The organism is Salinicola peritrichatus, assembly GCF_003206715.1.
Classification (GTDB): Bacteria; Pseudomonadota; Gammaproteobacteria; order Pseudomonadales; family Halomonadaceae; genus Salinicola; species Salinicola peritrichatus.
In genome coordinates, this window is the sequence record NZ_PZJU01000008.1 from 171,597 (window position 1) to 229,267 (window position 57,671).

General features: G+C 63.8%; 46 protein-coding genes and 3 tRNA genes (2 of these 49 cut by a window edge). 28 read left to right on the top strand and 21 right to left on the bottom strand.

Features of this window, described 5'->3' with window-relative positions:
• From DOM57_RS04505 to DOM57_RS04520, 4 genes are all read left to right on the top strand, one after another.
• A protein-coding gene (locus DOM57_RS04505) for an FAD-binding oxidoreductase (protein WP_110648179.1) crosses the window boundary here: on the top strand, nt 1–343 show its 3' end. Its footprint begins 464 nt before the window's first position; the window shows 343 of its 807 coding nt (coding positions 465–807); the start codon falls outside the window, past its left edge; the stop codon is at nt 341–343.
• The gene (folM, locus tag DOM57_RS04510) at nt 340–1,020 is read left to right on the top strand and encodes a dihydromonapterin reductase (protein ID WP_110648032.1); all 681 of its coding nucleotides are present in this window, start codon (nt 340–342) and stop codon (nt 1,018–1,020) included. The genes DOM57_RS04505 and folM overlap by 4 nt, the downstream gene beginning before the upstream one ends.
• Nucleotides 1,021–1,377: 357 nt before the next feature.
• Entirely contained in the window at nt 1,378–2,451 is a 1,074-nt protein-coding gene (locus DOM57_RS04515; protein WP_110648033.1) for a 3-deoxy-7-phosphoheptulonate synthase, read from the top strand.
• Between the two features lie 84 nt (nt 2,452–2,535).
• Entirely contained in the window at nt 2,536–4,707 is a 2,172-nt protein-coding gene (locus DOM57_RS04520; protein ID WP_110648034.1) for a PhoX family protein, read from the top strand.
• 170 nt (nt 4,708–4,877) lie between these two features.
• Here the strand turns inward: DOM57_RS04520 and ppk1 are convergent, their stop codons facing one another.
• From ppk1 to DOM57_RS04595, 15 genes are all read right to left on the bottom strand, one after another.
• Entirely contained in the window at nt 4,878–7,082 is a 2,205-nt protein-coding gene (gene ppk1, locus DOM57_RS04525) for a polyphosphate kinase 1 (protein ID WP_110648035.1), read from the bottom strand.
• Between the two features lie 41 nt (nt 7,083–7,123).
• The gene (gene hemB, locus DOM57_RS04530) at nt 7,124–8,131 is read right to left on the bottom strand and encodes a porphobilinogen synthase (RefSeq protein WP_110648036.1); all 1,008 of its coding nucleotides are present in this window, start codon (nt 8,129–8,131) and stop codon (nt 7,124–7,126) included.
• 167 nt (nt 8,132–8,298) lie between these two features.
• Nucleotides 8,299–9,069 (bottom strand): twin-arginine translocase subunit TatC, encoded by a 771-nt coding sequence (gene tatC, locus DOM57_RS04535; protein ID WP_110648037.1) that lies wholly within the window; start codon nt 9,067–9,069, stop codon nt 8,299–8,301.
• Nucleotides 9,066–9,470 carry a Sec-independent protein translocase protein TatB gene (gene tatB / locus DOM57_RS04540; RefSeq protein ID WP_110648038.1) on the bottom strand — a complete coding sequence of 135 codons (405 nt, stop codon included), beginning with the start codon at nt 9,468–9,470 and terminating at the stop codon, nt 9,066–9,068. The genes tatC and tatB overlap by 4 nt, the downstream gene beginning before the upstream one ends.
• Before the next feature lie 6 nt (nt 9,471–9,476).
• On the bottom strand, nt 9,477–9,740 hold the full coding sequence (gene tatA / locus DOM57_RS04545) for a Sec-independent protein translocase subunit TatA (RefSeq protein ID WP_110648039.1): 264 nt from the start codon (nt 9,738–9,740) through the stop codon (nt 9,477–9,479).
• A 47-nt stretch (nt 9,741–9,787) separates the two neighbouring features.
• On the bottom strand, nt 9,788–10,129 hold the full coding sequence (locus tag DOM57_RS04550; RefSeq protein ID WP_110648040.1) for a phosphoribosyl-ATP diphosphatase: 342 nt from the start codon (nt 10,127–10,129) through the stop codon (nt 9,788–9,790).
• 170 nt (nt 10,130–10,299) lie between these two features.
• A complete protein-coding gene (ubiB, locus tag DOM57_RS04555) occupies nt 10,300–11,922 on the bottom strand; it encodes a ubiquinone biosynthesis regulatory protein kinase UbiB (protein ID WP_110648041.1) in 1,623 nt (540 codons plus the stop codon).
• A complete protein-coding gene (locus DOM57_RS04560; protein WP_110648042.1) occupies nt 11,919–12,542 on the bottom strand; it encodes a ubiquinone biosynthesis accessory factor UbiJ in 624 nt (207 codons plus the stop codon). The genes ubiB and DOM57_RS04560 overlap by 4 nt, the downstream gene beginning before the upstream one ends.
• 13 nt (nt 12,543–12,555) lie before the next feature.
• Nucleotides 12,556–13,302, bottom strand: a complete 747-nt coding sequence (ubiE, locus tag DOM57_RS04565) for a bifunctional demethylmenaquinone methyltransferase/2-methoxy-6-polyprenyl-1,4-benzoquinol methylase UbiE (RefSeq protein WP_110648043.1) — start codon at nt 13,300–13,302, stop codon at nt 12,556–12,558.
• Between the two features lie 125 nt (nt 13,303–13,427).
• Nucleotides 13,428–13,811, bottom strand: coding sequence for a gamma-butyrobetaine hydroxylase family protein (locus DOM57_RS04570; protein ID WP_110648044.1), 384 nt, complete (start codon nt 13,809–13,811; stop codon nt 13,428–13,430).
• Between the two features lie 148 nt (nt 13,812–13,959).
• The gene (gene hslU / locus DOM57_RS04575) at nt 13,960–15,276 is read right to left on the bottom strand and encodes an ATP-dependent protease ATPase subunit HslU (RefSeq protein WP_110648180.1); all 1,317 of its coding nucleotides are present in this window, start codon (nt 15,274–15,276) and stop codon (nt 13,960–13,962) included.
• A gap of 87 nt (nt 15,277–15,363) precedes the next feature.
• Complete coding sequence (hslV, locus tag DOM57_RS04580; RefSeq protein ID WP_110648045.1) at nt 15,364–15,882, bottom strand: ATP-dependent protease subunit HslV; 519 nt, start codon at nt 15,880–15,882, stop codon at nt 15,364–15,366.
• Between the two features lie 166 nt (nt 15,883–16,048).
• Nucleotides 16,049–16,762 (bottom strand): SPOR domain-containing protein, encoded by a 714-nt coding sequence (locus tag DOM57_RS04585; RefSeq protein ID WP_110648046.1) that lies wholly within the window; start codon nt 16,760–16,762, stop codon nt 16,049–16,051.
• Nucleotides 16,763–16,765: 3 nt separating this feature from the next.
• Nucleotides 16,766–18,451, bottom strand: a complete 1,686-nt coding sequence (gene argS, locus DOM57_RS04590; RefSeq protein WP_110648047.1) for an arginine--tRNA ligase — start codon at nt 18,449–18,451, stop codon at nt 16,766–16,768.
• Nucleotides 18,452–18,796: 345 nt separating this feature from the next.
• On the bottom strand, nt 18,797–21,055 hold the full coding sequence (locus DOM57_RS04595) for a primosomal protein N' (protein ID WP_239496112.1): 2,259 nt from the start codon (nt 21,053–21,055) through the stop codon (nt 18,797–18,799).
• Nucleotides 21,056–21,275: 220 nt separating this feature from the next.
• On the opposite strand from DOM57_RS04595, the gene rpmE reads away from it, so the two are divergent.
• Both rpmE and DOM57_RS04605 read left to right on the top strand, forming a co-directional pair.
• Nucleotides 21,276–21,491, top strand: coding sequence for a 50S ribosomal protein L31 (rpmE, locus tag DOM57_RS04600; protein ID WP_110648048.1), 216 nt, complete (start codon nt 21,276–21,278; stop codon nt 21,489–21,491).
• Nucleotides 21,492–21,834: 343 nt separating this feature from the next.
• On the top strand, nt 21,835–23,103 hold the full coding sequence (locus DOM57_RS04605) for a malic enzyme-like NAD(P)-binding protein (RefSeq protein ID WP_110648049.1): 1,269 nt from the start codon (nt 21,835–21,837) through the stop codon (nt 23,101–23,103).
• Nucleotides 23,104–23,300: 197 nt separating this feature from the next.
• On the opposite strand, the gene DOM57_RS04610 is transcribed toward DOM57_RS04605, so the two are convergent.
• Nucleotides 23,301–24,047 (bottom strand): DUF481 domain-containing protein, encoded by a 747-nt coding sequence (locus DOM57_RS04610; protein ID WP_110648050.1) that lies wholly within the window; start codon nt 24,045–24,047, stop codon nt 23,301–23,303.
• 86 nt (nt 24,048–24,133) lie between these two features.
• A complete protein-coding gene (locus tag DOM57_RS04615; protein ID WP_110648051.1) occupies nt 24,134–26,656 on the bottom strand; it encodes a penicillin-binding protein 1A in 2,523 nt (840 codons plus the stop codon).
• A gap of 487 nt (nt 26,657–27,143) precedes the next feature.
• On the opposite strand from DOM57_RS04615, the gene pilM reads away from it, so the two are divergent.
• The 9 genes from pilM (at nt 27,144) to DOM57_RS04660 (ending at nt 40,371) form a co-directional block, all read left to right on the top strand.
• Complete coding sequence (pilM, locus tag DOM57_RS04620; protein ID WP_110648052.1) at nt 27,144–28,199, top strand: type IV pilus assembly protein PilM; 1,056 nt, start codon at nt 27,144–27,146, stop codon at nt 28,197–28,199.
• A complete protein-coding gene (locus tag DOM57_RS04625; protein ID WP_110648053.1) occupies nt 28,196–28,765 on the top strand; it encodes a PilN domain-containing protein in 570 nt (189 codons plus the stop codon). Before pilM ends, DOM57_RS04625 begins: the two co-directional genes overlap by 4 nt.
• A complete protein-coding gene (locus DOM57_RS04630; RefSeq protein WP_239496114.1) occupies nt 28,762–29,436 on the top strand; it encodes a type IV pilus inner membrane component PilO in 675 nt (224 codons plus the stop codon). Before DOM57_RS04625 ends, DOM57_RS04630 begins: the two co-directional genes overlap by 4 nt.
• A 32-nt stretch (nt 29,437–29,468) precedes the next feature.
• On the top strand, nt 29,469–29,957 hold the full coding sequence (locus DOM57_RS04635; protein WP_162619444.1) for a pilus assembly protein PilP: 489 nt from the start codon (nt 29,469–29,471) through the stop codon (nt 29,955–29,957).
• Between the two features lie 42 nt (nt 29,958–29,999).
• The gene (locus DOM57_RS04640) at nt 30,000–32,051 is read left to right on the top strand and encodes a type IV pilus secretin PilQ (RefSeq protein ID WP_110648055.1); all 2,052 of its coding nucleotides are present in this window, start codon (nt 30,000–30,002) and stop codon (nt 32,049–32,051) included.
• Nucleotides 32,051–32,611, top strand: coding sequence for a shikimate kinase AroK (gene aroK / locus DOM57_RS04645; protein WP_110648056.1), 561 nt, complete (start codon nt 32,051–32,053; stop codon nt 32,609–32,611). The genes DOM57_RS04640 and aroK overlap by 1 nt, the downstream gene beginning before the upstream one ends.
• Before the next feature lie 6 nt (nt 32,612–32,617).
• A complete protein-coding gene (gene aroB, locus DOM57_RS04650; protein ID WP_110648057.1) occupies nt 32,618–33,730 on the top strand; it encodes a 3-dehydroquinate synthase in 1,113 nt (370 codons plus the stop codon).
• 747 nt (nt 33,731–34,477) lie between these two features.
• A complete protein-coding gene (gltB, locus tag DOM57_RS04655) occupies nt 34,478–38,929 on the top strand; it encodes a glutamate synthase large subunit (RefSeq protein ID WP_110648058.1) in 4,452 nt (1,483 codons plus the stop codon).
• Nucleotides 38,930–38,940: 11 nt separating this feature from the next.
• Entirely contained in the window at nt 38,941–40,371 is a 1,431-nt protein-coding gene (locus DOM57_RS04660; RefSeq protein ID WP_110648059.1) for an FAD-dependent oxidoreductase, read from the top strand.
• 58 nt (nt 40,372–40,429) lie between these two features.
• Here the strand turns inward: DOM57_RS04660 and DOM57_RS04665 are convergent, their stop codons facing one another.
• Entirely contained in the window at nt 40,430–41,626 is a 1,197-nt protein-coding gene (locus tag DOM57_RS04665; RefSeq protein WP_110648060.1) for an NAD(P)/FAD-dependent oxidoreductase, read from the bottom strand.
• 289 nt (nt 41,627–41,915) lie between these two features.
• On the opposite strand from DOM57_RS04665, the gene DOM57_RS04670 reads away from it, so the two are divergent.
• The 3 genes from DOM57_RS04670 to eno all read left to right on the top strand — a co-directional run bounded on the left by DOM57_RS04670 (nt 41,916) and on the right by eno (nt 45,894).
• Nucleotides 41,916–42,623: a gamma-glutamylcyclotransferase gene (locus tag DOM57_RS04670; protein ID WP_110648061.1), complete on the top strand. Its 708-nt coding sequence runs from the start codon at nt 41,916–41,918 to the stop codon at nt 42,621–42,623.
• 140 nt (nt 42,624–42,763) lie between these two features.
• Complete coding sequence (locus DOM57_RS04675; RefSeq protein ID WP_110648062.1) at nt 42,764–44,422, top strand: CTP synthase; 1,659 nt, start codon at nt 42,764–42,766, stop codon at nt 44,420–44,422.
• 179 nt (nt 44,423–44,601) lie between these two features.
• Nucleotides 44,602–45,894 (top strand): phosphopyruvate hydratase, encoded by a 1,293-nt coding sequence (gene eno, locus DOM57_RS04680; protein ID WP_110648063.1) that lies wholly within the window; start codon nt 44,602–44,604, stop codon nt 45,892–45,894.
• A gap of 83 nt (nt 45,895–45,977) precedes the next feature.
• On the opposite strand, the gene fdxA is transcribed toward eno, so the two are convergent.
• Together fdxA and mutS are read right to left on the bottom strand one after the other, a co-directional pair.
• Nucleotides 45,978–46,301 (bottom strand): ferredoxin FdxA, encoded by a 324-nt coding sequence (fdxA, locus tag DOM57_RS04685; RefSeq protein ID WP_110648064.1) that lies wholly within the window; start codon nt 46,299–46,301, stop codon nt 45,978–45,980.
• 225 nt (nt 46,302–46,526) lie between these two features.
• Entirely contained in the window at nt 46,527–49,109 is a 2,583-nt protein-coding gene (gene mutS, locus DOM57_RS04690; RefSeq protein ID WP_110648065.1) for a DNA mismatch repair protein MutS, read from the bottom strand.
• A 237-nt stretch (nt 49,110–49,346) separates the two neighbouring features.
• Here mutS and DOM57_RS04695 point away from each other — a divergent pair, with 237 nt between their 5' ends.
• From DOM57_RS04695 to DOM57_RS04740, 10 genes are all read left to right on the top strand, one after another.
• Complete coding sequence (locus DOM57_RS04695; protein ID WP_110648066.1) at nt 49,347–49,532, top strand: hypothetical protein; 186 nt, start codon at nt 49,347–49,349, stop codon at nt 49,530–49,532.
• Nucleotides 49,533–49,729: 197 nt separating this feature from the next.
• Nucleotides 49,730–50,293, top strand: a complete 564-nt coding sequence (locus DOM57_RS04700) for a CinA family protein (RefSeq protein ID WP_239496115.1) — start codon at nt 49,730–49,732, stop codon at nt 50,291–50,293.
• A 128-nt stretch (nt 50,294–50,421) separates the two neighbouring features.
• Nucleotides 50,422–51,486 (top strand): recombinase RecA, encoded by a 1,065-nt coding sequence (recA, locus tag DOM57_RS04705; RefSeq protein ID WP_110648067.1) that lies wholly within the window; start codon nt 50,422–50,424, stop codon nt 51,484–51,486.
• A gap of 32 nt (nt 51,487–51,518) precedes the next feature.
• Nucleotides 51,519–51,983 (top strand): regulatory protein RecX, encoded by a 465-nt coding sequence (locus DOM57_RS04710; RefSeq protein WP_110648068.1) that lies wholly within the window; start codon nt 51,519–51,521, stop codon nt 51,981–51,983.
• A 283-nt stretch (nt 51,984–52,266) separates the two neighbouring features.
• Nucleotides 52,267–54,870 carry an alanine--tRNA ligase gene (gene alaS, locus DOM57_RS04715; RefSeq protein WP_110648069.1) on the top strand — a complete coding sequence of 868 codons (2,604 nt, stop codon included), beginning with the start codon at nt 52,267–52,269 and terminating at the stop codon, nt 54,868–54,870.
• 60 nt (nt 54,871–54,930) lie between these two features.
• A complete protein-coding gene (locus DOM57_RS04720) occupies nt 54,931–56,175 on the top strand; it encodes an aspartate kinase (RefSeq protein WP_110648070.1) in 1,245 nt (414 codons plus the stop codon).
• A gap of 230 nt (nt 56,176–56,405) precedes the next feature.
• Nucleotides 56,406–56,603: a carbon storage regulator CsrA gene (gene csrA, locus DOM57_RS04725; protein ID WP_035475538.1), complete on the top strand. Its 198-nt coding sequence runs from the start codon at nt 56,406–56,408 to the stop codon at nt 56,601–56,603.
• Nucleotides 56,604–56,824: 221 nt separating this feature from the next.
• A tRNA-Ser gene (locus DOM57_RS04730) sits at nt 56,825–56,917 on the top strand.
• Between the two features lie 50 nt (nt 56,918–56,967).
• Nucleotides 56,968–57,044 (top strand) — tRNA-Arg (locus DOM57_RS04735).
• A 48-nt stretch (nt 57,045–57,092) separates the two neighbouring features.
• A tRNA-Arg gene (locus tag DOM57_RS04740) sits at nt 57,093–57,169 on the top strand.
• A 78-nt stretch (nt 57,170–57,247) separates the two neighbouring features.
• On the opposite strand, the gene DOM57_RS04745 is transcribed toward DOM57_RS04740, so the two are convergent.
• Nucleotides 57,248–57,671, bottom strand: the 3' portion of a protein-coding gene (locus tag DOM57_RS04745) for a tRNA dihydrouridine synthase (RefSeq protein WP_110648184.1). 584 nt of this gene lie beyond the right edge of the window; 424 of the gene's 1,008 nt are visible here — the last part of the coding sequence; the start codon falls outside the window, past its right edge — the gene reads right to left on this strand; its stop codon occupies nt 57,248–57,250.

The following is a 57,671-nucleotide window of genomic DNA, read 5'->3' on the forward strand; positions in this document are numbered from 1 at the left end:
GCGGGAGTGGGCGTTGGCGCATCCGAACGTGGACTTTCACGCCGTGGTGGAAACGCCCGAAGCCGAGTTCGAGTCCCGCCCGGGCATCGTCTGGCACCAGGGGCGTATCGATGAAGCGCTCGCTGCCGAGTTGGATGCCGTGGCTGGACTCGAGATCTATCTCGCCGGCTCGCCGGGGATGGTCTATGCCTGTGTCGATACGCTGGCGCCGATGGGGCTGACGGAGGCCCAGGTGCATTCGGACGTCTTCAGCTACGCGCCCAGGGTGCCGTTTCTGCCGCTTCCCGACAGCGATCCCGACCAGGCCCCGCTGACCCCGGGTGAGGAGCGTGAAAAGTCGTGAGTCAATCGCCGATCCTGATCACCGGCGGCGCCCAGCGCCTGGGGCGCCACTGTGCCGAGCGCCTGCTCGACGACGGTCACCCGGTGATCGTCACTTACCGCCGCGAGCGCGAGGCCTTGACTGCGCTACGCGAGCGCGGCGCGATCACGCTGCCGGCCGACTTTTCCAGCGTTGCGGGCATCGAGGCTTTCATCGCCCGGCTCGCGGAAACCACATCGAGTCTTCGCGCGATCGTGCATAACGCCAGCGAGTGGCTGGCGGATCCCGAGCCTGCCGCAGCGGGCGAGGTCTTCGAGCGGCTGTTTCGCGTTCACATGCAGGCACCGTATCTGATCAATCTCCACGCACGCGAACTGCTGGAGGCGTGTCAGGAACCGCAGCGCGATATCGTTCACATTACCGATAGCGTGGTCAGGCGCGGGGCTGCGGGGCAGGCGGCCTATGCCGCGACCAAGGCCGGCCTGGAAAGCCTGACGCGTTCGTTTGCCGCACAGTTCGCACCGCGTATCCAGGTCAACGCGATTGCGCCGGGGCTGGTGATGCTGAACGACGACCGGGTGGTCGATCAGCGTGTTCCCGGCCCCGGGGTGATCTATCAGACGCTGCGCTATCTGCTCGACAACGACTACGTGACCGGTACCGTCCTGCCGGTGGATGGCGGCGAGCATCTGGGCTGAGCCTCGGGTCGAATCTCGTAGGCGGGCGGCTCGCTATCGGCCTCGGGACTTGTCAAATCCGGCCAAGACGTTAGGATGGTGGCACTAAAACGCGAGAGCCCCTCATGACCCACATCTGCGATTCACATCTGTCGATGGCTGCCGAGACCTTCGGTGGCTTCGTTGCGGTTGTGGAATTCGCTGATGGCGGTTATGGCTATTGGTTTAGGACTGGCGTGCCCGCTGGTCGGTCGAGATGACCTGAACCCGCGAGGCACGCCCGGACCAGGGCTGCCTCCCGCGTATCGAGAACCCCCGGATGGCAGCCCACCCGGGGGTTCTCGCGTTTCAGGCCGCAACCCTGGAATGAGATCAAACATGAACGCTGTGACACCTGCCTTATCCCCCGCGCCGACCGTGAACCGCATTGCGGCAGGAAGGACGCGAACCCTGCCGCTGCCGACTGCCGCCGAACTGCGTGGCCAACTGCCCCTGTCGAGTACCCTGACGGCACGGATCGAGACCCACCGGCACGCCATTCGCGCGATTCTCGATGGCGAGGACGACCGTCTGCTGGTGGTGACCGGTCCCTGCTCGATTCACGATCCGAAAGCGGCACTGGAATATGCCGAGCGGCTGGCGGCACTGAACGAGCGTCTCGGCGACCGCCTGTTGCTGGTGATGCGGGTCTATGTCGAGAAACCGCGCACCACCGTTGGCTGGAAGGGACTGGCCTACGATCCGCATCTCGACGGTAGCGACGACATGGCGGCCGGGCTGGCGACAGCGAGACGCTTGATGCGCGATATCGCCGAGCTGGGGCTGCCGATCGCCACCGAGCTGCTGCAACCGATGGCGGCGGCTTACTTCGACGACCTGCTCAGTTGGGTCGCGATCGGTGCGCGGACCACCGAATCCCAGATCCATCGTGAGCTGGCCAGCGGCCTGGCGGCAACCGTTGGCTTCAAGAACGGCACCCAGGGCAACGTCGACGTAGCGATCGCCGCGATACAGGCCGCCGCCCACCCGCATCGTCACTTCGGCGTCAGCGTCGACGGCACGCCGGCGCTGATCGAGACTCAGGGCAATCCATCCACCCATCTGGTCCTGCGCGGCGGCCATGCCGGTCCCAATCATGGCCCGGAGAGCGTCGCCGCCAGTCGCCGGGCGCTGGAACAGGCCGGCCTCAGGGCACGCCTGATGGTGGACTGTAGCCACGCCAATTCGCGCAAGGACCATCGTCGCCAGACCGAAGTGCTGCACGACGTCATCGACCAGCGCCTGGCCGGGGACGATAGCCTGATCGGGGTGATGCTGGAGAGCCATCTGTTCGAAGGCAAGCAACCGCTCAATCCGGCGGCATTGCGTTACGGGGTCTCGATCACCGACGCCTGTCTAGGCTGGGAGACCACCGAACAGTTGCTGGAACGTGCCGCCGAGCGGCTGCGCTAGGGAATGAGTCCTCATGGACATCATTTCGTCATCTTCCCAACCTAGCCTCGTCACGCAGATCATCACCGTGACGAGGCAAAAATCATGAGTAAAGAAATCGAAGATCATCGCATCCACAATCAAAGTGGTAACGAGCCGTTCTCCGTGATCCTGGATCGCCGTGTCTCGCGGCGCGGCATCATGCAGGGAGGGCTCGGCGTCACGGCCATGACGGTATTGGGCGGGTTCGGTCTGGCGGGCTGCAGTGACGATGACGAGGCCCATGCCGACGACCAGCCGGAGAAGACGCCGCTGGCGCTGGCGTTCGAATCGATCAAGGGGTCGAAGACCGACGCTATCGTCGTTCCCGCCGGTTATACCGCGCAGGTCTTGATTCCCTGGGGGACGCCGCTGACCAGCGAGGCTCAGGACTGGCATTCCGATCTTGTCATGACCTCGGAGAATCAGGCCAATGCGGTTGGCATGCACCACGACGGCATGCACAACTTTCCGTTGGATGAAGACAACGCTTCGTCCGATTTCCTGCTGGCGTTGAATAACGAATATATCGACGAAAATGCTTTGTGGGCGCCGAATGGCGGGCCGACCAACATGAGCGAAGGCGCACGTCCCGCGGAGGAGGCGCGCACCGAGATCAATGCCCACGGCGTCACCATCGTGCGAGTCAGGAAGCAAGATGACGGCAGCTGGGCGCATGTGCCGAACGACACATACAACCGCCGCTTCACCAGCGCCACGCCTATGGAGCTGGCCGGCCCGGTGGCGGGTAGCGACTATGTCGTTACCAAGTACTCGAAGGACGGTACGAGGACACGCGGTACCAACAACAACTGTGCCAACGGGTACACTCCCTGGGGCACCTATCTGACCTGTGAAGAGAACTGGCCCGAAGTGTTCGTCCACACCGGCGAGCGCTTCAGTGACGATGCTCGCCTGGGCATCCCCAGCGAGCGTGGCCGCTACGGCTGGGAAACTGCCGCCGATGGCACGGAAGCAACCGACGACCTGGCCCGTTTCGACATCACGCCGCGTGGCGGCAGCGCCGCGGAGGATTATCGTAACGAGGCGCGCACCTTCGGTTATATCGTCGAGATCGATCCCTACGATCCCGCCCGTAGCGCCATCAAGCGCACCCATCTGGGCCGTTTCCGCCACGAAGGTTGCTGGCCCGGCAAGCTGGTGGAAGGTGAGCCGATGGTGTTCTACTCCGGCCACGATTCCCGCAACGAATACATCTACAAGTTCGTCTCCGAAGCGGTGTGGGACCCGGCTGACGCCAACCGCCCGGGCGACAACTATGATCGCCTCGCCATCGGCGCCAAGTATATGGACGAGGGCTCGCTGTACGTGGCCAAGTTCAACGACGACGGCACCGGTGAATGGTTGCCGCTGACCCCGTATGCCACGATCAAGGATGGCCGCACGCTGGCCGAGGCGCTGGGCCTGGCCGCCGATGATCTGGCAGGCGTTATCATCCACACCTGCGACGCCGCCGACCTGATGGGCGCGACGCCGATGGACCGTCCGGAGTGGGGTACGGTGGATCCGAATACCGGCGAGGTCTACATGACCTTGACCAACAACACTAATCGTACCGAGGAAGGCAGCGCGGCCACCTACACCAATGATGGCAGTGATGTTGACGACCTGGGCGTGGGCTATGCCACGGCGCCGGTCAATGGTCCCAACCCGCGTGCCGATAACGAAGGCGGCCAGGTCATCCGCTGGCTCGAACCTTCGCCGAAGGAGACCACCTTCGAGTGGGAGATCTTCGTCTGCGGGGGGGCGGCGAGCGATCCTAATGACATCAACCTTTCCGGTTTGACCGATGATAACCAGTTCGCCAGTCCGGATGGCCTGTGGTACGACGAGCGCGGCGACGGCAACGGCATTCTGTGGATCGAGACCGACAATGGCTACGAGAACGTCACTGAAGACACCAACGACCAGTTGTTGGCAGTGGTGCCCCAGGGCGTCAGCCAAGCAAGCGGCGACGCAGCGGTGATCGGTAGCGGCAACCAGGCTCAGCTGAAGCGCTTTGCCGTGGGGCCCAATGGCTGTGAGGTGACCGGTATCTTCGCTACGCCGGACAAGACCGCTCTGTTCATCAATATCCAGCATCCGGGTAACTGGCCGGCGGATGGCGATGCGCTGACCCAGGACGCAACGGTTGCGATCGGGGAGGGAGAAACGGTTCGTCCGCGGGCATCGACTGTCGTTATCTGGAAAGATGACGGTGGCCAGATCGGGCTCTAAGGAAGCGCTGAATAAATCATCGAGCAGGATGAAGCGCAAGGCGCCCGGAGCGCTGGACGACGATCGATGCGCCGATGGTTCCATGGGGGCCGTTGCCGTGGTGATGCGCCACCCCCAAGCCGAGGGCCACCAAACGGTGGCTCTCGGTGGGGTGTCATGCCGTGGCGAGTTCAAGCCTGGGCGGCGTAGGCGTAGAGCAGTGTTTCCTGGGCACTGATCGGCTCGGCGTCGCCACTGCCTTGGAGATGGTATTGGCCTTCGCTGTCCAGCGTCCAGCTCTGGCAGTTATCGAGCAGGTAGGTGTCGAGGTCCTTGCGTACCTGCTGCGAGGCCTTCTTGTCGAGCAGTGGGAAGCAGGTCTCGACCCGGTGGAACATGTTGCGTTCCATGGCGTCCGCGCTGGAACACCAGACCTCGTGACCGCCGTCATTGAGGAAATAGTAGACCCGGGTATGTTCGAGGAAACGGCCGATGATCGAGCGCACCCGGATGTTTTCGGAGATACCCGGTACGCCGGGACGCAGGCAGCACATGCCGCGCACGATCAGTTCACAGCGTACGCCGGCCTGGGACGCACGATAGAGTGCGCGGATCAGCTTGGGTTCGGTCACCGCGTTGCACTTCACGATCAGGCGCGCCTTCTTGCCGCTCTCGGCGAGTTTGGCCTCGCGATCGATCATCGCCACCAACGTGTCGTGCAGGGTGAAAGGCGCATGCAACAGCGTCTTGATCTTGCGCGGCTTGCCCATGCCGGAAAGCTGCTGGAACACGCGATGCACGTCCTCGCAGATAGCCTCGTTGGCGGTCATCAGGCTGTAGTCGGTATAGAGCTTGGCGGTCTTGGCGTGATAGTTGCCGGTGCCGAGGTGGGCATAGTGGCGCAGCTCGCCGCGCTCGCGGCGTACGATATGCATCATCTTGGCGTGGGTCTTGTAGGCCATCACGCCATAGATGACGATCGCGCCGGCCTCCTGCAGGCGGGATGCCAGCGCCAGATTGTCGGCCTCGTCGAAGCGGGCCCGCAGTTCGATGACCACGGTCACTTCCTTGCCGCCGCGGGCCGCTTCCACCAGGGCGCTGACGATCGATGAGTCGGCGCCGGTGCGGTAGAGCGTCTGCTTGATCGCCATCACGTCCGGGTCGCGCGCGGCCTGACGCAGCAGTTCCTCCACCGGGGTGAAGGACTGGAACGGATGGTGGAGCAGGATGTCGCCCTGGGCGATCGCCGTGAACAGATTGATGTCGCCGCGCACCTGCTTGGGCAGGCCGGGAGTGAACGGGCGATAGCGCAGATCGGGGCGCTGGACATCGTCGAGCACCGACATCAGGCGAGTGAGATTGACCGGCCCATTGACCCGATAGAGATCCGCCTCGTCGAGTTCGAACTGCTTGAGCAGGAAGCCGATCAGGCTGTCCGGACAGTTGTCGGCGACTTCCAGGCGCACGCCGCTACCGTAGCGGCGTGCCAGCAACTCGCCGCGCAGTGCCGAGGCGAGATCGGAAACCGCCTCGGGATCGACCGAGAGATCGGCATTGCGGGTCAGCCGGAATTGATAGCAGCCCTTGACCTCCATGCCCGGAAAGACCTCGTGGGCATGGGCGTGGATCATCGACGACAGGAACACATAGTCGGTGAAGCCCTCTTCACATAAGGCTTCGGGCAGCCGGATCAGGCGCGGCAACGAACGTGGCGCCGGCAGGATCGCCATGCCCCCTTCACGACCGAAGGCATCGGTGCCGTCGAGCTCGACGATGAAATTGAGGCTCTTGTTGACCAGACGTGGGAAGGGGTGCGAGGGGTCCAGTCCGATCGGGCTGATGACCGGGGCGATCTCTTCCTCGAAGTAGTCGGCGACCCAGGCGGCCTGTTCCGGCGTCCACTGCGAACGGCGGCGAAAACGGATCTTCTGCTCTTCCAGCGCTGGTACCAGGACCTCGTTGAGGATGCGGTATTGGCGCTCGACCTGCTCGTGAGCGATGCGCGATATCTCGCTCAGCACCTTGGCCGGAGTCATGCCATCGGCGCCCGTCTCGTCATGGCCGAGGATCAATTGATGCTTGAGCCCGGCAACCCGGATCTCGAAGAACTCATCCAGATTCGAGGAGAAGATCAGCAGGAACATCAGCCGATCGAGCAGCGGATGGGACGGGTCCAGCGACTGTTCCAGCACGCGGATGTTGAACTGCAGATGTGACAGCTCGCGGTTGAAGTAGAGTGCCGGATCGCTGAGATCGGCCTGGGGCGAAGGCGTCGTCTTGGCGTGGATCCCCTTGCGGGTGCGATTGACCCGCAGCGGGGGAGAGGCACTCTCTTCGGTGACGGGAAGCGACGCGGAATCCTGCAATGAATCGGGCGTCTCCGGCGTGTCTGTCATGAAATCATCTCCAGCGCCGGGGCAGACACGCCCGCGGGCGCTCAGGCGTTGAGCAGTTGCGCCGCGCGTTTGGCGAAGTAGGTCAGGATGCCATCGGCACCGGCGCGCTTGAAGCAGGTCAGCGATTCGAGGATCACGCTATCGGCATCCAGCCAGCCCTTCTCGAACGCGGCCATGTGCATGGCGTATTCGCCGCTGACCTGGTAGACGAAGGTCGGCACGCCGAAGGACTCCTTGACCCGCTGTACCACGTCGAGATAGGGCATGCCCGGCTTGACCATGACCATGTCGGCGCCTTCCTGAATGTCCAGCGCGGTTTCGTGCAGTGCCTCGTTGGTGTTGGCCGGGTCCATCTGATAGCTGAACTTGTCGGCACGGCCCAGGTTGCCGCTGGAGCCGATGGCGTCGCGGAACGGACCGTAGTAGCGCGAGGCATACTTGGCCGAATAGGCCATGATCTGGGTTTCATGCAGCCCTTCGCGTTCGAAGATGGCGCGGATTTCGCCAATACGCCCATCCATCATGTCCGACGGGGAGATGACGTCGGCACCGGCCTCGGCATGCGACAGCGCCTGCTTGATCAGCGCCTCGATGGTGCGGTCGTTGACCAGGTAGCCGTTGTCGTCGGGGATGCCGTCCTGGCCGTGGGTCGTGTAGGGGTCCAGCGCCACGTCGGTGATGATCCCGAGTTCGGGGAAACGCTCGCGCAGCGCGCGAATGGCGCGCTGGATCACGCCATCCGGGTTCCACGCTTCCGCACCGTCGGCGGTCTTCTTCTCCGGTGGCGTGAACGGGAACAGGTCGATGGCGGGAATGCCCAGCTCGACCAGCTCTTCGGTCTCGCGCAGCAGCTCATCGATGGAGAGGCGCTCGACGCCGGGCATCGACGGCACCGGCTCGCGGCGCTTCTCGCCATCGAGTACGAACACGGGCAGGATCAGGTCGTCTGTGGTCAGTGCCGATTCTCGCGCCAGACGGCGAGAGAACTCGCTCTTGCGCAGCCGGCGCAGGCGGGTGGCGGGGTACTGACGGGCCAGGGAATAACGCATGGTGATCTCCACGAAAGCGGCGGACCGGTGCAGGACCGTGTCCGGACGCCGATGGCAACGCTATCAGCGTCGGATGACAGAACGATGACAAGAACTTGCCCCAGTATAACAACCGTGACGGCCTCATGGCCTGGGGGGCGGATGTCGCAGGTAGAGTCGGCGAAGCGCTACTCGGTTTCGGCCTCTTCGCGCCGCTGACGCCGACGCACCAGGCGGCCGAACACGATACCGACTTCGAACAGCAGCCACATCGGCACCGCCAGCAGGCTCTGGGAAATGATGTCGGGCGGCGTCAGCAGCATGCCGATGATGAAACAGATCAGAATGACGTAGGGGCGTTTCTTGGTCAGGCTTCTGACGTCGGTGATGCCGGTCCAGATCATCAGGAAGGTGGCGATGGGGATCTCGAACGCCACGCCAAAGGCGAAGAACATCTTCAACACGAAGTTGAGGTAGGCGTTGATGTCCGTCATCACCGTGACATCCTGCGGTCCGGTATGGACGAAGAAGCTGAACAGCAGCGGGAACACGACGTAATAGGCGAAAGCCGCGCCACAATAGAACAGCACGATGCTCGAGGCGAGCAGGGGAAAGGCGAGAGCCTTCTCATGCTTGTACAGCCCCGGCGCGATGAACGCCCAGGCCTGATAGAGAATCATCGGAATCGCCGCGAACACCGAGACGACCATCGTCAGCTTGAACGGCGCCAAAAACGGTGACGTCACCTCGGTGGCGATCATCTGCGAGCCGGCGGGCAGCAACGCCACCAGCGGATCGGCAACGAAACGATAGATATCGTTGGAAAAGGCGTAGAGCGCGGCGAAGATCACCACCACGACGATCACCGCCTTCATCAATCGCGAGCGCAGTTCGATCAGGTGTTCGATCAGCGGCGCCTGGGCCTGTTCTTCCTCGGGCGGGCGTGATGCGTCACTCATCGGGCATTCGAATCCTTGTCCACGGAGGAGGCGTCGGCGTCAGGTCGGCGAGAGGGAACGTCGGGGACGCCGGCCGGTCGATCGTCATGCGATGGCGTATCGTCCCGCGGCGGCTCGCTCGATGCCGGGGGAGGGCTCGAGTCGTTGAAGGAGTTCTCGACATCCCGGCGCACGCGATTCACGCCCTCGTCGAGCTTTTTCTGCTGCTCGGCCAGTTTTTGGCGCAGTTCTTCCGCCTCCAGCTGGGCGGTGATTTCGCGCTGTATGCTCGAAACGCTGCGCTTGACGCGTCCGATCCAGAGGCCGGCGGTGCGCGCCGCCTTGGGCAGACGCTCGGGCCCCAGTACCAGCAGACCGACGATGCCGATCAGCAGCAGTTCGAAGAAACCGATATCGAACATCGCCGGTTACTTGCGCTCGGCCTTGTCGTCGGACGTCTGCTTGACGTCGTCGTCATGGGCGTCGAACTGGCTATCCTGCGAGTGATCGATACGTTGCTGCGTCGCGCTATCTTTCTTCTCCTTCTCTTCGTCCTCGCCCATCGCCTTCTTGAAGCCCTTGACGGCGCCGCCCAGGTCGCTACCGACATTGCGCAGCTTCTTGGTGCCGAAAATCAGGATGATGATCCCGAGGACGATCAGCAGTTGCCAGATACTGATACCACCCAGCATAACTTTCTCCTTAACACGTGCGCCTTGGCGCGATAGCGATAAATGGCTTACGACTCTCGTTGACGCGAGGCTTTCTCGTCCAGGCCGGAAACGCCGAAGCGACGGGCCAGTTCGTCGAGCACGGCCCGGTGATCGATGTCCAGATGTGACAGCATGACCAGACTATGAAACCACAGATCCGCCACTTCGCCGATCAGGTCCTGGCGGCTTCGTGCATCATCCGCCTTGACATCCTTGGCGGCAAGTAGCGTTTCGGTCGCTTCTTCCCCCACCTTTTCCAGGATCTTGTTGAGGCCGCGGTGATGTAACTGCGCCACGTAGGAGCTTTCGGGGTCGGCGACGCGGCGTGATTCGAGCACGGCGGCCAACCGTTCAAGAGTATCACTCATAGGATGACATTCCTGGGTATCTGAGGGGAATGTTGGCTTCGAGCCACCCCGACTACGTCGGGAGCTGTAAGCCGTAAGCTTTAAGCTGTAACAAAACAAGTCGCGAGCTTCGGGCGCCGGCTTCGGGGCGCTGTAAAAAGCAGCTTCGAACTTCGGTCCTTATCATACACTCAGCGCCAGGCGAGCAGGAGCACGCCCAGCCCGGCCGCGACCAGCACCGGCCAGGGCTGGTGCTCCGCCCACCCCAGCATCGGCTGCCAAGCCAATGCCAGTGCCAGCAGCACGATCCCCAGGCGTAGTCGGCGCGCGCGTCCGCTGGCGCGTTGGAAGCGGGCCTGGAGGCTCGCCAGCGTCTCGGTCTGCTGGCGGCGTTGACGGCGCAGCTCCTCGCGGTCGGCCAGCGCCTGATGCGCCAGCACCGGCAGTTCGGGAAGTTGATGCGCCAGTTCCGGCGCATGTTTCTTGAGCGTCTGCCAGAAGCCCTGTGGGCCGGCGCGCTCGCGCATCCAGCGCTCCAGGTAGGGCTTGGCGGTGCTCCACAGATCGAGATCGGGATAGAGCTGGCGGCCCAGGCCTTCGATATTGAGCAGGGTCTTCTGCAGCAGCACCAGTTGCGGCTGGACCTCCATGTTGAAGCGCCGCGCGGTCTGGAACAGCCCCAGCAGAACCTGGCCGAAGGAGATGTCCTTGAGCGGCTTTTCGAGGATCGGCTCGCACACCGCGCGGATCGCGCTGGCGAACTCGTTGGCCCGGGTGCCTTCGCCGACCCAGCCGGACTCGATGTGGAGCACCGCGACTTCATAGTAATCCTGGCGGAAGAACGCCAGCAGATTGCGTGCCAGATAGTCCTGGTCCTCGCGGGTCAGGCTACCGACGATACCGCAGTCGATGGCGATATAGCGCGGCTCCGTCGGATTGTCGCGGGAGACGAAGATGTTGCCCGGGTGCATGTCGGCATGGAAGAAATTGTCGCGGAAGACCTGGGTGAAGAAGATCTCGACGCCGCGCTCGGCGAGCTTCTTGAGATCGGTGCCCTGGGCACGCAGCGCGTCCACGTCGGCCACCGGAATACCGTTGATGCGTTCCTGGACCATCACCTGACGATGCGTCAACGACCAGTAGATGCTCGGTACGTAGAGCAGCGGCGAGCTCTGGAAGTTGCGCTTGAGCTGCGAGGTATTGGCGGCTTCCTTGTTGAGATCGAGCTCGTCGAACAGCGTGGCCTCGTAGTCCTTGACCACCTCGACGGGACGCAGGCGGCGCGCCTCGGGAACGCGCCGCAACAGGCGCGCGAAGGTATAGAGCAGTCCGATGTCCTCGCGCATGGTGCGCTCGATGCCGGGGCGAATGATCTTGACCACCACCTGTTCGCCGCTGTGCAGCTCGGCGGCGTGTACCTGGGCGATCGAGGCCGAGGCCATGGGCTGGGTCTCGAAGGCGGCGAAGGCTTCCTCGACGGTCTTGCCCAGCTCCTTCTCGACCATTGCCAGGGCGGTTTCGCCGGGAAAGGGCGGCACCTGATCCTGCAAGCGTTTCAGTTCGTCGGCGATATCCGGCGGCAGCAGGTCGCGGCGGGTCGACAGCATCTGGCCGAATTTGACGAAGATGGGGCCCAGCGATTCCAGCGCCAGGCGCAGGCGTGCGCCGCGCGAGTGGTGACCGGTGGGAATCAGGCGCACCGGGGCGAAGCGCCATAGCCAGCGGATGATCGCCGGAAGACGCTCCTGGGGGACCAGGGTATCGAGGCGGTAGCGGGAGATGGTCCAGGCGATGCGAAACAGCCGCAAACTCATGAATGCGACTCCCGTTGCCGCTTGAGACGCGCCACGCGTGCGCCGAGACGGTCGACGTCCTGTTGCAGTTGCGTCAACCGATCGCGGGCGACCTCGAATTGATTGCGTCCGGCCAGCCAGCGCCGCTCCTCGAACAGATACTCGCGCAGATCCTGCTGCCACTCGCCGCCGGCGAAGCGTGCCTGGCTGGCGAGGTGACGCAGGCCGGAGGCCACGCCGTGGGCGGTACCGTTACCGAGTCCCTTGGCCAGGGCGCCTTCCCAATCGAGATCGAGATCCAGAAACAGGGTCTGAATCGGCGTCAGCAGCCCGGTCTGGCCGCGTACCGGCAGTTGGCCGCCGAACAGCAGCCGCTCCAGTGACTCCCCGGCGATCAGTCGCTGCATCGCGTCCGGCGTGAAGGTGAGTTCCAGGTCATCCGGTTCGTTCCAATCACGAACCCGTGCCAGCGAGACACCGTCTTCGTGAAACGCCACCCGCAGTGCCAGGCGTGGAGAGGCCAGCGCGACTCGCAACGTCTTGCCGGTCAGCGCTCGAAGCCGCGCCGGCGTGGCCGGGTCGCGGGCGAGCAGCCCGTTGAGCGCGCGCTCGAAGCCGACCAGCACGAAGGTATCCAGCATCGCCTCGGCCACCTCAGAGCTTGATGCCGCGATGCAGCGCGACGATACCACCTGTCATATTGGTATATTCGACCCGCTCGAGCCCGGCCGCCTGCATCATCGCCTTGAGCGTTTCCTGATCGGGATGCATGCGGATCGATTCGGCCAGATAGCGGTAGCTGTCGGCGTCGTTGGCCACCAGGCGACCCATCTGCGGCAGCAGGCGGAAGGAGTATTCATCGTAGGCCTTCGACAACAGCCCATTGACCGGCTTGGAGAACTCGAGCACCAGCAGGCGTCCACCGGGCTTGAGCACGCGGGTCATCGAACGCAGCGCGGCGTCCTTGTCGGTGACGTTGCGCAGGCCGAAGGCGATGGAGATGCAGTGAAAGCTGTTGTCGGGAAACGGCAGGCTCTCGGCATTGGCCTGCACGTATTTGACGTTGTCGCCGATGCCGTGGTCGATCAGCTTGTCGCGGCCCACGCGTAGCATCGATTCGTTGATGTCGGCCAGGATGACGCGGCCACTCGGGCCGACGCGGCGAGCGAACTGGCGGGTCAGATCCCCGGTGCCGCCGGCGATGTCGAGGACGCGATGGCCGCTGCGTACGCCGCTGCGCTCCAGGGTCAGATGTTTCCACAGGCGATGGATGCCGAACGACATCAGATCGTTCATCACGTCGTAGCGCGCGGCCACCGAATGAAAGACATCAGCCACGCGGGCGGCCTTCTCGTCGACCGCGACCTGCTCATAGCCGAAGTCGGTCGTGCGCTTGTCCATGTGCTTCTCCCCGAGATGACGCGAGTGGCGGCGGGCCGATGTGGATCGGCCGAATCCGCATTGTAGCGTCTGGTCACGGGCTTGTCTTTGCGCGGCGCTGGCCGTAACCGCCCTGGCGGATCGGCCTACACTTGATGGATCTGGATCACGCTGGGTTCGCGCGAGGCACCGGCGCGTTCCAGCCGGGCGAGGTAGTCGTCCCACCAGGCTTGCCGGTGGGTGGCCATGTCGTAGAGGTATTCCCAGGTGTAGAGGCCGGTGTCGTGGCCATCGTCGAAATGCAGCTTCAGCGCATAGCGGCCGGCCTGCGAGATGTCGAGCAGGCCGACATGACGCTTGCCGGTCTGCAGTACCTCTTCACCGGGGCGATGACCGCGCACCTCCGCCGAAGGCGAATAGACCCGCAACAGCTCGATCGGCAGGCGATAGTTCTCGCCGTTGGGATAGCCCAACTCGAGCTCGCGGTCGCGCTTGTGGTAGTGCACACGGTTGGGGATGGGGGCGGACATAAGAAACTCCTAGCTGTAAGCCATAAGCTGTAAGCCGTAAGTTTTGGCCTGCTAGAAGAGTCGCAAAGAAGAGAAGAACGTCATTTTGGAGTTCTCCTCTTCCAGCCGCGAAGCGGCGCTCTTCCAGCTTAAAGCTTACAGCTCCTCGTCAGAGGATATACCGCGACAGGTCTTCGTCCACCGCCAGTTCGCCAAGTTGCGAGTCGACGTAGGCGGCGTCGATCACCAGCGGGCCGGCGAAGTCGCCGCCCTGATAGGAAGCTTCCTCGAGCAGCCGTTCCATCACCGTGTGCAGACGGCGGGCGCCGATGTTCTCGGTGCCGTCGTTGACCTGCCAGGCGATTTCCGCGATCCGCGAGATGCCGTCCTCGGTGAACTGGATATCCAAGCCTTCGGTCGCCAGTAGCGCCTGGTACTGCTTGGTCAGCGCGGCGGAGGGCTCGGTCAGGATGCGCTTGAAGTCTTCCGGCGTCAGTGCGGTGAGTTCGACGCGAATCGGCAGCCGGCCCTGCAGCTCCGGAATCAGATCCGACGGCTTGGAGAGGTGGAAGGCGCCGGAGGCGATGAACAGGATGTGATCGGTGCGCACCATGCCGTGCTTGGTGGAGACCGTCGAGCCCTCGATCAGCGGCAGCAGGTCGCGCTGCACGCCCTCGCGGGAGACATCGCCGCCGCTGCCGGACTCGCCGCGCTTGGCGACCTTGTCGATCTCGTCGAGGAACACGATGCCGTTCTGCTCGACCGCTTCCAGCGCGCGCTGCTTGATCTCTTCCTCGTTGACCAGCTTGGCGGCTTCCTCGTCCTGCAACAGCTTCCAGGCTTCCTTGACCGTGACCCGGCGGGTCTCGGTCTTCTGCTTGCCCATGTTGGCGAACAGGCTCTGCAACTGGTTGGTCATCTCCTCCATGCCCGGCGGGGTCATGATGTCGATGCCGTGGCTGGCCGGCGTCACCTCGATGTCGATCTCCTTGTCGTCGAGCTGGCCTTCGCGCAGTTTCTTGCGGAATACCTGGCGCGTCGAGGAGTCGTCGCGACCGCTGTCGTATTCGCTACCGCGCGGACGCGGCAGCAGCGCGTCGAGAATCCGATCCTCGGCGGCATCCTGGGCCTTGTGGCGAACCTCGTTCTTGGCCTGTTCGCGCACCATCTTGATCGCCATTTCCATCAGGTCGCGCACGATCGATTCGACATCGCGCCCGACGTAGCCCACTTCGGTGAACTTGGTCGCCTCGACCTTGAGGAAAGGCGCACCGGCGAGCTTGGCCAGACGGCGCGCGATCTCGGTCTTGCCGACCCCGGTGGGGCCGATCATCAGAATGTTCTTGGGCACGATCTCACCGCGCATGTCCTCGTCGAGACGCATGCGGCGCCAGCGGTTGCGCAGGGCGATCGCCACGGCACGCTTGGCGTCGTGCTGGCCGATGATGTACTGATCCAGCGAGTGGACGATCTCGCGCGGCGTCATGGTCGACTGGGTCAGCGCGGGTTGGGCGCCGGAGCGTGCCTGAGACGGTTCTTGAGACAGTTCTTGAGACATGGCGATTCGCTCTCGTCACAGCTCTTCGAGCGTGATGTGGTGATTGGTGAAGACGCAGATATCGGCGGCGATGTTGAGTGACTTCTCGGTGATCTCGCGGGCGCCGAGCTCGGTGTTCTCCAGCAGCGCGCGTGCCGAGGCCTGGGCGTAGTGCCCGCCGGAGCCGATGGCGATGATGCCGCGCTCCGGTTCGACCACGTCGCCGTTGCCGGTAATGATCAGCGAGGCGCTCTTGTCGGCGACCGCCAGCATCGCTTCCAGCCGACGCAGGGCGCGATCGGTGCGCCACTCCTTGGCCAGCTCGACGGCGGCCTTGGTCAGGTGGCCTTGGTACTTCTCGAGCTGGGCTTCGAAACGCTCGAACAGGGTGAAGGCGTCGGCGGTGCCGCCGGCGAAACCGGCCAGAACCTGGCCACGATAGAGACGGCGGACCTTGCTGGCGTTGCCTTTCATCACCGTGTTGCCCAGCGAGACCTGGCCATCTCCGGCCAGCGCCACCTGATCGCCGCGGCGTACGGATACGATTGTGGTCATGCAGTGAACTCCCAATGGCGCGCCATCCAATGACCGATGGCGCCGAAAACGGTGCGCGTTCGCGTTACGGGCGCGAAGCGACATGACATCACAAGTGCGGGCGGGGAAGCGGGAAATCAAGCAAAAGCGGTAAAGGAAGGGCCGGCGGGCTTGCCGGCTCTCAAGGTCAATTCTGGAGGCGGATCATCAGTGGCTCGATGCCCTGTGTCACCATCAGATCCTGGGCGCGCGAGAGCTCCCGGGTGTCCTCGTAGGGGCCGACCTGGACGCGGTGCCAGATCTGATCGCCGTTGGCGCGCACGTCGGTGATCTTGGCCAGCAGGCCGAAGTCCTTGAGCCGGTTGGCCAGGCGCTCGGCATCGGCGATATCCCGGAAGGAGGCGGCTTGCAGCATGTAGCGGCCGCTGCTGGGCGCCGGCTGCCGGGTCTGGTTGGCGGCGTTGTCCGCCGCGGCTTCCTGGCTCGTCTTGGCCGTCGGTTGCGGCGCCGAGGCGCTGCTGCTGGGCGCGATCACTTCGGTCTCCGGCAGCAGGGTATAGAACTCGAAGGTTGGCGTGGCCGGCTGCGTGGCCGCGCTGCCGGCCTGCGAGCCATTCCCCGCGCCGCCGCTCGATCCTTCCGGGCTGGCACCGCCACTGCTGTTGGCGGACTGGCTGGAAGTGGGCTTGGGCACCACCGCCGCCACCGGTTCGGGCGAGGAGCGATCGAGATACTGCGACAGCGCGAAACCGCCGATCAGGCCGGCGATCGCCCACAGCCATCCCGGAATTCCGCCGAGACCGCCGCCACTCGAACTGCGCTGGCGGGATTTCGTCGTGGCCCCTTTCGGTGCGGAACGGGAGGGCGGCTGGCGGCGGTTCTGTGCGGGACGGCGTGCCATCGATTACATCTCCTCCGGGGCGCTGACGCCGAGCAGCGTCAATCCATTGCTGATGACCTGGCGTGTCGCCAGGCCCAGGGCCAAGCGCGCGTTGCGCAGCTCGGCGTCGTCGACCATGACTTTGTGGGCGTTGTAACAGGTGTGGAAGTCGCTCGCCAGATCGATCAGATACTGGGCGATCTGGTGAGGCTCGCGGGCGCGGGCGGCGCGTTCGACGGTGTCGGGGTAGCGCGCCAGGCGATTCATCAGCGCCTTTTCCTGTTCGGCCTCGAGGCGCTCGAGGTGGGCCATGGCGATGGCGTGGTCGAATGCCAGGCCGTCGCTTTCGGCCTTGCGCAGCACGCTGCAGATGCGCGCATGGGCGTACTGGATGTAGTAGACCGGGTTGTCGTTGGTCTGCGAGCGGGCCAGGTCGATGTCGAAGGTCAGCTGCGAGTCGGCGCGGCGCGCGGCGAGGAAATAGCGCGTGGCGTCGCGGCCGACCTCGTCGATCAGGTCGCGCAGGGTGACGTAGCTGCCGGCGCGCTTGGAAAGCTTGACCTCGACCCCGGAGCGGGTCACCAGCACCATCTGGTGCAGTACATAGTCGGGCCAGCCCTGTGGAATGCCGACTTCGAGCGCTTGCAGGCCGGCCCGCACGCGGGTCACGGTCGAGTGATGGTCGGCGCCCTGCTCGTCGATCACGCTGGTGAAACCGCGCTGCCACTTGTCCAGATGATAGGCGACATCGGGGACGAAGTAGGTGTAATCGCCATCACGCTTGCGCATCACCCGGTCCTTGTCGTCACCGAAGTCGGTGGTGCGCAGCCATAGCGCGCCGTCCGCCTCGTAGGTGTGGCCGTTGTCGATCAACTGCTTGACCGTAGCCTCGACCCGGCCTTCGGCATAGAGCGAGGACTCGAGGAAATAGACGTCGAATTCGACCCCGAACGCCTTGAGGTCGAGATCCTGCTCGCGGCGCAGGTAGGCCACGGCGAAGGCGCGAATGGCGTCGCCGTCGTCCGGGTCTGCCTTGGCGGTGACTTGGCGGTCGTCGGCGGTGACCGTCTCGCCGGCCAGATAGGCCTTGGCGACGTCGGCGATATAGTCGCCGCGATAGCCGTCTTCCGGCCAGCCTTCGTCGCCCGGTGCCAGGCCGCGAACGCGGGCCTGCACCGACAGCGTCAGGTTGTTGATCTGGGCGCCGGCATCGTTGTAGTAGAACTCGCGGGTGACGTCATAGCCGGTGGCTTCGAGCAGGCGGCACAGGCAGTCGCCGATCGCCGCGCCGCGCCCGTGGCCGACGTGCAGCGGGCCGGTCGGGTTGGCGGAGACGAACTCCACCTGGACCTTCTCGCCGGCGCCGACCAGGCTGCGGCCGAAGGTATCGCCCGCATCCAGAATGTCGCTGACGATGCCGGCGATGGCATCGGTGGCGGCGAAGAAGTTGATGAAGCCCGGCCCGGCGATCTCGATCTGGCGAATGACGTCGTTCTCGGGCAGCGCGGCGACCACTCTGTCGGCCAATTCGCGTGGTTTGCAGCCGGCCGGTTTGGCCAGTACCAGCGCCAGGTTGGTGGCGTAGTCGCCGTGGGCCTTGTCGCGGGTCGGCTCGACCTTGATCGCGGGGCTTACGTCCGCCGGTAGCTCGCCCGCCTGCTTGAGCGTGGCGACGGCGGTGTCGAGCAGTTGTGTAATCGTCTCTTTCATTGCCTGATTCGTAGTCGTGGGGCCGTGGTGCCGGGCTGAAGCCCGGGGCCGACGCGGGAATCCCGCGGCTCTGGACGCCGTGGAACCACTGCCACGACGCGGAAAAGGGCGGCCATTATCGATGATTGCGGGATGGCTTTAAAGGCATCAGCGCCGCTTCGCGGCTAGAAGAGGGAAGTACGAAGTAAAGCGCGGCTACGCCGCTATAAGGCGTAAGCGCCGCTTCGCGGCTAGAAGAGAGAAGAACAGCGCTTCGCACCTGGAAGATATAAGACAATTTCTTCCCTCTTCCCTCTTCCCTCTTCCCTCTTCCCTCTTCCCTCTTCCCTCTTCCCTCTTATTCCTTCAGCTCAACGTCATCGGGTCGATGTCCAGCGACCAGCGTACCCGCCGCGAGGCCGAGTTCTCCAGCCAGCCGATCAGCCAGGCACCCGTTTCGTGCAGTGCGCTGCGTTTGTCCGACGATAGCATTAGTTGCAGATGGTAGCGGTTCTGGCGGCGTTCCATCGGCGCCGGCACCGGTCCCAGGCAGTGGACCGCCAGTTGGCGTTTATCGAGCCATTGGCGCAACGCCTCGCCGGCGGCTTGCGAAAGTTCCTGCGCATCCGCCTCGCGGACCGCCTCGAAGCGCGCCAGCGCCAGGTGGCGGTAGGGCGGCAGGCCGGCCAGGCGGCGCTCCTCGAGCAGCTGATAGGCCAGCGCGTCGTAGCCGCTGTCCGCCAGCAGGCGCAGGTTGGGGTCGTCGGGATGCAGGGTCTGCACCAGCACGCGGCCGGAGCGCTCGGCGCGGCCGGCACGCCCGGCCACCTGGACCAGCAGCTGGGCGCTCTGTTCCAGGGCGCGAAAGTCGCTGGCGTAGAGTCCGGCATCGGCATTGACCACCACGACCAGCGTCACGTGGGGCAGATGGTGACCTTTCGCCAGCATCTGGGTGCCGACCAGCAGGCCGGGCTCGCCGCGGCGAACCTCCGTCAGCAGTTGATCGAAGGCTTCCTTGCGGCGGGTACTGTCGCGATCGATGCGATAGACCGGTGTGTCGGGAAACAGCGTGGCGAGCGTCTCCTCGCTGCGTTCGGTGCCCGCTCCGAGCGGGCGCAGATCGGCACTGCCGCAGGCCGGACAGGCATCCGGCTGGGGAGTCTGATGCTCGCAGTGGTGACACACCAGTCGCGGCGGCTGGCGGTGCAGCGTCATGCGCGAGTCGCAGTGGCGGCACTCGGCGATCCAGCCGCACTGGTGGCAGGCCAATGACGGCGCGAACCCGCGCCGATTGATGAACACCAGGACTTGGCCTTCCGCCTTCAGCGCCTGGCGGATGGCATCGATCACCGGCGCGATCAGCCCGCCCTGGCGCGGGCGGCCGCGCAGATCGACGAGTTCCAGCTTCGCCGGCGCATGGCGGCTGGCGCGTTGGGTCAGGCGCAGATGGCGGTAACGGCCGCTGCGCGCCTGGGCCAGGCTCTCCAGCGACGGCGTGGCGCTGCCGAGCAGGATCGGTATGGCTTCGCGATGCGCGCGGGCGATGGCCAGATCGCGGGCGTGATAGCGCAGTCCATCCTGCTGCTTGAACGAGCCGTCGTGCTCTTCGTCGACGATGATCACGCCGGGGCGGGCCAGGGGCGTGAAGATCGCCGAGCGGGTGCCGATGACGATCGGCGCGCGCCCGCTGCGTGCGGCCTCCCAGGCGTCCAGACGCTCGAGATCGGTCAGCCCGGAGTGCAGCGCGACCACCGGGGCGCGGAAACGCTTGCGGAAGCGCGCTAGCGTCTGCGGGGTGAGCCCGATCTCGGGCACCAGTACCAGCGCCTGGCGCCCCTGGGCGAGGACGCCTTCGATCAGTTGCAGGTAGACCTCGGTCTTGCCGCTGCCGGTGACGCCGTGGAGCAGGCACGGGTGATAGCGGTCCAGGCTCTCGTGGATAGCGGCCAGCGCCGCAGCCTGCTCACGGTTGAGCGGCAGCGCCGGCTCGGCCAGCAACGGCCCCCGCCAGTTGTCGCCGGCGGTCAGCGGTTCTTGCTGGCAGGCGATCAGCCCTTTGCCGAGCAACCCCTGGAGTTGAGCGCGGGTAAAGCCCTGAACGGTGATCGCGCTGGTTACCAGGCCGTGGCTATGCTGGGCCAACAATTCGACCAGCGAGCGCTGACGAGGCGCACGCTCGAGGCCGGCGAGGGCCTGCTCGAGCGAAGTGGCCAAGCGCCAGCGTTCGCGAGTCCTCGCCTCCAGCGGCCGGCCCTGGCGCAGGGGAGCGGGCAAGGCGTGGTGCAGCGTATCGCCCAGCGAATGCAGATAATAGCGGGCGGTGAAGCGACATAACCAAAGCCAGTCGGCCGGGAGCGGTTCGTCATCGAGTCGGCTGCCGATCGGCTTGAGCTGATTGGCGGGCAGCTCGCTATGGTCGTCGCACGCCATCACGATGCCGACCAGTTGGCGCTGACCGAAGGGAACCTTGACCCGCAGCCCGGGTTGCCAGCCGCCGGACGGTGGCGGCCCTTTGGGTCGATAGTCGAACAGGCGTCTCAGGGGAGTCGGAACGGCGACACGCAGAACACGTGGGGCGGACGGGGTCGTTGCCACGTTCCGGGATTCGACCTTGGAATCTGCCAATTGGCCTCCATGAAGAATGCTGCTAAAATACCGCGCCTTCCGACGTAGGGTGCGTCTCTTATCCGTGGTCACGGGATCGTCTGCGCGAGTTATCGGCAACGGACTACGGCTTCGGGATTCTAGGCGTGCCGGTCGCGCGGGAGTGAACCGCGATTCCCTATCCGTGTACGGTGCCTGGCAAACGATCAGGTGGCGGTACACCGCAAAGCGAGGCTTCACGATGAAACAGGCTATTCATCCCGAATACAAGACGGTCACGGCGACTTGTTCCTGTGGCGCGACCCACTCCATCGGCACCACGGCCAGCGAAGATTTCCATATCGACGTCTGCTCGCAGTGCCATCCGTTCTACACCGGCAAGCAGAAGCAAGCGACCACCGGTGGCCGTGTCGAACGCTTCAACAAGCGTTTCGGTGCAGCGGTACGTCGCGGCTGATACGCCCCGCGTCAGAACCCGATCGGATGTCGAAAGGCCCGCTTCAATGAGGCGGGCTTTTTTGTGTCCGCGATTCCTGGCGGATTCCCTTCGGGCCTACCGCTGGCGCGGCGTAAAAGTCGAAATTGCCGGTAATAAAGCGAAATAAAGCGTCCCGCCTTTCGGTCTCGATAAGGGATGTTTTATGGCTGGAAGGTCAAGTATAAGTGTAGCCAAATGGCTGGGAAAAGTTTCAAACAGGCGCTTAAAATTCAACAAAGCCAGCAAGTTGGCAAAAGTTGTGCGGGTTGGTCTTTTTCTATAATCTGGCCTCGCTCTCCCCGTGAATGTGGAAAAAGATCCCATGAATGACGATAAAAGACAGGCGGCGCTCGATTATCATGCCAAGCCTTTTCCCGGCAAATTGTCGATCGAGCTGACCAAGCAGACGGAGACCGCCAAGCATCTGTCTCTGGCCTATAGCCCCGGCGTTGCCGAGCCATGTCGAGAAATCGCTGCCGACCCCGAAAATGCCTATCTCTATACCGGCAAGGGCAATCTGGTTGCCGTGGTTTCCGACGGCAGCGCCATTCTCGGCCTGGGTAACCTGGGTCCGCTGGCGAGCAAGCCGGTGATGGAGGGCAAGGGCGTATTGTTCAAGCGCTTCGCCGGTATCAATTCCGTTGATATTGAAGTCGAGGCGGACTCTCCTCAGGCCTTCATCGACACCGTGGCCAACATCGCCAATACCTGGGGCGGGATCAATCTCGAGGACATCAAGGCACCGGAGTGCTTCGAGATCGAGGCCGCGCTCAAGGAGCGTTGCAGCATTCCGGTGTTCCACGACGATCAGCACGGCACGGCAATCGTGACCGCCGCCGGCCTGCTCAACGCGCTGGATATCGCCGGCAAGACGCTGGCATCCGCGCGCATCGTCTGTCTGGGCGCGGGCTCGGCGGCCATTGCCTGCATGAAGCTGCTGATCGAGTGTGGTGCCAAGGCGGAAAACATCTTCATGCTCGACCGCAAGGGCGTGATTCACAGCGGCCGCAGCGATCTCAACCAATACAAGGCGCAGTTCGCCACCGAGACCGACTGCCGCACGCTGGATGATGCCATTGACGGCGCCGATGTGTTCGTCGGGCTCTCCGGCCCGAATCTGTTCAAGCCGGAGCAGCTCAAGAAGATGGCGGCCGACCCGGTGGTCTTCGCCTGCTCCAACCCGGACCCGGAGATCCATCCCGATCTGGCGCGTGAGACCCGTAGCGACGTGATCATGGGCACCGGCCGTTCCGACTATCCCAACCAGGTCAACAACGTGCTCGGCTTTCCGTTCATCTTCCGCGGTGCGCTGGACGTTCGCGCCACGGCGATCAACGAGCGGATGAAGATCGCGGCGGTTCACGCGCTCAAGGATCTGGCGCGCGAACCGGTGACCCGGGAAGTGCTCGATGCCTACGAGATCGATTCGCTGGAGTTCGGGCGTGGCTATATCATCCCGACGCCGGTGGATTCACGTCTGCTCGAGAAAATTCCGGCGGCAGTCGCACAGGCCGCGGTGGAATCCGGCGTGGCGCGCAAGCCCTATCCCGCGCACTACCCGCTGCAGAGCGTCAAGGCGATCTACGGCTGATCGCGAGCCTGCCCTCTCCAGACGACGATGCCCCCATGGGCGGCATCGTCGTTTTGGGCCTGTTGTAAAGAGGGAGCTAGCCATCATCCTGTAGCTCGTAGCTCGTAGCTCGTAGCTCGTAGCTCGTAGCTCGTAGCTCGTAGCTCGTAGCTCGTAGCTCGTAGCCGCTTTCTCCAGCGCCCCGAAGCCGGCGCCCGTTACCAGCTGTAGAGAATCGACACCGAGGTGGTCGTGTCGGTGCGCGCCTCGGCATCCGGTGGCGGATGGGTATTGCTCTTGACGTCGTAGGAGACGCGCAAGGCCAGGTGCGAGTTCAATTGCGAGGTGATCGTCGACAGCGAGCGGGTAGTGATGTTGATGTGCGTCGCTTCCGCCGACAGTTCCTGGTCGAAGGAGATGTCTTCGCTGAAGTTGTAGGTATAGTCCAGTGCCGAGTAGGCGAGTGCGAGATCGTCGCTGCCGCCGTCGGCATAGGAGTCATGCCGATAGCCTGGGCCCACTTCCGCCGATAGCGTGTGTGTCGGGCCGTTCAGCAATTGGCGCCCATAGCCGGCGATGGTGGTGAACTGGGAGTCGTAACCGCTGAAGCGATCCCTTTCCCAGCGGGCGAAACCGAACAGGTAATTGTTGTCTTCCAGCTCGTAGCGCTCGCGTGCGGCGACCAGGTACTGCTCCGTGGTGGTGCTGTCGTTGTCCTGCACGCTGCTGGTCTCGGCACGGAAGGTATGCGTGTTGCGACCGGTCAGCCAGGTCAGCCGGCCCTTGGCGAGCAGCGTCTGGGTATTGCTGTTGCCGGTCAGTCGCGTATAGCCGAGTTCCGCGCTGCCACTGAAGTTGGGCGCGTTCTCCTCCGGCGCCGGCGGGGCATAGAAGAGGTCGGCAAGCGATGGTGTGGTCAGTAGACAACTGGTCAGTAACAACCATCGGCGACTTGGCAGGGGCATGACATCTCTCTCAGCGTCGCTGCGACATACTGTTGCGGTGAAGCGCGAGGATTGAAAGTCGGGGCTCGAAAGCCCCGACCAATGTATCAGAAGATGGCCTCGAAGGTGCCTGTCCCCTGGGATCCGCTGCGGTCTTCGAGCTCCGGCCGGATGCCTCTCGGTTGATACTCGGGGAGATTATCCTTGCGGAAGATCTCGCTGATGCCGCCCGGCTGGTCATCGTGTAGCCGCTTGCCGGTATCGGGATCGATGCGCACGGTAACGATATCGTCCGGTGCCGGCGGTACCTCTTCCGGGGTCCCTTTTAGCGCCGGGCCCATGAATGCCTTCCAGATCGGCAGAGCCGCCTGGGCGCCGTATTCGGCGGTGGTGGAATTGTCGTCCTTGCCGACCCAGACGGTGGTCACCAGGGAGTTATTGAACCCGGAGAACCAGGCGTCGCGCTGGTCGTTGGTGGTGCCGGTCTTGCCGACGATGTCGCTGCGGTTGAGCGACAGGGCGGCACGGCCGGTACCACGCTCGATGACGTCGCGCAGGATGCTGCGCAAAATATAGAGCGCATCGGGATCGACGACCCGCGGCGCGACGCGGCGAGGCTCGCCGTCGACTTCGGTCTGGATGGCGTCCGGCGCGCAGTCGCGACAGGCGACCAGCGGATTGGCTTCTTCGACGACGGTGTTCCGGCTGCCCTGGGTGATCTTGTCGATATACCAGGGCGAGACCTGGAAACCGCCATTGGCGAGCACGGCGTAGGCGTTGGCGATCTCCAGCGGCGTCAGCGAGGCGCTGCCCAAAGCCAGGGATAGACCGTGAGGCAGGCGGTCGCGCGAGAAGCCGAAACGCTCGAGGAAATTCAACGCATTGTCGAGTCCCAGCGATTGCAGGACGCGGATGGTCACCAGGTTGCGCGAGGTGTAGAGCCCGACACGTAGCCGGGTCGGGCCGAGGAAGCGCTGCTCGGCATTCTCCGGTCGCCAATCCTCGCCGCTGAACTGCTCCATCACCACCGGCGCATCGTTGATGATCGTCGCCGCCGTCATGCCGCCTTCCTGCAGCGCCGCCAGATAGACGAAAGGCTTGAAGTTGGAGCCGACCTGGCGCTGGGCCTGAATCGCGCGATTGAACTTGCTGGCGGCGAAACTGAAACCACCCTGGAGCGCCTTGATCGCACCGGTCTGCGGATCGAGCACGACGATCGCGCCCTCGGCTCCCGGCCGCTGGGACAGCCGCCAGTGGTCACCTTCCTTCAGAATGCGTACCAGATCGCCGCGGCTGGCGATCGCCTCGGCATTGGCCGGCACGTCGCCGCGCCACTTGGCGCTGTGATAGACCCGCGCCCATTTGAGTCCATCCCAGTCCAGTGTGACGATCGCGCCGTCGGCGTTCAGCACGCGCATCTGCTTGCCGTCGGTGGAGATCACGATGGCCGGCTCGAGCGGGCCGTAATCCGGCGTGCGTTCGAGCACCTTGAGCCAGTTGCTGACATCGCCCTCGATACCCTCGATCGTCGCCTGGCTGCTCTGTGCCGCCTGGCGCGCGGTCTGGATGACTTCCGGCGATTCCGACAGCTCCTCTTCGAGCCCCTGGCGCTCGGTACGGTCCTGGGCTTCGACCAGGCTCGGTGGAATATCCTTCTGTTCGGGGCCGCGCCAGCCGTGACGCGTATCGTAGTCGATCAAGCCCTGAACGAGGGCGTCGCGAGCCTCGGTCTGCAGGCGGCTGTCCAGTGTCGTGGTGACCCGGATATTGTCGGTGTAGGCCTTGTCGCCGAAACGCTCGACCGCATAGCTGCGCGCCATCTCTGCCACGTAGGGAGCGTCGACCTCGGTCTGGGCGACGTGACGGCTGGCCGTGATCGGTGCCTTGACCGCTTCGTCGTAAGTGGCCTGGTCGATCGAACCGAGTTCGCGCATGCGGTAGAGAATCCAGTTGCGGCGGATCAGTGCGCGTTCCGGATTCGTCAGCGGGTTGAAGCTCGACGGCGCCTTGGGCAACCCGGCGATCATCGCGAACTGCGGCAGGGTCAGCTCGCTGAGTGGCTTGCCGTAGTAGGTATTGGCCGCGGCGGCCACGCCATAGGAGCGATGACCCAGATAGATCTTGTTGACGTAAAGCTCGAGGATCTCCTGCTTGCTGAGGATCTGTTCCATCTGCAGCGCGAGCAGGATTTCGCGAATCTTGCGAGTGAAGGTCTGGTCCAGTGTCAGCAGATAATTGCGCGCTACCTGCATGGTGATGGTGCTGCCACCGGACTGGATGTTGCCGCTCGAGGCCAGCTCCACGGCCGCGCGCGCCAGGCCCTTGGGGTCGACGCCGGGATGGGTGAAAAAGCTCGCGTCCTCGGCGGCCAGCAGTGCATCGACCAGCGGCTTGGGGATTTCGTCATAACTGACAGGCATACGCCGTTCTTCGCCATATTCGCCGATCAGCTTGCCGTCCTCGGTGTAGATACGCAGCGGCGTCTGCAACTCATAATTCTGCAGTTGATGAACGTCCGGCAGGCCCGGGGCGAAGTAGAGCGCTGCTCCGACGACCGCCAGCAGCGCGCCGGCGCCGAGCGACAGCAGCAGCCAGAAGACGGTCGTCAGTAGGCGGGTGAAAAGCTTCATGGTAAAGGCGTGGTTCCTTGACTGGTGGCGGTTGAGGGCCTGTTGCCGTTTCAGCGCGAACCGCGTTGCTGCGTCAAATGGCGTCAGGCCAGGCGCGGGATGCAGAGAATGGTGATTCCCTTGTCAAATCCCGCAACGCCGCATGACGCCATTTGACGCGCAACCCGAAGGGCCGGGCCGGTTTTCGCACGGTGCTGCGTTATTCGTCGTTCATTTGAAATGACCAAACTACTCTCCTCATGCCTTGCCCCGCACAAAAACTGGCTCCGGCGCGGCCGTGCATGAAACGACAACAGGCCCTGACCCGCGTGCATGCGCGCTATCCCTAGCTTGCCGCATTATATGGACGCGATAGAGCCGGGGCCAGTTTCGCCCCGGCCGCTTCCTGCAAGTATGGCGAAATAAATGTAACGAAATGTCTCAAGACTGCCTCGCGGCGGCCGTTAAACGACGTTAGGATTTTCGGGTTCGGCGAGGTGAGACAGTGTTGCGCTTGAAAAGGTCCCCAAGAGGATTGGTGGGCGTGGATATCACCTCCGCCACCGTCAAGCTGCTCGAGCTCGAACGCCAGGCCGACGGACTGCGTATCGACAGTTACGCGGTCCGGCCGCTACGTGAAGGCGCGGTGGTCGAGCGCCGCATTCGCGACAGGGGCGAAGTGGTCGATACCTTGCGTCGCGCCGTCGAGCACGGCCGCCTCAAATCGCGTCGGGCGGTGGTCGCGGTGCCCAATTCGGCTGCCATTACCCGCACGCTGACGTTACCGGCCTCGCTCAGCGACGACGACATCGAGGCCCGGATTCAGATGGAATCCGAGAAGTACGTACCGTTCCCGCTCAACGAGGTGGCTTTCGACTTCCTGCGCCTGAAACGCCATGCGCGTTACGACGACCAGCAGGAGGTGCTGCTGGTCGCCTGTCGGCTACAGGATATCGAACTGCTCACGGCAACGCTGGGTGAGGCCGGACTCGAGGCAGTGGCGGTCGATGTCGAGGGATTCGCCCTCGAGCGTGTATGGGGGGAGCTGGAAACCCAGTTCGGTAGCCGGGACGATGATGCCACGGCCCTGGTCGACATCGGTGCCAATCTGTGCGCCTTTCATGTACTCAAGAGCGGACGGATCATCTATAGCCGCGACAACCTGTGCGGTGGACGGCAACTGACCGACGCCATCAGCAAGCGCTACGGCATGAGTTTCGACGAAGCCGGACGGGCCAAGAAGCGCGGCGGCTTGCCCGACGACTACCGCCAGCAAGTGCTGCTGCCGTTCATCGACACCCTGATCCAGCATATCGGTCGTTCGCTGCAGCTCTATTACACCGCGGCCGGCCAGCAGGAGATTCGCCAGCTGGTGCTGGCCGGCGGTTCGAGTGCGCTGCCGGGGTTCGCCGAGCGCCTGCGGGTGCAGAGCGGGCTGGAAGCGACGCTGGCCAATCCCTTTGCCAACATGCGTATCCATTCGCGCATCGATCGCGGCGCGCTGGCGGCGGACGCGCCCGCCATGCTGACCGCCTGCGGCCTGGCCATGCGGGGGCGGGCATGAACATCGAAATCAACCTGCTGCCATGGCGCGAGCAGCGCCGGATGCAGCGTACCCGACGTTTCAAGCAGGGGTTGCTGCTGATGCTGCTGCTCGGGCTATTGGCCGGCTGGGGTATCGCCCAGCACGAGCAGGCGCTGGTGCGCGCGCAGCAGGCGCGCCTGGCGATGATCGAGCGCCACACCGAAAGCCTCAACCGCGATATCCAGGCGGTACGCGATTTTCGCCGCCTGCGCGAGCGCATGCTCGACCAGATCGAGCTGATCGGTGAGCTCCAGGCAAGTCGCCCCTTGACCGTGCAGGTCTTCGATCAGCTGACCGCCACCCTGGTGGACGGCGTCCACTATACCGAGCTGGATCGCAAGGGCACGCGGCTCGAGCTCAGCGGCGTGGCGACCTCGAATCGTCAGGTCTCGGACCAGATGCGTGCCCTGGCCAATAGCTCCGTGTTCGGCATTCCGCTGCTCTCGGACGTGCAGTCCGGCGATGAGCCTGGCGCGCCCAAGCGCTTCCACATGAGCGTCGATGAGCTGATGGTCGGCGATGCCGATCCGGAGGCGGGGTCATGACGCGAATGGCGACCGGAGGCGTGCGTCCGGGCAAGGCCGGGGCGGTGCTGAAGGCGCAGTGGCGGCAATTGCGCGAACTACCATGGCGCGAGCTCGACATCAAGGAAGCGGGTATCTGGCCCGTTAGCCTGCAACTGGCGATCGCCCTGGCGGTATTGGCTGGCGCGGTCTGGATGACCCAATGGTTGCTGGCATCGTCGCCACGGGAGACCCATGAGCGGCTGGTCGCCCAGGAGACCCAGGCGCTGGCGCAATTCGAGACGCTGTCGTATCAGGCCGTGAATCTGCCCGCCATGCGGCACCAGATGGGAGAGCTCGAGGCGCGCATGCAGCGCGTGCTCGAGATGCTGCCGAGCGATGCTGAGGTGCCGACGCTGCTCGATGCGATCAGCGATGCCGCGCGGGAGCAGCAACTCGACATCGACAGCATCAAGCTCAGGCCGGCGGTCGAAAAGGCGTTCTACTTCGAGCAGCCGTTCGACATCCAGGTACGCGGTGACTACCACCAGATCGCCGCGTTTCTCGCCCAGGTCGCGGCCATGCCGCGTATCGTCACGCTGCACGATTTCACGCTGACGCCGGCAGGCGAGGCGCTGCGTCTGACGATGGTGGCCAAGACTTACCGCTATCGGGAGGACGCCGATCCCCAAGGCCAGGAAGGCAAGTCATGAGGCGTGCATCCCTCCGCTGCGTTGGTGCCGTTTTGGCCCTCCTGGTCCTGGCGGGCTGCCAGGATGCCGATCTCGACGCGCTCCAGGCGCGGCTGGAAACGTTGCGCAACAAGCCACGGGGCGAGATCGCGGAGCTGCCCGAAATGCCGTACTACACGGTTGCCGCGTACCACGGCGCGGCGCGGCGCAGCCCCTTCGTGGCCGATGTCGGCGAAGCGGAGGTGGCGGCGGTCGAGCAGGCGCCCTTGCCCGATGCCGATCGTCCGCGTCAGCCGCTGGAGGCATACGAACTGGATGACCTCGAACTGGTCGGCACCCTGAGCGTTGGGCAGACGCCGTCGGGATTGGTCCGGGCGCCCGATGGGCGCATCCACCGGCTGTTCATCGGCGACTACCTCGGCCGGGACCGGGGGCGGGTCGTCGGCGTCGGGCGTCGCAGTCTATCGCTGATGGAAACCGTGCGTGATCAGCAGGGTGGCTGGACCCAGCGGCCGCAACGTCTGGAAATGGCAAAACAGTGAACGTCGGCGGATCACGCGGGCGGGAATGCAGGGGAACGATTTATGATATTTCGACGGCTGTGTGGCGCCTGGTTGGTGGCGCTGGCGCTGTGGTGTCTCGCGGCGTCGGCCTGGGCGTCGCCGACGCTGACCGCGATGACGCTCACGGAGCGCGGTGCCGGTCGCCTCGACGTGGGGCTGCGCTTCGTCGGCGGCGTGCCGGAGATTCGTGGCTATCGCACCGATGGGCCGCCGCGTCTGGCGCTGGACCTGCTCGATACCCAGAGCGGGCTGTCAAAACCGCGTTTCGTCGTCGGCAGTGGCGGGGTGGAGGCGGTTCGCGTTCTCGGGGCCGGCGCACGCACCCGGTTGGTTTTCGAACTCGATGCCTCCAGCGACTATCGGCTCGAACGCCGCGGCGACCAGGTTATCGTGCATCTGGGTGACGCCCCGAGCGTCGAACCGGCCAGCGATGATGCCGACACGCCGAGCGTGGCGAGCGAACCCCGGGTGGTATCGATCGACTTCCGGCGGGGCACGGATGGCACCGGGCAACTGCTGCTGGATTTGAATCGGACCGGCGTGGCTACCGAGGTTTCGGGTCAGGGGCGCCTGGTGACGGTGACGCTGCCCGGGGTGGCGCTACCGGACGAGCAGTATCAGACCCTGGACGTCGGCGACTTTGGAACCCCGGTTCAGCGTATCGTGCCCCGCCGCAGTGCCGCGGGGGTGAGCTTCGACATTAGCGCCTCGAGCGATGTCGAGCCGTTGGTGACCCAGAACGGGCGTACGCTCAATGTCGAGTTCGTCTCCGCCGGCAGCATCGTGCGCCCGGAGACGGATCAGGAGCCGCGCTATACCGGCAAGCGGATCACGCTCGATTTCCAGGATATCGCAGTGCGCGACGTACTCTCGATCATTGCCGATGTCTCGGGGCTCAACGTGGTCGCCAGTGACAGCGTGCAGGGCAACGTGACGCTCAATCTGGTCGACGTGCCGTGGGATCAGGCGCTTGAACTGGTATTGCAGAGCCGCGGCCTCGCCGCGCGCCGCAGCGGCAACGTGATGATGGTGGCACCGGCCGGGGAACTGGCCAGCCTTCAGCGCCAGACGCTGGAAAACCGGGAGCAGTCGCAGCAACTGGCAGCGCTGACCACCGAGTTCCTGCAGATCCGTTATGCCAAGGCCGAGGATCTGGCGGCGCTGCTGCGCGGTGGCGAGGGCATCGGGCTGATGTCGGAACGCGGTCGCGTCACCGTCGATTCGCGCACCAATACATTGATTCTGCAGGACACGCGGGAGCAGCTCGATGCCATTCGGCGGACCATCGATCATCTCGACGTGCCCGTGCGCCAGGTGCAGATCGAGTCGCGCATCGTCATCGCACGGGACAGCGCGACCCGCGAGCTTGGCGTCAATTGGGGGATGTCGGCGAACGGCGGGCGTCACTTCGACCTGGGTGGTGCGGCCGATGGCGACGCGTCGACGGTCCCGACGACGTCCGATGACCCGGCATCCTATGGCGGCGGGCTGGCGGTCGATCTCGGCAATGCGACCAATCCCGCCAGCGCCTTCAGTTTCGGCTATCTCTCCGGTGATATCTTGATCGATCTGGAGCTGCGGGCGCTGGAGAGCGAGGGCAAGAGCCAGACCATCTCCCAGCCCAAGGTGATCACGGCCAATCAGCGCACGGCGGTGATCAAGCAGGGCCAGGAGATTCCTTATCAGGAATCGACGTCTTCCGGCGCGACCAACGTGGACTTCAAGGAAGCGGTACTATCATTGGAAGTCACGCCGCAGATCACGCCGGACAATCGCATCATCATGGACCTGGATATCAATAATGATGATGTTTCCGACACGCGCTACGGCGATGAGCCGGCGATCGATACCAACGAGATTCAGACCCAGGTGCTGGTTAACAACGGCGAAACCGTGGTGCTGGGCGGAATTCTGACCTCCGAGCAGTTGCATACCTTGTTCAAGACACCCTTCCTCGGCGACTTGCCGATGATCGGCAAGCTGTTCCGCTATACCCAGGAAAGCAACGAAAAGGTAGAATTGCTGGTATTCATCACGCCCAAGATCATCGAGGACGGACTGGCCATTCGCTGATGCGGTCGCTTCCCAATCTTTTTCTCATCGGTCCCATGGGGGCCGGCAAAAGCACCATCGGCCGCCTCCTGGCGGCCGAATTGCAGCGTGAATTCCTGGATAGCGACCATCAGATCGAGGCGCGTTGCGGGGCGAATATCCCATGGATTTTCGATGTCGAGGGCGAGCAGGGCTTTCGTGATCGCGAAACCGCCATGCTCGACGAGCTGAGCCAGCGCTCCGAGGTCGTCATGGCCACCGGTGGCGGTGCGGTCATGCGCGAAGCCAACCGCCAGCTGCTGCGTGAACGTGGCACCGTCATCTATCTCGCCACCACCGTCGAACAGCAGATCCGGCGGACGTCCCGTGATCGCAACCGGCCGCTTCTGCAGAACGACAACCCCGAGCAGGTATTGCGCGATCTGTTCGCGATCCGCGACCCGCTCTATCGCGCCACTGCCGATATCGTCGTGCGTACCGACCGCCGCAGCCCCCGAAGCGTCGTCGCCGACATCATCCGCCGCGTGTCGCGCCTGACCGAGCCGCTCAAGGTGAAGGCCTCTCTCTCCAGCCAAAGGTAATCCGTCATGTCGCAAGTCTCGTCGTGCTCCGTGGATATATTGAATGTCTCGCTCGGCGAGCGCAGCTATCCGATCCATGTCGGGCCCGGCATGCTGGAAAGCCGCGACCATCTGTTGTCCTACCTGGCGGGACGGCAAGTGATGATCGTGACCAACGAGACGATCGCACCGCACTATCTATCGGTACTCAAGCAGACGCTAGCCGGTGGCGATCTCGATGTGCGCGAGCTGATTCTGCCGGATGGCGAGGCAACCAAGACGCTGGCCTCGGTCGAACGCATCTGGGATGCCTTGCTGGCGGCTGGGTTCAACCGCCGCTGTACGCTGATTGCCCTCGGTGGCGGCGTGATCGGCGACATGACCGGTTACGCCGCCGCCAGCTATCAGCGCGGTGTCGCTTTCATCCAGATTCCCACCACGTTGCTGGCGCAGGTCGATTCCTCGGTCGGCGGCAAGACCGGGGTCAATCATCCGCGCGGCAAGAACATGATCGGCGCCTTCTGGCAGCCCAGGGCAGTGATCGTCGACACCGACACGCTGGCTACGCTACCGGCGCGGGAGCTGTCCGCCGGTCTGGCCGAGGTGATCAAGTACGGCCTGATCTGGGATGCCGATTTCCTCGCCTGGCTGGAACGCGAGATGTCGGCGCTGCGCGCTCTGGATGGCGATGCCATCGCGCATGCGATCCGCCGTAGCTGCGAGATCAAGGCGGAAGTGGTAGCCGAGGACGAGACCGAGCAGGGCGTCAGGGCGTTGCTCAACCTGGGGCATACCTTCGGTCACGCCATCGAAGCGCATCAGGGGTATGGCAACTGGCTCCACGGCGAAGCGGTGGCGGCGGGCATGATGATGGCGACCCGGCTATCCGCCGAGCGTGGCTGGCTGACGGAAGCCGAGGTCGAGCGGGTCGAGCGAATCCTGGAAGCGGCGGCGCTGCCGGTTGCGGCGCCGGCCAACATGTCGGTAGCCGATTTCCTCGAGCGCATGCGTCTCGACAAGAAGAACCACGACAGTCGCCTGCGGCTGATCCTGCTCGAATCGCTGGGCCGGGCCTGCATTCGCGACGATACCGATCCCAGCCAGCTCGAATGGTTGATCGAGTCCTTCCCGCGACGCTAGGGAAACACTGCATAAATGTCTGCGCAGGCGAATCGCTTCGCTATGACCGCCATCCCTGGCGGTCACCGGAGGCCGGCCTGCGGCCGTTCAAATTCGCTCCCGGCGAATTTGTGCGCGGTGCNNTCCGTGCGCCTTGCGACGGAGTGCCGCCCACTTCATCCTGCTCGATGATTTATTCAGTATTTTCCTCTCTGTCGTCACACTGCCGTCGCCCTCGGCGGCTACGGCACCATGTTCTCTCGAGATGAATTCGCTGTTGCCTGCGCCATAGCGGTGCGGGCGGTGACGCTGTGCTCGTTCAGTGCCCGATGCGCTGATGCCAGCCTAAAAGGCAGTGCCGCTGCGACGCCATCAGCGATATAATCGGCATGTTCCATGCTCGATCGGTATGGGGTTGAGCCACTTAGGCCGCCAATGAGCCACACGTGACGCACTGAATTAGACTTTTGTCTAATGCATCTCGCTAAATCATTGAGATCGCTGCCTATTTTGAATTATTTGGCGCTAAGTGCGCGTTTTTCAATGGGATTGTGCGCCGAAGGCGGACGTCGAGATTGCGCTGGGGCGGTAGAGTGGCTATTCTGTCCGGCCTTTTGGCGGTCGATCGCGACAGAAATGTCGGCGTCGAGAGACGCAAAAATGCGCCAGTAACTCTTGGTTATAAGAATAAGAAACCCTCCATTATCTCTTGGCATCTGACCGAAATCAAGTTACCTGGTTTTTGATACAGCTTTGTGAGGCACGCCCATGATGAGAGGTCTTCACCAGCCCGGCGAATTCCGCGACAACTGCGGTTTCGGCCTGATTGCGCATATGGAGGGGCAGGCCAGTCACGATCTGCTCAAGACGGCGATCGAATCGCTGACGTGCATGACGCACCGCGGCGGGATCGCGGCCGACGGCAAGACCGGCGATGGCTGCGGCCTGCTGCTGAAGATGCCGACCGGCTTCATGCGCGACATTGCCCGCACATCGCTGGATGTCGACCTGGGCGAGCGCTTTGCCGTCGGGGTGGTGTTCTTTCCCGACGACGATGCCCGGGAGAACCAGGCCCGGGAGATCCTCGAGGGCGAGCTCGCCGAACGTGGCCTGAGCGTCAAGGGCTGGCGCGACGTGCCCACCGATCCCAGCGTCTGTGGGCCTATGGCGCTCGAATGCCTGCCGCGAATCCGTCAGGTCTTCGTCGAGGGCGACGCGGCACAGTCCGATGCCAGCTTCAACGTCGAGCTGTTCATGGCGCGTCGTCTGGCCGAGCAGAAGCTGCGCGGCGAAGAAGACTTCTATGTCTGTTCGCTGTCGTCCAAGGTGGTCTCCTACAAGGGGCTGATGATGCCCGTGGATTTGCCCACCTTCTACAAGGATCTGGGTGACGAGCGTCTCGAAACCTCGATCTGCGTTTTCCACCAGCGCTTCTCGACCAATACCGCGCCGCGCTGGCCGCTGGCGCAGCCGTTCCGCTTCATGGCCCACAACGGCGAAATCAACACCATCGAGGCCAACCGCAGCTGGGCCAATGCGCGCAAGGCCAACTTCGTCAACGAGCTGCTGCCGGATATCGAAGGCCTCGACGAGATCGTCAATACCACCGGGTCCGACTCGTCGAGCATGGACAACATGCTCGAGGTGCTGCTGACCGGCGGCATGGATCTCTTTAACGCGGTGCGCATGATGGTGCCGCCGGCGTGGCAGAACGTCGAAACCATGGATGGCGATCTGCGCGCCTTCTATGAATACAACTCCATGCACATGGAAGCCTGGGACGGCCCCGCTGGCATCGTCATGACCGACGGCCGTCACGCCGTGTGCATGCTCGACCGCAACGGCCTGCGCCCGGCGCGCTGGGTGATCACCGACAACGGCTACATCACGCTCTCCTCGGAAATCGGGGTGTGGAATTACCAGCCCGAGTCCGTGGTCGCCAAGGGGCGTGTCGGTCCGGGGCAGATTCTCGCCGTGGATACCGAGACCGGCGAGGTGCTGCATACCGACGATATCGACCAGCGCCTCAAGTCGGCCTATCCGTATCGTCGCTGGCTCAAGGAGCACGCCCACTATCTCGAGTCCGCGCTGACCGAGCTGGCGCGCTTCCAGCCGATGGAAACCGAAGAACTCAACGTCTACCAGAAGATGTTCTCGGTCACCGTCGAGGAGCGCGACCAGTTGCTGCGGCCGCTGGCCGAGAGCGGCCAGGAAGCGGTTGGCTCGATGGGCGACGATACGCCGATGGCGGTGCTGTCGCGGCAGAATCGTCTGCTCACCGATTTCTTCCGCCAGAAATTCGCCCAGGTCACCAATCCGCCGATCGATCCGCTGCGCGAGTCGATCGTGATGTCGCTGGAGACCTGTTGCGGGGCGGAGCTGAACGTCTTCGAGGCGACCCCCGAACATGCCCATCGCTTGATCCTGACCACGCCGATCCTGTCGCCGCGCAAGTTCACCGCGCTGATTACCCAGGACGATCCGGCGTTTGCCTCGGTCAGACTGCCGCTGCAATACGACCCGCAGACCACCTCGTTGCGTCAGGCGTTGCTCGAGCTATGCCAACGGGCCGAGCAGGCGGCGCGTGACGGCAAGGTGATTCTGGTGCTGTCGGATGCCGATCTGGCCCGGGACAAGCTGCCGATCCAGGCGCTGCTCGCCACGGGCGCGGTACATCACCACCTGGCCAGGCTTGCGCTGCGCCCGCGGGTCAACCTGGTGGTCGAGACCGGCTACGCCCGTGACGCGCATCAGATGGCGGTGTTCTTCGGCGTCGGGGCTACCGCGATCTACCCGTACCTGGCCTACCAGGTGATGGCCGACATGCATCGTACCGGCGAGTTGATCGGCAATCCGGCGGACGCCCGCGAAAACTACCGCAAGGGCATGCAGAAAGGGCTGTACAAGATTCTCTCGAAGATGGGGATCTCGCAGATTTCCTCCTATCGCGGCTCGCAGCTGTTCGAAGCGGTCGGGTTGGGTTCCGAGGTCATGCAGATGTGCTTCGAGGGCATGATGTCGCGCATCGAGGGCACCGGCTTCAGCGAGCTGCAGATGCAGCAGGAGTTGGCGGCCCGCGATGCCTGGATTCCGCGCAAGGGCATTCGCCAGGGCGGCCTGGTCAAGTTCGTTTACGGTCACGAATACCACGCCTACAACCCGGACGTGGTGATGAAACTGCAGCAGGCGGTGCAGCAGGGCGACTACGGCAAGTGGAAGGCGTTCGCGAGGTTGGTCAACGAGCGCCCGGTGGCGACCATTCGCGACCTGCTCGAGTTGAAGCCGGCGCCCGAGCCGCTGCCGCTGGACGAGGTCGAGCCGGTCGAAAACCTGCTGCCTCGCTTCGACAGTGCCGGCATGTCGCTGGGGGCGCTGTCGCCGGAAGCCCATGAAGCCCTGGCGCAGGCGATGAACGAAACCGGCGGTCGCTCCAACTCCGGCGAGGGCGGCGAGGATCCGGCGCGCTACGGCACCATCCGCTCCTCCAAGATCAAGCAGATCGCCTCCGGGCGCTTCGGTGTCACCCCGGCCTATCTGGTCAATGCCGAAGTGCTGCAGATCAAGGTCGCCCAGGGCGCCAAGCCCGGCGAGGGCGGCCAGTTGCCGGGTGGTAAGGTCAACGAGACGATCGCGCGGCTGCGCTACGCGGTGCCGGGCGTGACGCTGATCTCGCCGCCGCCGCACCACGACATCTATTCGATCGAGGATCTGGCGCAGCTGATCTTCGATCTCAAGCAGGTCAATCCGACCGCCCAGGTCTCGGTCAAGCTGGTCTCGGAGCCGGGCATCGGTACCATCGCCACCGGCGTGGCCAAGGCCTATGCCGATCTGATCACCGTCTCCGGCTACGACGGCGGCACCGCGGCGAGCCCGATCACCTCGATCCGCCATGCCGGCAGCCCATGGGAACTGGGGCTGCCCGAGGTGCATCAGGCGCTGCGCATCAACGGCCTGCGCGACAAGATCCGGCTACAGACCGACGGCGGCCTGAAGACCGGGCTCGACGTGGTCAAGGCGGCGATCCTCGGTGCCGAGAGTTTCGGTTTCGGCACCGCGCCGATGGTCGCGCTGGGCTGCAAGTATCTCAAGATCTGCCACCTCAACAACTGCGCCACCGGTGTCGCCACCCAGCACCAGGAGCTGCGCGACGAGCATTTCCGCGGCACGGTCGACATGGTCAAGCACTACTTCCGCTTCATCGCCGAGGAAGTGCGCGAGCTGATGGCGCTGCTCGGCGTGCGCAAGCTGACCGAGCTGATCGGGCGCACCGATCTGCTCGAGTTGCTCGAGGGCGAGACGGCGGCACAACGCAAGCTCGACCTGACCCCGCTGCTGGCCAATGATTTCGTGCCCGCGGACGCGCCGCAGTTCTGCCAGGTCAGCCGCAACGTGCCGCATGACCCAGGCGCCAAGAACCAGGAGGTGTTCGAGGCCTTGTTGCCGGCGATCGAGGCCAGGTCCGGCGGCGAGTTCTCGTTCAAGATCACCAACTGCGACCGTTCGGTGGCGGCGCGGGTCTCCGGCGAGATCGCCAAGCGCTACGGCGAGGCGGGGCTCGAAGAGGCGCCGATCACCGTGCGTTTCACCGGCGTGGCCGGGCAGAGCTTCGGCGTGTGGAACGCGCGTGGGCTCAACCTCTATCTGGAAGGCGATGCCAACGACTACGTCGGCAAGGGCATGAACGGCGGCAAGGTGGTGATCACGCCGCCCAGGACCAGCCGTTTCAAGAGCCACGAGACGGCGATCATCGGCAACACCTGCCTCTACGGCGCCACCGGCGGCAAGCTGTTCGCCGCGGGCATGGCGGGCGAACGCTTCGGCGTGCGCAATTCCGGTACCCATGCGGTGATCGAAGGCGCCGGCGACCACTGCTGCGAGTACATGACCGGCGGCCTGGTGTGCGTGCTGGGCAAGACCGGGATCAACTTCGGCGCGGGCATGACCGGTGGTTTCGCCTATGTACTCGACGAGGATCGCGGCTTCGTCGATCGCTACAACCACGAGTTGGTGGAGATTCATCGCATCAACACCGAGTCGATGGAAGCTTATCGGCGTCACCTGCGCGAGGTCATCACCGAATACGTGGAAGAGACGGACTCGCCGCGTGGTCGGGCGATTCTCGAGGACTTCTCCGACTTCATTCGCCATTTCTGGCTGGTGAAGCCCAAGGCGGCAAGCCTCAACGGTTTGCTGGCCCAGTCCACGCGCCAGCCCGAGTGAGGAGACAATTCATGGCAAACCGTTTGAGCAACGATTTCCAGTTCATCGACGTCGGCCGCCGCGATCCTCGGAAGAAGGACGCGCGCAGCCGCGCGAAGGAATTCGCCGAGATCTACGAACCGTTCAAGCCCGCCGAGGCGGCCAGCCAGGCGCATCGCTGCCTGCACTGCGGCAATCCGTACTGCGAGTGGAAGTGTCCGGTTCACAACTACATCCCCAACTGGCTGAAACTGGTCAGCGAGGGCAACATCCTCGAAGCGGCGGAGATGTCGCATCGCACCAATTCACTGCCGGAAGTGTGCGGGCGCGTGTGCCCGCAGGACCGTCTGTGCGAGGGCGATTGCACCCTGAACGACGGCTTCGGTGCGGTGACCATCGGCTCGGTGGAGAAATACATCACCGACACCGCCTTTGCCATGGGCTGGCGTCCGGACATGTCCAAGGTGACCATGACCGACAAGCGCGTCGCCATCGTCGGCGCCGGACCGGCCGGACTCGGCTGCGCCGACATTCTGATTCGCAACGGGGTCAAGCCGGTGGTGTTCGACCGCTATCCGGAAATCGGCGGCCTGCTGACCTTCGGCATTCCCGAGTTCAAGCTCGAGAAGCACGTGATGGAGCGCCGGCGCGCGGTTTTCGAGGAGATGGGCGTCGAGTTCCGTCTCAATACCGAGATCGGCCGCGATATCACTTTCCAGCAGCTGCATGACGAGTACGATGCGGTGTTCCTCGGCATGGGCACCTACAAGTACATGGTCGGCGGCTTCCCCGGCGAGGAGATGGACGGGGTCTACAAGGCTCTCGACTTCCTGATCGCCAATGCCAACCATCATCTCGGCTTCGAGAAGGATCCCGCCGATTACGTGTCGATGGCCGGCAAGCGCGTGGTGGTGCTGGGTGGCGGCGATACCGCCATGGACTGCAACCGCACTTCGATCCGTCAGGGCGCGGCCAGCGTGACCTGCGCCTACCGCCGCGACGAGGAGAACATGCCCGGCTCCAAGCGCGAAGTCGCCAACGCCCGCGAGGAGGGCGTCGAGTTCCTGTTCAACCGCCAGCCGGTGGCGATCGTCGGCGAGGGCAAGGTCGAGGGCGTCAAGCTGGTGCGCACGCGCATGGGCGAACCGGACGAGAAGGGCCGGCGCAGCGCCGAGGTGGTACCGGGCTCCGAAGAGATCCTGGCCTGCGACGCGGTGGTCATCGCCTTCGGCTTCCAGCCCAGCGAGATCGAGTGGTTCGACACTCACCAGATCGAGGTCGACGAGCGCGGCCGCGTGCTGGCACCGGAAATCCCGGCGCAGATGGAGCGTTTCGCCTACCAGACCAGCAACGAGAAGGTGTTCGCCGGCGGCGACATGGTGCGCGGCTCCGACCTGGTCGTCACCGCGGTCTACGAAGGGCGCCAGGCGGCGGAGGGCATTCTGGATTATCTGGCAGTCTAAGACTCTCTTCGTCTCGACCGGTGGAAGGCGCCAACGGCAACGCTGGCGCTTTTCGCGGTCACGCCTTCGCGATCCGCCCGATCAGCGTGCCGGGGCCTTGAGGCGACGTATCGGCCAGGACGGCGCGGGCGTCGTCCAGTCTGTCGGGATCGAGATTCAGCAGCAGTACGCCCTTAACCCGTTGGTCTTGCAGATAGTAGTAGACGCCTTTGCCCTGCTCCGGATCCACGTCCTCGACCATCTCGAGCGAGCTATCGAGCTTGCCGACGGCCTTCCAGGCGATATCGAAGACGTTGGAATAGAAGTACGGCGTATGGTCGTAGGTCTCCCGGCTGCCGGCCATGATACGACCGACAGTGGTTCCCATCTGGGTGGCGTTGTCGACGTGCTCGGCGTGCCAGCGGCCGAGAATGTGGTCGGGATAGCTGACGATGTCGCCGGCGGCGAAGATGGCGTCGTCGGAGGTCTGGAGGTGTTCATCGACCACCACCATGCCATCCTCGACCTTCAATCCAGCCTGCTCGGTCAGTTCGACACGGGGTTTGACTCCTAGTCCGAACACCACGGCATCGGCTTCCAGGCTGTCGCCGTCATCGAGTTCGAGTCGGACCCTGCCGTTTTCTTCGTGGCCTCCGGTCACCTTGCGTCCACTCAGCAGCTTGACGCCATGGTCGATGTAAGCCTGCTGAAAACGGCTGGCGAACGCCGGCGGGAACATCTTGCCAGCCAGCACTTCCCCCGGATGGATCAGCGTCACCCGGCAGCCGTTCTGGATCAGCGCGGCGGCCAACTCGGTGCCGATGTAACTGCCGCCGACCACGGCGATATGCAGGCCGCGGCCCGAGAGTTCGCGCAGGCGGTCGTAATCCATGACGGTGCGGTAATAGAGCACGCGTTCGCTCGCGGGCAGGTCCAGTCTCGTCGGTTCGCCGCCGGTGGCGAGCAGCAACCGGCCGTAGCCGAACGGCTCGCCACTTTCGGTGGTGACCGTTTTCCGTACGCGATCGATGGCAGTGACCCGTGTATCGGTATGCAGGGTGGTGCCGTCGTCCTGTTCCGGTTGCATCCAGATCTTGTCATAGCTGAATTCGGGATCGGTCCAGAGTTTTTTCGTCAGCGCCGGGCGGGTCACCGGCCCGTTGGGTTCGGCGCCCAGAATGCCGATGGTGCCCTCGCTGTCCTTTTCCCGAATGCCTTGCACGGCATTGGCGGCGACCATGCCGCCGCCGACGATCAGATAGTCGTAGCGCTGCATAACCACTCCTTGTTGTGCGATAAGCGTCATGTTCCGCGCCAAGCGCTTGGAGCCGCCAAACATCCGTGGCTCTCGCCTGACCTCACGAAAAAACCGGCTCCGTTGCGGTTGCGTGAATAGCGTTAACAGGCCCTGATGTCAGCGTAGTCCAGGGCCGGCCGTTTTCGCGAGCGCGGACGCGGTCCGTCTCGGCGCCTCGGATCGCCGAGCCGGACAAGACTTCGCTTTGCCCGGGCAGCGCGTTAGGCTGTTCCGAGCGTATCCATGGACCATTCCCCAGAGAGCCCAAATGAGTGACTCGCAGAGCTGCGATCTACAACCAGGTGAACAGTCGATAGCCATGACGCGGGAAGTGCTGGAGCAGGACCTGCTGCGACGCCACTTCGAAGTCACCTATCCCGATGTCGCGCTGAAGAGCCATCAGGAGCTGCGCCACTCCATCCGGCAGATGCTGGCCTCGGCGCCGCCCGGGGCGCGGCATGTCGACGGTGTCTATCTGTTCGCCTACGGCTCGCTGATCTGGAACCCCTGCGTCGAGGTAGCCGAGCGCCACACCTGCCGACTCTACGGCTATCATCGCGACTTCTGTCTCAAGCTCGAGCACGGGCGCGGTACGCCGCAGACACCGGGCCTGATGCTGGCGCTGGCGCCCGGCGGCTCCTGTCACGGCGTGGCGCTGCGCGTGCCGGCCCGGCACCTGGAACGCGAGTTGACCCTGGTCTGGCGACGGGAAATGCTTACCGGCGCCTACCGCCCGCGCTGGGTGAAGCTGCAAAGCGACATCGGCCCGCTCTGGAGTATCGCCTTCGTCATCAACCCGCAGCACGATCGTTACATCGGGCGCCAGTCGGACGAGACCGTCATTCAGCTGCTGCGTACCGGGCGAGGCGTACTCGGCTCGTGTCGGGAGTATCTCGACAACACCGTCAACGACCTGCATATGTTGGGAATCCGCGACCGCCGGCTGGAGGCACTGCAGCGCGCGGTCCACAACTGATCACGCCGGTGGCCACCTCACCGGCAATGCAAATTGAGCCGGCCGGTCGAATCTGCTAATCTGGCGCCCCATCCTGGCCTGACTTTCTCCCCCGGGTCTTTTTCTCACGAGCTTTACGACCACGATTCGACAGGTTTTCCATGACACGATATATCTTCGTGACCGGCGGCGTTGTGTCCTCACTGGGCAAGGGCATCGCGTCGGCCTCGCTGGCGGCCATTCTCGAGGCTCGCGGCCTCAAGGTGACCATTCTCAAGCTGGATCCGTACATCAACGTCGATCCGGGGACCATGAGTCCGTTCCAGCATGGCGAGGTGTTCGTCACCGAGGATGGCGCGGAGACCGATCTCGACCTGGGGCACTACGAGCGCTTCATTCGCACCAAGATGACCCAGGCCAACAACTTCACCACCGGACGGGTCTACGAGCATGTGCTGCGCAAGGAGCGTCGTGGCGACTATCTCGGCGGCACCGTGCAGGTGATCCCGCATATCACCGACGAGATCAAGCATCGCGTGATCAAGGGGGGAGAGGGTTACGACGTGGCGCTGGTGGAGATCGGCGGCACCGTCGGCGACATCGAGTCGCTGCCGTTTCTGGAATCGATCCGCCAGTTGCGCAGCGAAGTCGGCGCCAGCCGGGCACTGTTCATGCACCTGACGCTGGTGCCCTACATCAAGACCGCCGGCGAGACCAAGACCAAGCCGACCCAGCACAGCGTCAAGGAGCTGCGCTCGATCGGTATCCAGCCGGACATCCTGATCTGCCGCAGCGAAGTCGAGCTCGAAGAGAGCGAACGGCGCAAGATCGCGCTGTTCACCAACGTCGAGGAGCGCGCCGTCATCCCGCTGCAGGATGCCGACACCATCTACCGCATCCCGCTGATGCTGCACGAGCACGGGCTCGACGACATCGTCTGCGACAAGCTGCGACTCGACGCCCAGCCGGCCGATCTGGGCGAGTGGGTCCATGTGCTCGACGCCAAGCTCAACCCGCTCAAGACGATCAATATCGCCATGGTCGGCAAGTACATGGAGCTGCTCGATGCCTACAAGTCGCTCAATGAAGCGTTGATCCATGCCGGCATCCAGACCCGGGTCAAGGTCAATGTCGAGTACATCGATTCCGAATTGATCGAGCGCCACGGCACCGACCGTCTCGCCGGTAAGGACGCGATCCTGGTGCCGGGCGGTTTCGGCGAGCGTGGCGTCGAGGGCAAGATCCAGACGGCCAGATTCGCCCGCGAGAACGCGATCCCCTATCTCGGCATCTGCCTCGGCATGCAGGTGGCGGTGATCGAATTCGCGCGCCACGTGGCCGGCTGGGAAGACGCTAACTCGACCGAGTTCACCCGCGATACCCAGCATCCGGTCGTCGGCCTGATCACCGAATGGATCAACGCCGAAGGCCAGATCGAACTGCGCGACGAAGCTTCCGACCTCGGCGGCACGATGCGTCTCGGCGGCCAGGAGTGTCTGCTCAAGCCGGGTTCCAAGGCGCACCAGGTCTATGGCCTGGAGACGATCACCGAGCGTCACCGCCACCGCTTCGAGGTCAACGACCAGTTCGTCGAGCAGTTGGAAGCGGCAGGGCTGATCGTTTCCGGCAAGAGCGGCGATCAATCGCTGGTCGAGATGATCGAACTGCCCGACCATCCGTGGTTCCTGGCCTGTCAGTTCCATCCCGAGTTCACCTCGACGCCCCGCGACGGGCACCCGCTGTTCACCGGCTTCGTCAACGCCGCGCTGGAACACAAGGCGCAACGCCAGCGCCAGCAGGGCATGGCGCACCAGGAGTGATCAGCAGCGGGGGATGAAGCGATTCATCCCCCGCTTGCGTTGGGGCAGTGGACCCGGGCGACCGCGATTGATTAAGCTCGGAAGTGGTTACCAGAATTCCCGCGCCCGGCACCAGCACGCCACGTACCGGGCGTTTCACGTTCAACTCGTTGAAAGTTCAACCGACAGGACGACGTAACATGGCTGAGATCGTTGATATTCGCGCCCTCGAAGTGCTCGATTCCCGCGGCAATCCGACCGTTCAGGCGCAGGTGACGCTGAGCGGCGGCACCGTCGGCAGTGCCTGCGCTCCCAGCGGTGCCTCCACCGGCTCGCGCGAAGCGCTGGAACTTCGCGACGGCGACAAGTCCCGTTATCTGGGCAAGGGCGTGCTGAAGGCGGTCGAAGCCGTCAACGGCAAGATCCGCGAACGCCTGCTGGGCATGGATGCCAGCGATCAGCGCGCACTCGACGAAGCCATGCTGGCGCTGGACGGCAGCGACAACAAGGCCAACCTCGGGGCCAATGCCATTCTCGCGGTGTCGCTGGCCGCGGCCAAGGCCGCCGCAGCCGAGAAGAGCGTGCCGCTCTACGCGCATATCGCCGAACTCTACGGCCAGCCGGACAAGTACCTGATGCCGGTGCCGATGATGAACATCCTCAACGGTGGCGAGCACGCCGACAATAACGTCGACATCCAGGAGTTCATGATTCAGCCGGTGGGCGCGCCGAACTTCCGCGAGGCGCTGCGCATGGGCGCCGAGGTCTTCCACGCATTGAAGAAGGTATTGACCGGCAAGGGGCTTTCCACCTCGGTCGGCGACGAGGGCGGTTTCGCGCCCAATCTATCTTCCAACGCCGAGGCGCTGGCGGTGATCAAGCAGGCGGTCAGCGATGCCGGCTACACCCTTGGCAAGGACGTGACGCTGGCGCTCGACTGTGCCTCCAGCGAGTTCTACTCCGACGGCACCTATGACCTCGCAGGCGAGGGCAAGCAGTACGATGCCGCCGGTTTCGCCGACTATCTCGCCGAACTGTGCGACCAGTATCCGATCGTCTCCATCGAAGATGGCATGGACGAGTCCGACTGGGATGGCTGGAAGGCGCTGACCGAGAAGCTGGGCGACAAGATCCAGCTTGTGGGCGATGACCTGTTCGTCACCAACACCAAGATCCTGAAGCGCGGCATCGACGAGGGCATCGGCAACTCGATCCTGATCAAGTTCAACCAGATCGGCTCGCTCTCGGAGACGCTGGATGCGATCAAGATGGCCCAGGACGCCGGCTTCACCGCCGTGATCTCCCATCGCAGCGGCGAGACCGAGGACACCACCATCGCCGATCTGGCCGTGGGTACCGCCGCCGGCCAGATCAAGACCGGTTCCTTGTGCCGCTCCGATCGCGTGGCCAAGTACAACCGCCTGCTGGTGATCGAGCAGGAGTTGGGTGGCAAGGCCGCCTACCCGGGGCTGAAAGCGATTAAAGGACAGTAATTCCTGCTTGATTGACTAATTGATGAAACGAAGAAGGCCGNNCGGCCTTCTTCGTTTGGTTCTCGCGTCCGACCGTGCCGGGATCAGCGTTCCAGCAGCTCGATCTTGTTAGGCTTGCCGTCCCACTCCTTGGCGTCTTCCGGCGGGTCTTTCTGCTCGGTGATGTTGGGCCAGACCTCGGCGAGTTCGGCGTTGAGCTCGATGAACTGCTGTTGACCGTCGGGCAATTCGTCTTCCGAGAAGATCGCCTCGGCAGGGCACTCCGGCTCGCACAACGCGCAGTCGATACACTCGTCCGGGTGAATGACGAGAAAGTTGGGCCCCTCGTAGAAGCAGTCCACCGGGCAGACTTCGACGCAGTCGGTGTATTTGCACTTGATGCAGTTCTCGGTGACGACGAACGTCATGGGTGATCTCTCCTGGTTGACGGCCCGGTCGCTGGCCCCTTGGTCACGGTCTCGGCGGGATATGATGACTTTTTGAAATCACCGCTTTCACGGCGCCGCCCGAGGATATCTGAATGGCGCCATATTCTAGGCGGGTGGCGTTGGCCCCGGCAAGCGGGGGCTGGGAATGTCTGGGAATGGTGTTATAGCTCACCGGTTGTTGTCATGGCCTGTGTATGGCGGGTTTCAGTACTGCTCGCGCCATTGGTAGAGCAGTTCCAGCGCCGCACGCGGCGTCAGCGAGTCGACATCCAGCGACTCCAGCGCTTCCAGCACCGGGTGCGGCGTGGCGGCGAACAGGTCCGCCTGCTGCGGTTGCGCCGTCGGCGTCGAGGAGGTTGACGCGACGGGCGTGGCCGGTGGCTGTTCCAGGCTCGCCAGCTTGTCGCGGGCGCGGGCGATGACGCTCTGGGGGACGCCGGCGAGCTGGGCGACCTGTAGGCCGTAGCTTTGACTCGCCGGCCCCTCTTCGACCCGGTGCATGAAGACGATGCCGTCCTTGTGCTCGGCGGCGGTGAGGTGAACGTTGGCCACCGTCTCCTGCTGCTCGGCCAGCGCGGTCATCTCGAAATAGTGGGTGGCGAACAGTGTGAAGGCGCGCTGTGCCGCGAGATGCTCGGCGCTGGCCCAGGCCAGCGACAGGCCATCGAAGGTACTGGTGCCACGGCCGATCTCGTCCATCAGCACCAGGCTTTCGGCGGTGGCGTTGTGCAGGATGCTGGCGGTTTCGGTCATCTCCACCATGAAGGTGGAGCGACCGCCGGCCAGGTCGTCGCTGGAGCCGATGCGGGTGAAGATACGGTCCAGCGGGCCGATTTCGGCGCGGTCGGCGGGAACGAAACAGCCAGTGTGGGCGAGCAGCGCGATCAGTGCCGCCTGACGCATGTAGGTCGATTTACCGCCCATGTTGGGGCCGGTGATCACCAGCATGCGGCGATTGTCGTCGAGCACCAGATCATTGGGCACGAAGGGATGCTGGCTGACCTGCTCGACCACCGGATGGCGGCCGCCGAGGATGTTGAATCCCGGCGTTTCCGTCAGGCGCGGGCGCACGAAGTCGAGACTCTGGGCGCGTTCGGCAAAGGCGCACAGTACGTCCAGCGCCGACAGCGAATGGCCGGTGGCCTGCAGCGCGTCGAGATCGGCATTGAGCGTGTCGATCAGGCTCTCGTAGAGCAGCTTTTCGCGCGCCAGCGCGCGGGACTTGGCCGATAGCGCCTTGTCCTCGAACTCCTTGAGCTCGGGGATGATGAAGCGCTCGGCGTTCTTCAGCGTCTGGCGGCGGATGTAGTCCGCCGGCACCTCGCGCGCCTGGGCGCGGGGAATCTCGATGTAGTAGCCGTGAACGCGGTTGTAGCCGACCTTGAGCCCGGCCAGTCCGGTGCGTTCGCGCTCGCGTATTTCCAGCTGTACCAGGTAGTCGCCGGCGTGCTCGGCCAGGCCGCGATACTCGTCGAGTTCGGCATCGAAGCCCTCGCGAATCACGCCGCCATCACGGATCACCACCGGCGGGTTGTCGATCAGTGCTTGGCTCAGGGTCTCGGCAAGCGCCGGATAGGGGCGGATATGGCGCGCTAGGTCGTCGAGCGCACTTTCGCCTTCGATGCGCTCGAGGTCGCCCTGTAGCGTCGGCAGCACGTTGAGCGCGTCGCGCAGGCGCGCGAGGTCCCGCGGCCGGGCGCTACGCAGCGCGACGCGGGCGAGAATGCGCTCGACATCGCCGACCGCGTTGAGAGAGTCGCGAATCACCACATGTTCATCGTTGTCGAGCAGCAACTGCACCGCCGCCTGGCGGGCACCGATCTGAATCCGGTCGCGCAGCGGCCGGTTGAGCCAGCGCTTGAGCAGCCGCGAGCCCATCGGTGTGACGGTGGTGTCGAGCACGCTGGCGAGTGTATTGTCGCCGCTGCCGCCGAGGTTTATGTCGATCTCCAGGTTGCGCCGGCTGGCGGCATCGATCACCACCGCTTCGTCGCGACTCTCTACGCCCAGCGCGGTGACGTGGGGCAGGCGCGAGCGCTGGGTGTCGCGGGCATAGTCGACCAGCACGCCGGCGGCGATCAGCGCCGTTTTCAAATGGGTGCAGCCGAAGCCGCGCAGGTCGGCGACGTTGAACTGGTCGCACAGCAGCCGGTTGGCCGTTTCCCCATCGAAGTGCCAGTCGTTCTGGCGCCGTAGCCCGGTCCGTTCGGCCAGCGATGGCGGTAGCTCGAGACTCTCGGCGGCCAGCAGTTCGGCTGGCTGGAGGCGATGAATCTCGGCCAGCATGTCGGCCTCGCCCTCGACTTCGAGCACGTTGAAGCGACCGCTGGAGAGTTCCAGCCAGGCGATGCCCCAGCAGTCGCCCGTTCGATGCACAGCGACCAGCAGGTTGTCGCGGTTGGCGTCCAGCAGCGCTTCGTCATGCAGCGTACCGGGGGTGACGATCCGTACTACCTTGCGCTCGACCGGCCCCTTGGCGGCGTTGGGGTCGCCGATCTGTTCGCAGATCGCCACCGACTCGCCGGATCTGACCAGCCGTGCGAGATACGACTCAACGCTGTGGTAGGGCACGCCGGCCATGGGAATCGGGTTGCCGGCGGATTGGCCGCGGGCGGTCAGCGTGATATCGAGTAGCTGCGAGGCGCGTTTGGCGTCGTCATAGAACAGCTCGTAAAAATCACCCATGCGGTAGAAGAGCAGCACATCGGGATGCTCGCGCTTGATCTTCAGGTATTGCGCCATCATCGGCGTATGCTGGGTCGTCTTGCTGGAGGCCGCGTCCTGCATGGTGTTTCGCTAAACTCCGTCGATTCTGGGGCAACGATTCTAGGGCAAGGGGAGCATCGACTCGTCGTTCGCCGACGCATTGCTGAGCAAGGTTATCACGCAGCGTCGGGCGTCGACATGCGCCGCGGTCGATAGTCAGCGCTAGCTCGGTTCATGCGCCGAGGTCTAGGGATTTCAACCTGGGTCTCCGCTACGAAGCCGTTACAGTGTGTGAAACCGGCATCCGAGGACCCACATATGGCCCGGCTGGTGCTCAACCACCTCAGTGATTCGACTTACCGGCAACTTGCTGTCGAAGCCAACAAGCGCAACGTCAATGTCAGCGAACTTGCCGTCATTCTATTGGAGCTAGCCGTTGCCGACCTGGCCGCCGGACCGTCCGCGCAGCCAGCGGCATCCCCTCGCCCTCGAGACCCCAAGTGAAGGCGAGCGGGTCCTATCGATGGCGGATACCCGCCCTGTTGCGCAGTGCCGGAATCTCCGCATACTAGGTCTATTAATACTAGCTGGGCCTGTAAATACCATGCGTCGCGAGCCGCGTTGCCGGGCCAAATGCGTTCAGGCAAGGCGCGGAACGTCGACGTTCAGCCCGCCCGTGACCGGAAGAAGGAGAACTGCCTATGTCAGCGGCGTCAGACTTCGACATGCCGGCCGATGCCGACAAGGATGCGGAGCCATTGGCGCGGCGTCTGGGGGAGGTCTGTCTGGCGCACCAGGCCCATGTGACCACGGCGGAATCGTGTACCGGTGGCGGCGTTGCCTGTGCCATTACCGCCGTGGCCGGTAGTTCGGCCTATTTCGAGACCGGTTACGTGACCTATTCGAACCAGGCCAAGCAACGTCTGCTGGGGGTCGCGGAAGCCACTCTCTCCACCTATGGGGCGGTCAGTGCTGAAACCGTGCGAGAGATGGTTGCCGGTGCCTGTCGCGACAGCGGTGCGACGCTCGGTGTCGCCGTCAGCGGAATAGCCGGCCCCGACGGCGGTAGCGCGGAAAAGCCGGTCGGTACCGTCTGGTTCGCCTGGGGCGACGAACGCAGGCAGCGCGTGAGCCACTTCCAGATCCCGGGCGACCGGGCCCAGGTCCGTGAGCGCTCGGTATCCATCGCCCTGGCGGGCCTGATCGAATGGCTAATGGATCAGGCGGGCGCCCGCGGTGCTACTCATCGCCACTTGCAGCGATGAAAAAACGCTGCTAGGGGATAGGCGCGGGAGGATTTTTTCGCCATACTACTGGCTAGCCATACAGTATGTGAGTCTGGTGCCGTTGCCGGCATGCCTCGTCTCACCTCGTGCATTCATAGGAGACTTCCATGGCACAAGACGAAAACCGCAGCAAGGCACTCAATGCGGCTTTGTCACAGATCGATCGCCAATTCGGCAAAGGCACCGTGATGCGCCTGGGCGACTCGCCACGTACGGCGGTGCCGGTGGTGTCTACGGGGTCTCTGGGGCTGGACATCGCGCTCGGCGTCGGCGGCCTGCCCTATGGCCGCGTGGTCGAGATATTCGGTCCGGAATCCTCGGGCAAGACCACGCTGACGCTGTCGGTGATCGCGCAGGCCCAGAAGCAGGGCAAGACCTGCGCCTTCATCGATGCCGAACACGCGCTCGATCCGAGCTATGCGGAAAAGCTGGGTGTCGATCTCGACGAACTGCTGGTATCCCAGCCGGATACCGGCGAGCAGGCGCTGGAAATCTGCGACATGCTGGTTCGCTCCGGTGGCGTCGACGTGATCATCATCGACTCGGTGGCGGCGCTCACGCCGCGGGCCGAAATCGAGGGCGAAATGGGTGACTCCCACGTCGGTCTGCAGGCGCGTCTGATGTCCCAGGCGCTGCGCAAGGTCACCGGAAACATCAAGAACGCCAACTGCATGGTGGTGTTCATCAACCAGATCCGCATGAAGATCGGTGTGATGTTCGGCAGCCCCGAAACCACGACCGGCGGTAACGCGCTCAAGTTCTATTCCAGCGTGCGTCTCGACATCCGGCGTATCGGCTCGGTCAAGCAGGGCGACGAGGTCACCGGCAACGAGACCCGGGTCAAGGTGGTCAAGAACAAGGTGGCACCGCCGTTCCGTCAGGCCGAGTTCCAGATTCTCTACGGCAAGGGCATCTATCACGCCGGCGAGGTGATCGATCTTGGCGTGCAGTGCAATCTGGTCGACAAGGCCGGCGCCTGGTACAGCTATCAGGGCAACAAGATCGGTCAGGGCAAGGCGAACGCATCGCAGTATCTGGAAGAGAATCCGGCCATCATGGCGGAGATCGAGGAGCAGATTCGCGCGCAGTTGCTCGCCGTGCCGGCGCCCAAGGAGAAGGAGTCCGAGGCGGCGGTCGCCGATGGCAACGACCCTGGCGACTCCCTGCTGTAAGCCAGGTTCCGTATCGGCAACGGAGAGCGTGAATGGCTGGCGCCGTCGATTTGTCTCCGCGTGATCTGGCGATTCAATTGCTGGCCCGGCGTGAATATTCCCGGGCCGAACTGATCCAGCGACTCGGCGCCAAGGGCGTCGAGCCCGCGGCGATCGACGCGACGCTGAAGGCGCTTGCCGAAGAAGGCCTGCAGTCGGATGCGCGTTTCGCCGAAGTCTTCGTGCGTTCGCGCATCGCCCTCGGCCACGGCCCGCTCAAAATTCGCGTCGAATTGGGCCAGCGGGGTATCGCTGATTCCCTGATGACGCCCGCCTTCGAAGCCGAGGCGCCCGATTGGCGGAAGCTGGCTTGCCTGGCTCTCGCCAAGCGTTTCGATGGTCCCGGTGCCACGCCGCGCGAACGCGCCAAGCGGGAGCGCTTTCTCGCCGGGCGCGGTTTCGAGTTCGACCAGGTCCGTTATGCCATGAACCATGCCTGGGGCGGTGACGACGAATAGCTTTTCGAAACCCCCCATTCTTTCCCGCACTCTCCTCATGCCTGGTTCTCATGGAGCTTCGGCAATTTAGCCTGCCTTTCGACACGCCTTGCTTATACTGCCTGGAAGCGACAAATAATGACGACATGGGTGTCGCACTCGACAGACTGACTGTCGACCACGTTATACTAACGCGCTTTGCGATGGCCCGAAGCGGTAGCATCTGGCCGTTTCGCAGCCCGTTTTTGCGTCGCCACGTGGTCCGTTCGCCGCCGTGGGCACGCCTATCGCCACGGATGTTTCCATGAAAAGTGCAGATATCAGACAGGCCTTCCTGAGCTACTTCGAGGAGCGCGGACACACCATCGTGCCTTCCGCCTCTCTGGTACCGGAAAACGACCCGACGCTTCTCTTTACCAATGCCGGCATGGTGCCGTTCAAGGACGTCTTCCTGGGGCGCGATCCGCGTCCCTATGTGCGTGCCACCTCGGCCCAGCGCTGCGTGCGTGCCGGCGGCAAGCACAACGACCTCGACAACGTCGGCTACACGGCCCGTCATCACACCTTCTTCGAGATGATGGGCAACTTCAGCTTCGGCGACTATTTCAAGGCTGACGCCATTCGCTTCGCCTGGAACTTCATCACCGAGGTGCTGAAGCTGCCCAAGGAACGCCTCTGGGTCACGGTTCACGTCAGCGATGACGAAGCGGCCAGGATCTGGACCGACGACATCGGCGTCGACCCGGCGCGCATGTCGCGCCTGGACGAGGACAACTTCTGGCAGATGGGCGACACCGGTCCCTGCGGCCCGTGTTCGGAAATCTTCTATGACCACGGACCCGAGGTCTGGGGTGGACCTCCCGGTAGCCCGGAAGAGGACGGCGACCGCTACATCGAGGTGTGGAACCTGGTCTTCATGCAATTCGACCGCGACGCCACGGGCAAGCTGACGCCACTGCCCAAGCCGTCGATCGATACCGGCATGGGGCTGGAGCGCATGGCCGCGGTGATGCAGGGCGTTCACTCCAACTACGAGATCGACCTGTTCCAGAATCTGCTGGCCGCCGCCGCCGAGGTTACGGGGCACAGTGACACGGAAACACCGTCGCTGCGGGTGATCGCCGACCATATCCGTTCCTGCGCCTTTTTGATCGTCGACGGCGTATTGCCGTCCAACGAAGGTCGCGGCTACGTACTGCGCCGCATCATCCGTCGCGCCATTCGCCACGGTCACAAGCTCGGCGCCAGCGAACCGTTCTTCCACAAACTGGTGGCGGCGCTGGACGCCGAGATGGGCGAGGCCTATCCCGAACTGCACCAGGCGCGCGCGCAGATCGAGCGGGTGCTGTTGAAGGAAGAACAGCAGTTCGCGCGCACGCTGGATCACGGCATGGGGCTGCTCGAAGAGGCGCTGGCGTCTCTCGAGGGTGACGTGCTGCCGGGCGAGACGGTGTTCAAGCTCTACGATACCTATGGCTTTCCGTACGATCTGACTGCCGATGTCTGCCGCGAACGCGGCGTGACGCTGGACGAGGCCGGCTTCGAGCGCGAACTTGAAGCCCAGCGTCAGCGCGCCCGGGCCGCCAGCCAGTTCGGCGGCGATTACGCTGCGGCCCTGGAGCTGGAAGGATCGACCGAGTTCACCGGCTACGACCGCCTCGAGGACAGTGCGACCGTGACCGCCATCGTCGATGGCCAGGGCAATGCGCTCGAATCGCTGGAAGAGGGACAGAAAGGCGTCGTCGTGCTAGACCGTACGCCGTTCTATGGCGAGTCCGGCGGGCAGGTCGGCGACACCGGCTATCTGATTGCCGACGGCGGGCGTTTCCAGGTTACCGATACCCGCAAGCAGGCAGGCCATCATCTGCACGAAGGCGTCATGGTCAGCGGCAGCCTGCAAGTTGGCGAAGGCATCAAGCCGCAGGTCGACGCTTCGTTGCGCCAAGCGACCATGCGCAACCACTCGGCGACCCATCTGCTGCACGAGGCGCTGCGCCGCACGCTCGGCGACCACGTTCAGCAGAAGGGCTCGCTGGTCAGCGCCGAACGCCTGCGCTTCGACTTCAGTCATTTCGAGCCGGTCACGGCCGAGCAACTGACCCGGATCGAGCGGATCGTCAACGCTCAGATTCTGGCCAACGCGCCGACTCGGGTCGAGCAGATGACGCTGGACGAGGCCAAGGCCAAGGGCGCGCGAGCCCTGTTCGAGGCCAAGTACGCCGATAATGTGCGCGTGTTGACGATCGGCAGCGACGATTTTTCGATCGAGTTGTGCGGCGGCACTCACGTGGCGCGCACCGGTGACATCGGTCCTTTCCACATCGTCGCGGAGTCCGGCACGGCGGCGGGCGTGCGACGTATCGAGGCGGTCACCGGCGAAGGGGCGCTGGCGTGGTTCGCGACCCAGGAGCGTGAACTGAACGCCGTCGGCGAACGGCTCAAGGTCAAGCCGGAACAGATCGTCGAACGCCTGGATGTGGTGCTCGAGCGCCAGCGCACGCTGGAAAAGGAGCTCGAACGGCTCAAGGCCAAGCTGGCCAGCGCTGCCGGCAACGAGCTACTGGATCAGGCGCAGGAAGTGGCCGGCGTGCGCGTGCTGGCGACCCAGATCGAGGGCGTCGGTGGCAAGGATCTGCGCAACCTGCACGACCAGCTCAAGCAGAAACTGGGCTCCGGTGCGCTGGTCCTGGCCGCCGCCCGGGATGGCAAGGTCAGCCTGATCGCCGGGGTCACCGACGATCTGACCGCCCGCATCAAGGCCGGCGAGCTGGTCAACCACGTTGCCGCGCAAGTCGGTGGCAAGGGCGGCGGACGCCCGGACATGGCGCAGGCGGGCGGCAGTGATCCGAGTCAATTGCCGGCGGCGCTGGCCAGCGTGCCGGCCTGGGTCGCCGAACGGCTCGGCTAAATGCATTCCGGCCGCTGCACCGGCGGCGGCCGACAACGCTAGGGAGCGACAAACAGACTCATGGCGCTATACGTACAGAAGTTCGGTGGGACCTCCGTCGGTTCGGTCGAGCGCATCAAGGCCGTGGCCGAAAAGGTCAAACGCTTTCGCGACGAAGGCCATCAAGTGGTTGTGGTGGTCTCGGCAATGAGCGGCGAAACCAATCGGCTGATCGATCTTGCCAGCCAGATCAACGACGATCCGACGCCGCGCGAGATGGATATGCTCGTTTCCACCGGCGAGCAGGTGACCATCTCGTTGCTGGCCATGGCCCTGCACAAGCTGGGCGTGCCGGCAACCTCCTACACCGGTGCCCAGGTTGGCATCCGTACCGATAGTGCCCACACCAAGGCGCGCATCCAGCGGATCGAAACCGATGAGCTCAAGGAAGACCTGGCGGAAGGCCAGGTGGTCGTCGTGGCGGGTTTCCAGGGCGTCGACGAGGAGGGCAACATCACCACCCTCGGCCGCGGCGGCTCGGACACCACTGGCGTGGCGCTGGCGGCGGCGTTGGGCGCAGACGAGTGCCAGATCTACACTGACGTCGATGGCGTCTATACCACCGACCCGAGGGTCTGTTCCAAGGCCCAGCGCTTGGAGAGAATCACCGTCGAGGAGATGATCGAACTGGCCAGCCTCGGCTCCAAGGTATTGCAGATTCGCTCGGTGGAGTTCGCCGGCAAATACAATGTACCGCTACGGGTGTTGTCGAGCTTCGAGGATGGGCCCGGCACGCTGATCGTTGCAGACGAGGAAATCGAATCGATGGAAGAACCGCTGATCTCCGGTATTGCCTTCACCGCCAACGAAGCCAAGCTGACGCTGCTTAACACGCCCGACGTGCCCGGCGTTGCCTCGCGCATCCTGGGGCCGATCGCCGACGCCAACATCGAAGTCGACATGATCGTCCAGAACGTGGCACCGGCCGGCGACTACACCGACTTTACCTTCACCGTGGCCAAGAGCGACTACAAGCAGACCACGCGTATCCTGCAGAACGACGTCATCCCCGCGCTTGGCGGCGGAGAGCTGCGCGGCGACGACAACATCGCCAAGGTATCGCTGGTCGGCGTGGGTATGCGTTCCCACGCAGGGGTCGCCTCCAAGATGTTCCGCGTGCTGGCCGAGGAGAACATCAACATTCGTATGGTCTCGACTTCGGAGATCAAGATTTCGGTAGTGATCGACGAAAAGGCCATGGAGCTCGCGGTGCGCGCACTGCACACTGCCTTCGGTCTCGATAAAGACAGCATTCAAAGCGAATAATCGAATAACACCTTCAAGAATGTCTCAGGCGTTCTACGCTTAGGATGGTTGAAACAAAGTGAAAGGAATCCAGCGCTTTTTCAATGCAACCGGGTTGTCACGGAACGGTGTCATTGGCCTGATGGCCTGTATGGCGCATAATCGCTCTGCGGGCGGCAGGCCATCTTTGCTGGCGGTCCGTGTGAGCGTGACTCGAGAATGGAAGAAGGCCCTGAGAAGGAGATCAGATAATGCTCATCCTGACCCGTCGAGTGGGAGAGACTCTCATGATCGGCGACGACATTACCGTCACGGTTCTGGGAGTGAAAGGGAATCAGGTGCGCATCGGCGTGAATGCGCCCAAGGATGTGGCCGTCCACCGCGAAGAGATCTATCAGCGCATCCAGCGCGAGAAATCCGAAGACGAAGACGGCGGTCCCGGCGTATAAATAAGAAGTGCGCTACGCGTATCTCTGGAACCGCCTGGGCTGGTGAAGTCGTCCCCCTTATCGGCTCGGGCCTGTCTCACGAACCTCCTCTCATCGTCTCGATCCCGCAGTTCCCGTCTTCGGTAACTTCTTCTTCCTTTGAGGTTTTTCGCATAAAAAGTTTGGGTTTTCTGCTGGACAAAGCCCAGCGGAGTCGGTAACCTACGCGCCGTGTTGATCGGGGAGAGGTGGCCGAGTGGCTGAAGGCGCTCCCCTGCTAAGGGAGTATGGGGTTTATAGCCTCATCGAGGGTTCGAATCCCTCCCTCTCCGCCATTGCCGGTAGCGCCGGTACAGCGATCGACACTGGTAGCATGTTGTGAAAAGCGCCCGTAGCTCAGCTGGATAGAGTACCTGACTACGAATCAGGTGGTCGGAGGTTCGAATCCTCCCGGGCGCGCCACACCTCCGGCTGTCGAGGTTCGTGTTCCAGCATTTGCACAGATTATCAGCGCCCGTAGCTCAGCTGGATAGAGTACCTGACTACGAATCAGGTGGTCGGAGGTTCGAATCCTCCCGGGCGCGCCATCTAGCGACACCCGCACGCATTGCGTGCGGGTGTTTTCGTTTATCGGCGCTGTCTTCGAAGATTGGCGTCGGGACTACTCAGGCCGGCTCGCTGAGCATATCCCTGTTCGATGAGACGCATGCTTCGCCGCGTCTGCCTGACGGCTGCTGCAACCCTGCCAAAAACGGGGCGAGAGCGGTTTCCCGGCGTAGCGCCATGAAGCGCTCGGCTGCCTCCACGTCGCGACCGCGCATGATGTTGAGCCACTGCTTGAGCAGCGCAACGATGAACTTCTCCGCCATGCCGCTTGCCTGCTTGCGGCGTGCATAGCGGCATAGCATGTCGGCGCGTGCCGACCACGGCGTGGGAGCCAGGCGTTCGCCGCCGCTTGCCTGCCAGTAACGGACGCGCCGGGCCAGCCACGGATCGGCAAGCATGCCGCGACCCAGCATGACGTCGCGGCAGCCGGAGAGTGTGCGTGCCTTCCAGTACTCCTCCAGCGTCCAGATGTCGCCGTTGGCG

What these genes read in the sequence shown, in the direction of transcription:
- DOM57_RS04515 (WP_110648033.1), top strand. Translation starts at nt 1,378, where the DNA reads ATGAACGCTGTGACACCTGCCTTATCCCCCGCGCCGACCGTGAACCGC.
- DOM57_RS04520 (WP_110648034.1), top strand. Translation starts at nt 2,536, where the DNA reads ATGAGTAAAGAAATCGAAGATCATCGCATCCACAATCAAAGTGGTAAC.
- ppk1 (WP_110648035.1), bottom strand. Translation starts at nt 7,082, where the DNA reads ATGACAGACACGCCGGAGACGCCCGATTCATTGCAGGATTCCGCGTCG.
- hemB (WP_110648036.1), bottom strand. Translation starts at nt 8,131, where the DNA reads ATGCGTTATTCCCTGGCCCGTCAGTACCCCGCCACCCGCCTGCGCCGG.
- tatC (WP_110648037.1), bottom strand. Translation starts at nt 9,069, where the DNA reads ATGAGTGACGCATCACGCCCGCCCGAGGAAGAACAGGCCCAGGCGCCG.
- tatB (WP_110648038.1), bottom strand. Translation starts at nt 9,470, where the DNA reads ATGTTCGATATCGGTTTCTTCGAACTGCTGCTGATCGGCATCGTCGGT.
- tatA (WP_110648039.1), bottom strand. Translation starts at nt 9,740, where the DNA reads ATGCTGGGTGGTATCAGTATCTGGCAACTGCTGATCGTCCTCGGGATC.
- DOM57_RS04550 (WP_110648040.1), bottom strand. Translation starts at nt 10,129, where the DNA reads ATGAGTGATACTCTTGAACGGTTGGCCGCCGTGCTCGAATCACGCCGC.
- ubiB (WP_110648041.1), bottom strand. Translation starts at nt 11,922, where the DNA reads ATGAGTTTGCGGCTGTTTCGCATCGCCTGGACCATCTCCCGCTACCGC.
- DOM57_RS04560 (WP_110648042.1), bottom strand. Translation starts at nt 12,542, where the DNA reads ATGCTGGATACCTTCGTGCTGGTCGGCTTCGAGCGCGCGCTCAACGGG.
- ubiE (WP_110648043.1), bottom strand. Translation starts at nt 13,302, where the DNA reads ATGGACAAGCGCACGACCGACTTCGGCTATGAGCAGGTCGCGGTCGAC.
- DOM57_RS04570 (WP_110648044.1), bottom strand. Translation starts at nt 13,811, where the DNA reads ATGTCCGCCCCCATCCCCAACCGTGTGCACTACCACAAGCGCGACCGC.
- hslU (WP_110648180.1), bottom strand. Translation starts at nt 15,276, where the DNA reads ATGACGCCGCGCGAGATCGTCCACTCGCTGGATCAGTACATCATCGGC.
- hslV (WP_110648045.1), bottom strand. Translation starts at nt 15,882, where the DNA reads ATGACCACAATCGTATCCGTACGCCGCGGCGATCAGGTGGCGCTGGCC.
- DOM57_RS04585 (WP_110648046.1), bottom strand. Translation starts at nt 16,762, where the DNA reads ATGGCACGCCGTCCCGCACAGAACCGCCGCCAGCCGCCCTCCCGTTCC.
- argS (WP_110648047.1), bottom strand. Translation starts at nt 18,451, where the DNA reads ATGAAAGAGACGATTACACAACTGCTCGACACCGCCGTCGCCACGCTC.
- rpmE (WP_110648048.1), top strand. Translation starts at nt 21,276, where the DNA reads ATGAAACAGGCTATTCATCCCGAATACAAGACGGTCACGGCGACTTGT.
- DOM57_RS04605 (WP_110648049.1), top strand. Translation starts at nt 21,835, where the DNA reads ATGAATGACGATAAAAGACAGGCGGCGCTCGATTATCATGCCAAGCCT.
- DOM57_RS04610 (WP_110648050.1), bottom strand. Translation starts at nt 24,047, where the DNA reads ATGCCCCTGCCAAGTCGCCGATGGTTGTTACTGACCAGTTGTCTACTG.
- DOM57_RS04615 (WP_110648051.1), bottom strand. Translation starts at nt 26,656, where the DNA reads ATGAAGCTTTTCACCCGCCTACTGACGACCGTCTTCTGGCTGCTGCTG.
- DOM57_RS04625 (WP_110648053.1), top strand. Translation starts at nt 28,196, where the DNA reads ATGAACATCGAAATCAACCTGCTGCCATGGCGCGAGCAGCGCCGGATG.
- DOM57_RS04630 (WP_239496114.1), top strand. Translation starts at nt 28,762, where the DNA reads ATGACGCGAATGGCGACCGGAGGCGTGCGTCCGGGCAAGGCCGGGGCG.
- DOM57_RS04640 (WP_110648055.1), top strand. Translation starts at nt 30,000, where the DNA reads ATGATATTTCGACGGCTGTGTGGCGCCTGGTTGGTGGCGCTGGCGCTG.
- aroK (WP_110648056.1), top strand. Translation starts at nt 32,051, where the DNA reads ATGCGGTCGCTTCCCAATCTTTTTCTCATCGGTCCCATGGGGGCCGGC.
- aroB (WP_110648057.1), top strand. Translation starts at nt 32,618, where the DNA reads ATGTCGCAAGTCTCGTCGTGCTCCGTGGATATATTGAATGTCTCGCTC.
- gltB (WP_110648058.1), top strand. Translation starts at nt 34,478, where the DNA reads ATGATGAGAGGTCTTCACCAGCCCGGCGAATTCCGCGACAACTGCGGT.
- DOM57_RS04660 (WP_110648059.1), top strand. Translation starts at nt 38,941, where the DNA reads ATGGCAAACCGTTTGAGCAACGATTTCCAGTTCATCGACGTCGGCCGC.
- DOM57_RS04665 (WP_110648060.1), bottom strand. Translation starts at nt 41,626, where the DNA reads ATGCAGCGCTACGACTATCTGATCGTCGGCGGCGGCATGGTCGCCGCC.
- DOM57_RS04670 (WP_110648061.1), top strand. Translation starts at nt 41,916, where the DNA reads ATGAGTGACTCGCAGAGCTGCGATCTACAACCAGGTGAACAGTCGATA.
- DOM57_RS04675 (WP_110648062.1), top strand. Translation starts at nt 42,764, where the DNA reads ATGACACGATATATCTTCGTGACCGGCGGCGTTGTGTCCTCACTGGGC.
- eno (WP_110648063.1), top strand. Translation starts at nt 44,602, where the DNA reads ATGGCTGAGATCGTTGATATTCGCGCCCTCGAAGTGCTCGATTCCCGC.
- fdxA (WP_110648064.1), bottom strand. Translation starts at nt 46,301, where the DNA reads ATGACGTTCGTCGTCACCGAGAACTGCATCAAGTGCAAATACACCGAC.
- mutS (WP_110648065.1), bottom strand. Translation starts at nt 49,109, where the DNA reads ATGCAGGACGCGGCCTCCAGCAAGACGACCCAGCATACGCCGATGATG.
- DOM57_RS04695 (WP_110648066.1), top strand. Translation starts at nt 49,347, where the DNA reads ATGGCCCGGCTGGTGCTCAACCACCTCAGTGATTCGACTTACCGGCAA.
- DOM57_RS04700 (WP_239496115.1), top strand. Translation starts at nt 49,730, where the DNA reads ATGTCAGCGGCGTCAGACTTCGACATGCCGGCCGATGCCGACAAGGAT.
- recA (WP_110648067.1), top strand. Translation starts at nt 50,422, where the DNA reads ATGGCACAAGACGAAAACCGCAGCAAGGCACTCAATGCGGCTTTGTCA.
- DOM57_RS04710 (WP_110648068.1), top strand. Translation starts at nt 51,519, where the DNA reads ATGGCTGGCGCCGTCGATTTGTCTCCGCGTGATCTGGCGATTCAATTG.
- alaS (WP_110648069.1), top strand. Translation starts at nt 52,267, where the DNA reads ATGAAAAGTGCAGATATCAGACAGGCCTTCCTGAGCTACTTCGAGGAG.
- DOM57_RS04720 (WP_110648070.1), top strand. Translation starts at nt 54,931, where the DNA reads ATGGCGCTATACGTACAGAAGTTCGGTGGGACCTCCGTCGGTTCGGTC.
- csrA (WP_035475538.1), top strand. Translation starts at nt 56,406, where the DNA reads ATGCTCATCCTGACCCGTCGAGTGGGAGAGACTCTCATGATCGGCGAC.